58 protein-coding genes and 2 riboswitches (1 of these 60 only partly in view) are annotated in these 57,459 nt (G+C 49.8%); of the genes, 28 read left to right on the top strand and 30 right to left on the bottom strand.

Annotated features, from left to right (window positions below; all coding sequences use genetic code 11):
* The 19 genes from IPL17_RS06855 to IPL17_RS06765 all read left to right on the top strand — a co-directional run.
* On the top strand, nt 1-233 hold a 233-nt coding region (locus IPL17_RS06855), incomplete at its 5' end, for a M20/M25/M40 family metallo-hydrolase (protein WP_345306335.1).
* Between the two features lie 17 nt (nt 234-250).
* On the top strand, nt 251-793 hold the full coding sequence (locus tag IPL17_RS06850; RefSeq protein ID WP_345306334.1) for a M20/M25/M40 family metallo-hydrolase: 543 nt from the start codon (nt 251-253) through the stop codon (nt 791-793).
* A 15-nt stretch (nt 794-808) separates the two neighbouring features.
* Nucleotides 809-1,435 (top strand): hypothetical protein, encoded by a 627-nt coding sequence (locus IPL17_RS06845; RefSeq protein WP_345306333.1) that lies wholly within the window; start codon nt 809-811, stop codon nt 1,433-1,435.
* A gap of 117 nt (nt 1,436-1,552) precedes the next feature.
* Nucleotides 1,553-2,077 (top strand): hypothetical protein, encoded by a 525-nt coding sequence (locus tag IPL17_RS06840; protein ID WP_345306332.1) that lies wholly within the window; start codon nt 1,553-1,555, stop codon nt 2,075-2,077.
* Nucleotides 2,052-2,192: a hypothetical protein gene (locus tag IPL17_RS06835; protein ID WP_345306331.1), complete on the top strand. Its 141-nt coding sequence runs from the start codon at nt 2,052-2,054 to the stop codon at nt 2,190-2,192. The genes IPL17_RS06840 and IPL17_RS06835 overlap by 26 nt, the downstream gene beginning before the upstream one ends.
* Complete coding sequence (locus tag IPL17_RS06830) at nt 2,185-2,493, top strand: transcriptional regulator (protein WP_345306330.1); 309 nt, start codon at nt 2,185-2,187, stop codon at nt 2,491-2,493. The genes IPL17_RS06835 and IPL17_RS06830 overlap by 8 nt, the downstream gene beginning before the upstream one ends.
* A 97-nt stretch (nt 2,494-2,590) precedes the next feature.
* Nucleotides 2,591-2,764 (top strand): hypothetical protein, encoded by a 174-nt coding sequence (locus tag IPL17_RS06825; protein ID WP_345306329.1) that lies wholly within the window; start codon nt 2,591-2,593, stop codon nt 2,762-2,764.
* 159 nt (nt 2,765-2,923) lie between these two features.
* On the top strand, nt 2,924-3,442 hold the full coding sequence (locus tag IPL17_RS06820; protein WP_345306328.1) for a transposase family protein: 519 nt from the start codon (nt 2,924-2,926) through the stop codon (nt 3,440-3,442).
* A complete protein-coding gene (locus IPL17_RS06815) occupies nt 3,397-3,645 on the top strand; it encodes a transposase family protein (protein WP_345306327.1) in 249 nt (82 codons plus the stop codon). Before IPL17_RS06820 ends, IPL17_RS06815 begins: the two co-directional genes overlap by 46 nt.
* The gene (locus IPL17_RS06810) at nt 3,642-3,848 is read left to right on the top strand and encodes a transposase family protein (protein ID WP_345306337.1); all 207 of its coding nucleotides are present in this window, start codon (nt 3,642-3,644) and stop codon (nt 3,846-3,848) included. The genes IPL17_RS06815 and IPL17_RS06810 overlap by 4 nt, the downstream gene beginning before the upstream one ends.
* A gap of 21 nt (nt 3,849-3,869) precedes the next feature.
* Complete coding sequence (locus IPL17_RS06805) at nt 3,870-4,571, top strand: hypothetical protein (RefSeq protein WP_345306326.1); 702 nt, start codon at nt 3,870-3,872, stop codon at nt 4,569-4,571.
* A gap of 288 nt (nt 4,572-4,859) precedes the next feature.
* Nucleotides 4,860-5,591, top strand: coding sequence for an ABC transporter ATP-binding protein (locus IPL17_RS06800; protein ID WP_345306325.1), 732 nt, complete (start codon nt 4,860-4,862; stop codon nt 5,589-5,591).
* On the top strand, nt 5,588-6,745 hold the full coding sequence (locus IPL17_RS06795) for an ATP-binding cassette domain-containing protein (RefSeq protein WP_345306324.1): 1,158 nt from the start codon (nt 5,588-5,590) through the stop codon (nt 6,743-6,745). Before IPL17_RS06800 ends, IPL17_RS06795 begins: the two co-directional genes overlap by 4 nt.
* A 42-nt stretch (nt 6,746-6,787) precedes the next feature.
* A complete protein-coding gene (locus IPL17_RS06790) occupies nt 6,788-9,220 on the top strand; it encodes an FtsX-like permease family protein (RefSeq protein WP_345306323.1) in 2,433 nt (810 codons plus the stop codon).
* Between the two features lie 18 nt (nt 9,221-9,238).
* Nucleotides 9,239-10,366 carry an efflux RND transporter periplasmic adaptor subunit gene (locus IPL17_RS06785; RefSeq protein WP_345306322.1) on the top strand — a complete coding sequence of 376 codons (1,128 nt, stop codon included), beginning with the start codon at nt 9,239-9,241 and terminating at the stop codon, nt 10,364-10,366.
* 87 nt (nt 10,367-10,453) lie between these two features.
* A riboswitch (cyclic di-GMP riboswitch) is annotated at nt 10,454-10,540 on the top strand.
* Between the two features lie 79 nt (nt 10,541-10,619).
* Nucleotides 10,620-10,713: riboswitch (cyclic di-GMP riboswitch) on the top strand.
* Between the two features lie 131 nt (nt 10,714-10,844).
* Nucleotides 10,845-12,056: a response regulator gene (locus IPL17_RS06780; protein WP_345306321.1), complete on the top strand. Its 1,212-nt coding sequence runs from the start codon at nt 10,845-10,847 to the stop codon at nt 12,054-12,056.
* An 81-nt stretch (nt 12,057-12,137) separates the two neighbouring features.
* Entirely contained in the window at nt 12,138-13,160 is a 1,023-nt protein-coding gene (gene ruvB, locus IPL17_RS06775; RefSeq protein WP_345306320.1) for a Holliday junction branch migration DNA helicase RuvB, read from the top strand.
* Between the two features lie 41 nt (nt 13,161-13,201).
* Nucleotides 13,202-13,498, top strand: a complete 297-nt coding sequence (locus IPL17_RS06770) for a DUF2905 domain-containing protein (RefSeq protein ID WP_345306319.1) — start codon at nt 13,202-13,204, stop codon at nt 13,496-13,498.
* A 669-nt stretch (nt 13,499-14,167) separates the two neighbouring features.
* Nucleotides 14,168-14,923 (top strand): hypothetical protein, encoded by a 756-nt coding sequence (locus IPL17_RS06765; RefSeq protein ID WP_345306318.1) that lies wholly within the window; start codon nt 14,168-14,170, stop codon nt 14,921-14,923.
* Nucleotides 14,924-14,975: 52 nt separating this feature from the next.
* On the opposite strand, the gene IPL17_RS06760 is transcribed toward IPL17_RS06765, so the two are convergent.
* Nucleotides 14,976-16,370, bottom strand: a complete 1,395-nt coding sequence (locus tag IPL17_RS06760; RefSeq protein WP_345306317.1) for an MBL fold metallo-hydrolase — start codon at nt 16,368-16,370, stop codon at nt 14,976-14,978.
* Between the two features lie 67 nt (nt 16,371-16,437).
* Here IPL17_RS06760 and queA point away from each other — a divergent pair, with 67 nt between their 5' ends.
* Both queA and IPL17_RS06750 read left to right on the top strand, forming a co-directional pair.
* On the top strand, nt 16,438-17,460 hold the full coding sequence (gene queA / locus IPL17_RS06755; protein ID WP_345306316.1) for a tRNA preQ1(34) S-adenosylmethionine ribosyltransferase-isomerase QueA: 1,023 nt from the start codon (nt 16,438-16,440) through the stop codon (nt 17,458-17,460).
* Between the two features lie 283 nt (nt 17,461-17,743).
* Complete coding sequence (locus IPL17_RS06750; RefSeq protein WP_345306315.1) at nt 17,744-21,484, top strand: PAS domain S-box protein; 3,741 nt, start codon at nt 17,744-17,746, stop codon at nt 21,482-21,484.
* Here the strand turns inward: IPL17_RS06750 and IPL17_RS06745 are convergent.
* The 7 genes from IPL17_RS06745 to IPL17_RS06715 all read right to left on the bottom strand — a co-directional run bounded on the left by IPL17_RS06745 (nt 21,444) and on the right by IPL17_RS06715 (nt 28,955).
* The gene (locus IPL17_RS06745) at nt 21,444-22,652 is read right to left on the bottom strand and encodes a glycosyltransferase family 87 protein (RefSeq protein WP_345306314.1); all 1,209 of its coding nucleotides are present in this window, start codon (nt 22,650-22,652) and stop codon (nt 21,444-21,446) included. The genes IPL17_RS06750 and IPL17_RS06745 overlap by 41 nt on opposite strands.
* Before the next feature lie 42 nt (nt 22,653-22,694).
* Nucleotides 22,695-23,201 (bottom strand): DUF177 domain-containing protein, encoded by a 507-nt coding sequence (locus tag IPL17_RS06740; RefSeq protein ID WP_345306313.1) that lies wholly within the window; start codon nt 23,199-23,201, stop codon nt 22,695-22,697.
* A gap of 69 nt (nt 23,202-23,270) precedes the next feature.
* Complete coding sequence (locus tag IPL17_RS06735; RefSeq protein WP_345306312.1) at nt 23,271-24,236, bottom strand: polyprenyl synthetase family protein; 966 nt, start codon at nt 24,234-24,236, stop codon at nt 23,271-23,273.
* Between the two features lies 1 nt (nt 24,237).
* Nucleotides 24,238-25,056 carry a TatD family hydrolase gene (locus tag IPL17_RS06730; RefSeq protein WP_345306311.1) on the bottom strand — a complete coding sequence of 273 codons (819 nt, stop codon included), beginning with the start codon at nt 25,054-25,056 and terminating at the stop codon, nt 24,238-24,240.
* A gap of 66 nt (nt 25,057-25,122) precedes the next feature.
* Entirely contained in the window at nt 25,123-26,553 is a 1,431-nt protein-coding gene (locus tag IPL17_RS06725; protein ID WP_345306310.1) for a phosphoglucomutase/phosphomannomutase family protein, read from the bottom strand.
* A gap of 51 nt (nt 26,554-26,604) precedes the next feature.
* A complete protein-coding gene (locus tag IPL17_RS06720) occupies nt 26,605-27,636 on the bottom strand; it encodes a helix-hairpin-helix domain-containing protein (protein WP_345306309.1) in 1,032 nt (343 codons plus the stop codon).
* A 95-nt stretch (nt 27,637-27,731) separates the two neighbouring features.
* Nucleotides 27,732-28,955, bottom strand: coding sequence for an MFS transporter (locus IPL17_RS06715; RefSeq protein ID WP_345306308.1), 1,224 nt, complete (start codon nt 28,953-28,955; stop codon nt 27,732-27,734).
* A gap of 33 nt (nt 28,956-28,988) precedes the next feature.
* On the opposite strand from IPL17_RS06715, the gene IPL17_RS06710 reads away from it, so the two are divergent.
* From IPL17_RS06710 to mltG, 4 genes are read left to right on the top strand one after another with little or no spacing between them, the layout of a single operon-like run.
* Nucleotides 28,989-30,137 carry a cysteine desulfurase family protein gene (locus IPL17_RS06710; RefSeq protein WP_345306307.1) on the top strand — a complete coding sequence of 383 codons (1,149 nt, stop codon included), beginning with the start codon at nt 28,989-28,991 and terminating at the stop codon, nt 30,135-30,137.
* Between the two features lie 26 nt (nt 30,138-30,163).
* Nucleotides 30,164-31,648 carry a baseplate J/gp47 family protein gene (locus IPL17_RS06705; protein WP_345306306.1) on the top strand — a complete coding sequence of 495 codons (1,485 nt, stop codon included), beginning with the start codon at nt 30,164-30,166 and terminating at the stop codon, nt 31,646-31,648.
* Between the two features lie 37 nt (nt 31,649-31,685).
* Nucleotides 31,686-32,147 (top strand): Holliday junction resolvase RuvX, encoded by a 462-nt coding sequence (ruvX, locus tag IPL17_RS06700; protein WP_345306305.1) that lies wholly within the window; start codon nt 31,686-31,688, stop codon nt 32,145-32,147.
* Nucleotides 32,148-32,161: 14 nt separating this feature from the next.
* On the top strand, nt 32,162-33,274 hold the full coding sequence (gene mltG, locus IPL17_RS06695; protein ID WP_345306304.1) for an endolytic transglycosylase MltG: 1,113 nt from the start codon (nt 32,162-32,164) through the stop codon (nt 33,272-33,274).
* Nucleotides 33,275-33,303: 29 nt separating this feature from the next.
* On the opposite strand, the gene IPL17_RS06690 is transcribed toward mltG, so the two are convergent.
* From IPL17_RS06690 to IPL17_RS06610, 17 genes are all read right to left on the bottom strand, one after another.
* On the bottom strand, nt 33,304-33,504 hold the full coding sequence (locus tag IPL17_RS06690) for a hypothetical protein (RefSeq protein WP_345306303.1): 201 nt from the start codon (nt 33,502-33,504) through the stop codon (nt 33,304-33,306).
* Between the two features lie 13 nt (nt 33,505-33,517).
* The gene (locus IPL17_RS06685; RefSeq protein ID WP_345306302.1) at nt 33,518-34,231 is read right to left on the bottom strand and encodes an alpha/beta hydrolase; all 714 of its coding nucleotides are present in this window, start codon (nt 34,229-34,231) and stop codon (nt 33,518-33,520) included.
* Between the two features lie 117 nt (nt 34,232-34,348).
* Complete coding sequence (locus IPL17_RS06680) at nt 34,349-35,353, bottom strand: hypothetical protein (protein ID WP_345306301.1); 1,005 nt, start codon at nt 35,351-35,353, stop codon at nt 34,349-34,351.
* 56 nt (nt 35,354-35,409) lie between these two features.
* Entirely contained in the window at nt 35,410-37,389 is a 1,980-nt protein-coding gene (locus IPL17_RS06675; RefSeq protein WP_345306300.1) for an amidohydrolase family protein, read from the bottom strand.
* A gap of 88 nt (nt 37,390-37,477) precedes the next feature.
* Nucleotides 37,478-38,455 carry a M14 family metallopeptidase gene (locus IPL17_RS06670; protein ID WP_345306299.1) on the bottom strand — a complete coding sequence of 326 codons (978 nt, stop codon included), beginning with the start codon at nt 38,453-38,455 and terminating at the stop codon, nt 37,478-37,480.
* On the bottom strand, nt 38,455-39,576 hold the full coding sequence (locus IPL17_RS06665; protein WP_345306298.1) for a CinA family nicotinamide mononucleotide deamidase-related protein: 1,122 nt from the start codon (nt 39,574-39,576) through the stop codon (nt 38,455-38,457). The genes IPL17_RS06670 and IPL17_RS06665 overlap by 1 nt, the downstream gene beginning before the upstream one ends.
* A 94-nt stretch (nt 39,577-39,670) precedes the next feature.
* Complete coding sequence (locus IPL17_RS06660) at nt 39,671-40,825, bottom strand: FAD-dependent oxidoreductase (protein ID WP_345306297.1); 1,155 nt, start codon at nt 40,823-40,825, stop codon at nt 39,671-39,673.
* Between the two features lie 128 nt (nt 40,826-40,953).
* Nucleotides 40,954-41,661, bottom strand: a complete 708-nt coding sequence (locus IPL17_RS06655; RefSeq protein ID WP_345306296.1) for an ABC transporter ATP-binding protein — start codon at nt 41,659-41,661, stop codon at nt 40,954-40,956.
* Between the two features lie 14 nt (nt 41,662-41,675).
* Complete coding sequence (locus IPL17_RS06650) at nt 41,676-42,452, bottom strand: ABC transporter ATP-binding protein (RefSeq protein WP_345306295.1); 777 nt, start codon at nt 42,450-42,452, stop codon at nt 41,676-41,678.
* Between the two features lie 9 nt (nt 42,453-42,461).
* Nucleotides 42,462-42,824, bottom strand: a complete 363-nt coding sequence (locus IPL17_RS06645) for a hypothetical protein (protein ID WP_345306294.1) — start codon at nt 42,822-42,824, stop codon at nt 42,462-42,464.
* Nucleotides 42,779-44,038, bottom strand: coding sequence for a branched-chain amino acid ABC transporter permease (locus IPL17_RS06640; protein ID WP_345306293.1), 1,260 nt, complete (start codon nt 44,036-44,038; stop codon nt 42,779-42,781). Before IPL17_RS06640 ends, IPL17_RS06645 begins: the two co-directional genes overlap by 46 nt.
* Nucleotides 44,039-44,049: 11 nt before the next feature.
* Nucleotides 44,050-45,165, bottom strand: coding sequence for a branched-chain amino acid ABC transporter permease (locus IPL17_RS06635; RefSeq protein WP_345306292.1), 1,116 nt, complete (start codon nt 45,163-45,165; stop codon nt 44,050-44,052).
* A gap of 82 nt (nt 45,166-45,247) precedes the next feature.
* Nucleotides 45,248-46,504 (bottom strand): branched-chain amino acid ABC transporter substrate-binding protein, encoded by a 1,257-nt coding sequence (locus IPL17_RS06630; protein WP_345306291.1) that lies wholly within the window; start codon nt 46,502-46,504, stop codon nt 45,248-45,250.
* Between the two features lie 501 nt (nt 46,505-47,005).
* Complete coding sequence (locus IPL17_RS06625) at nt 47,006-47,503, bottom strand: cyclic nucleotide-binding domain-containing protein (RefSeq protein ID WP_345306290.1); 498 nt, start codon at nt 47,501-47,503, stop codon at nt 47,006-47,008.
* A 62-nt stretch (nt 47,504-47,565) separates the two neighbouring features.
* Nucleotides 47,566-49,008, bottom strand: a complete 1,443-nt coding sequence (locus tag IPL17_RS06620; protein WP_345306289.1) for a peptidoglycan DD-metalloendopeptidase family protein — start codon at nt 49,006-49,008, stop codon at nt 47,566-47,568.
* On the bottom strand, nt 48,971-49,324 hold the full coding sequence (locus IPL17_RS06615; protein WP_345306288.1) for a DUF192 domain-containing protein: 354 nt from the start codon (nt 49,322-49,324) through the stop codon (nt 48,971-48,973). The genes IPL17_RS06620 and IPL17_RS06615 overlap by 38 nt, the downstream gene beginning before the upstream one ends.
* Before the next feature lie 79 nt (nt 49,325-49,403).
* Nucleotides 49,404-49,799 (bottom strand): response regulator, encoded by a 396-nt coding sequence (locus IPL17_RS06610; RefSeq protein ID WP_345306287.1) that lies wholly within the window; start codon nt 49,797-49,799, stop codon nt 49,404-49,406.
* A gap of 53 nt (nt 49,800-49,852) precedes the next feature.
* Between IPL17_RS06610 and IPL17_RS06605 the strand changes: the two genes are divergently transcribed.
* Nucleotides 49,853-50,614 carry an exodeoxyribonuclease III gene (locus IPL17_RS06605; protein ID WP_345306286.1) on the top strand — a complete coding sequence of 254 codons (762 nt, stop codon included), beginning with the start codon at nt 49,853-49,855 and terminating at the stop codon, nt 50,612-50,614.
* 225 nt (nt 50,615-50,839) lie between these two features.
* Nucleotides 50,840-52,708 (top strand): ATP-dependent zinc metalloprotease FtsH, encoded by a 1,869-nt coding sequence (gene ftsH / locus IPL17_RS06600; protein ID WP_345306285.1) that lies wholly within the window; start codon nt 50,840-50,842, stop codon nt 52,706-52,708.
* An 80-nt stretch (nt 52,709-52,788) separates the two neighbouring features.
* On the opposite strand, the gene IPL17_RS06595 is transcribed toward ftsH, so the two are convergent.
* Genes IPL17_RS06595 through IPL17_RS06575 form a run of 5 tightly spaced genes read right to left on the bottom strand, consistent with a single transcriptional unit; the run spans nt 52,789 to nt 57,165 of the window.
* Nucleotides 52,789-54,486 (bottom strand): long-chain fatty acid--CoA ligase, encoded by a 1,698-nt coding sequence (locus IPL17_RS06595; RefSeq protein ID WP_345306284.1) that lies wholly within the window; start codon nt 54,484-54,486, stop codon nt 52,789-52,791.
* A 46-nt stretch (nt 54,487-54,532) separates the two neighbouring features.
* On the bottom strand, nt 54,533-55,465 hold the full coding sequence (gene miaA, locus IPL17_RS06590; RefSeq protein WP_345306283.1) for a tRNA (adenosine(37)-N6)-dimethylallyltransferase MiaA: 933 nt from the start codon (nt 55,463-55,465) through the stop codon (nt 54,533-54,535).
* Nucleotides 55,465-55,893 (bottom strand): DUF3592 domain-containing protein, encoded by a 429-nt coding sequence (locus tag IPL17_RS06585; protein WP_345306282.1) that lies wholly within the window; start codon nt 55,891-55,893, stop codon nt 55,465-55,467. Before IPL17_RS06585 ends, miaA begins: the two co-directional genes overlap by 1 nt.
* Nucleotides 55,894-55,922: 29 nt before the next feature.
* Nucleotides 55,923-56,222, bottom strand: coding sequence for a hypothetical protein (locus IPL17_RS06580; RefSeq protein ID WP_345306281.1), 300 nt, complete (start codon nt 56,220-56,222; stop codon nt 55,923-55,925).
* 1 nt (nt 56,223) lies between these two features.
* Nucleotides 56,224-57,165: an aldo/keto reductase gene (locus IPL17_RS06575; RefSeq protein WP_345306280.1), complete on the bottom strand. Its 942-nt coding sequence runs from the start codon at nt 57,163-57,165 to the stop codon at nt 56,224-56,226.
* A 170-nt stretch (nt 57,166-57,335) separates the two neighbouring features.
* Here IPL17_RS06575 and rnc point away from each other — a divergent pair, with 170 nt between their 5' ends.
* Nucleotides 57,336-57,459 carry the 5' portion of a ribonuclease III gene (rnc, locus tag IPL17_RS06570; protein WP_345306279.1) on the top strand. Its footprint extends 602 nt past the window's final position, so the window shows 124 of its 726 coding nt (coding positions 1-124); its start codon is at nt 57,336-57,338; the stop codon falls past the right edge of the window.

The raw sequence follows: 57,459 nt of genomic DNA, 5'->3' as shown, positions 1-57,459 counted from the left end.
GCCCAGGCGTATTGGATATGAAGGCGGGGATTGTCATCAGTCTGGCCGCAGTGGAAGAGATACTCAACACCGGCATGAGGCGCCCTGTGACCTTGCTTTGCACTTCTGATGAAGAGATTGGCAGCGCCACGTCCAGGAAATATATCGAAGAACTTGCGAAAAAGTCCGCGCTGGTATTGGTACTTGAAGCTGCGCTGCTGGATGGGTCACTTAAACATGGCGTAAAGGCGTAGGCGCGTTCCACGTCCACGTGAAGGGACGCGCCGCGCACTCCGGTGGCGACCATGAAAAGGGAAGGAATGCCATTGAAGAGATGGCGCATCAAGTGATCGCCATTCAAAAAATGACCGATTACTCAAGGCAGACCACGCTTAACGTCGGTGTAATGAGTGGCGGGACCGTATCCAATGTCGTGCCAGAGGATGCGTATGCAGAAGTGGATGTCCGCGTCATGCAGTCCGGTGAATGGGAGCGGCTTGAATCGGAAATGAAATCCCTCAGTTGTGTTTTGGAAGGCACAAAACTCACGGTCACAGGCGGGTTGAATCGCCCGCCCATGCCTTTTGATGAGACCGCGAAGGTTGCCTTTGAGAAGGCAAAGTCCATTGCAAAAGCTATTGGCGTGGACCTCACTGCGGGCGGTACCGGCGGAGCATCTGACGCGAATTTTGTCGCGCCGCTGGGCATCCCTGTTCTGGATGGCATGGGTGCGATCGGCGAAGGCTATCACTCGGAGCGGGAATATATTTTTTCCGATAGCCTCGAACAACGAAAAAGCTTCTCGCAGCATTGATCCAAAACTGGTGAAATGAAAAAACTGTTCCTTCTTTTTCTTCTTTCATCTTATATTTCTTCCTGCGCGTCTGCAACACAAATTCCCCAAAAGGAAATGATCACCGTCTACGCCACCTCTGCCGCCCAGCCGTGGTTGACTGAGCTTTACACTTGTGCAGATAACTCAGCTGTCAGCTTGAACCTTACTGCCGATGAGCCAGATATTACCTTGCGGGTGGGGGAGCCTGAGATCATTATTTCACCTGTATATCAGATCGATGAAGAGGAGATATTGATCGTCACAAACCGCGAAAGCTCCGTGCAGAATTTGACTCTCTCAGAGGCGCAGGAACTCTTTGCGCAGGGCAATGACTCAGCGAAGGTCTGGGTCTATGCGTCAGATGCGAATGTGCAAATTGCGTTTGACCAGCTCGTGATGAAAGGAAGAAGCGTCACCTCTTTTGCGGGATTGGCAACCAGCCCACAGCAAATGTCAGATCTAATAAATGTGGAAAAAGACGCGGTTGGAATCCTCCCGAAGCATTGGATGGCTGGAAATGTACGAGAAGTATTTTCAGCGGGGACTGTGCCTGTGCTGGCGATTACAAAGGAAGAACCGCAAGGGGTGGTTAAAGAATTGATCGCCTGTTTGCAGAAATAGCAAAGACCTGTCCGCAGCGACAGGTCTTTTTGATTCCCTTGACTTGTCCCAGTGATAGGAGTAATATTGTTACAAACTGGTTTGTATTGCAAACCACAATGCGATAAGGAGATACCGATGAAAGATGAAACCTCTCAAATTGAACAGCGCATAAAGCGTTACTGGTATAGAGATGGGATCGGCGAGATGATGGGTGGTGTCATGTTCCTCGTGCTGGCTGCCTACTTTTCGTTACAGCAATATCTTGGTGATGAATCGTTCATCGGCGGAATATTGCAAGCAGGATTGGTTCTGCTCCTGATCGGCGGCGTGTATGTTGGGCGGCGCGTGGTCAATAGCGCAAAGGCTCGCATTACATATCCGCGCACGGGTTATGTTGAATATCGGACTAATTCCGTCAATGCTGTCTTGATGCGCATTCTTGCCGCTTTCACCGCCATGACAGTGGCCTCCATGTCTGTCTTTGTGGCTCGCAAGTTTGACAGCATTGACGCCATGGTCGCGGTGACCGGTGTGTTGGTGGCGGTCATACTAATGGTGAAGCAGGGATGGGGTTCGGGGCTGGGCAGGTTCTACTCTGAGTGCAGCCTCTGTTGTGCTTGGCGGTATTCTGTCGGTGAGCGGATTCGCTCGCGGATATAACCTCGGCTTGTTCTATGCCTTGATGGGAATCGCATTTCTTATCTCTGGCGGGCTGATATTGAAACGCTACTTGAATGAGAATCCGCTGCCGCCTGTGGAGGCTGGGAATGAGTAATGATCTGCGCGGTTTGGCCGACCTTGACCGCCTGATCCACGAGCCTGCGCGATTATTGATCGTCACCATTCTTTCCACTGTCGCAAGCGCCGACTTTCTCTTTCTACAGCGCGAAGCAGGATTAACAAAGGGCAACCTTTCTGCGCATTTGAGTAAATTGGAAGAAGCGGGCTACGTCAAGATCGAGAAAACCTTTAAAGGCAAACTTCCGCTGACAGTTTGTAAATTAACTGCAAAAGGTCAAAAGGCCTATACAGTGTATCGTCAGCAGATGCAGTCGTTCATGGATAAGACAAGTTAGTAAGTAAGGGCGACCCTTTATGATTAATCAGGTAAGCTGGTTCCGCTGGGCGGGTCGCCCCTACGACATGAAATGCAATTTTCAAGGAGAACCCAAAATGAAATCAAATAATTCCCTCATCATCATGGCAGTCATGTTTCTGTTATTTGCAACAGTTTCGTCAGTGGTTATCTGGTCGAATGTGTCCATAGCGGCCAAGATCGGCTTCTTTGCATTTGGGTATGGCGCTGGCATACCAACTGGCGTGCTGGTCTCCAGACGTCAAGGCTAAATCTTTTGGTTCGCAAAGACCCGCGCCGAGCGAAGGGCAAACTACGTTGCCTTGAGGTTGAAAAGGAAAAAACGATTATTGCAATTTCTGCTTCTAATGCTTGGTGCGCCAATATTAATATTCATTAGACATTATCGGAAATAGCGATATGATAGGTGAATGCTCACCTATGAAGAACTAAAGAAAAATCCTCGAAAATTTGTTGCACTGACAAGTTTAACGCCAGAAGAGTTTGATTATCTGTTGCCAGCGTTTGAGCGAGCCTATCTGATGGTATATCCTGCCTCTAAGACAATGGCGGGGAAAAAGCGAAAACGTAAAGCTGGTGGAGGTCGCAAAGGAGCACTTGCCAATATTGAGCAGAAATTGCTGTTTGGCTTGGTGTATCAAAAAAGTTATCCAGTGCAATCCATTATGGGCGAACTGTTTGGGATGGGACAAACCCAAGCCAACGAGTGGATTCATAGTCTGTTGCCCATTTTGAAACAAGCCTTGGATGATCTGGGTTATGAGCCAGAACGAGACCCGAAAAAGTTCAAGGAAAGCGAGCAAACTCGAAAAGATGCAGCAACTTCCATTATTGACGGTACCGAAAGGCGGCGTCAGCGACCAAAAGACGCCAAAAACAGGCTTTGCACTACAGTGGCAAGAAGAAAATTCATAGTGACAAGAACCTGATAGTTGCAACCGCCAAGAAAAAACGAGTTTCTTTTCTGAGCCAAACTTATCCAGGCAAAACGCACGATAAAAAGGTAGCCGATACAGAGATGATTGCTTATCCAAAACAAATGACCTTGTATCAGGATACTGGCTTTCAAGGATATGAACCAAAGGTACAGAAGTTAGTGCAACCGAAAAAAAGCCACGCAAGAAAGAGCTGACTGATAAAGAGAAAGAAAACAATCGCAAGATATCCAAAGTTCGTGTCAAAGTCGAGCATGCCATTTCAGGGATCAAGCGTTCTCGGAGTGTCAAGGATGTGTTGCGAAATACGAAAGATGGCTTTTCAGATTTAGTGATGGTTATTGCTTGCAGTTTACACAATCTTCGCGTTGACCACAGAAAGAAGCCGTTGAAATTATGACCAAAATAATTATTTCCGATAATGTCTATTATTTATCTTGGTGTCATTTTTGTTGATATTGCTGTAAATGAACCTGGAGCGGATGCTCCCAGAAGTATTGGCTCATTTAATGTAATTGAGAGTTCAACAATTGATCCAACAACCATACTTTCATCTCTTAATCACGACGGCCAAAATGTATTCAATTTCAAATCAGATCTTCCCAACGACCTGCCGTTTGTTACTTCGGTTGAATGGGGGCAAGTTGATTATGAAAATTTGGCAACTAGTATTTTTCATGTCGCATGGAATGAATCCATAAACGATTGGAATCTTTATAGAATGGCTTATTTTACAGAATGCGGCCATCCTGAGGGATTCTCTAATGGGGAATTTTACTTTTATCTGGATACTTCAGATCATAAAGAATATTCTGCGCGTGGCATTCTCATGGAACCTGAATATGGATACGTTGCGTGGGGTGGAGATACCTATTACCATCGCCCGCTTTTCGGCTGGAAGGCAATAAACCTGAAAGAGGTGACCGTTACCGCAGAAGAAGCGCTTCGTAGAGCAGAAGCGCGCGGTGGATTGAGTGCCCGCCAGTCTTGGGATAACAAGTGCATAATCGATGTTCAATTGTGGCCCCAAGGTTTTGGGCGAAATACCTGGCGGGTCAATTATTGGAATAATGACATTTCCAACGAAAATCGTATGGTAGAGTTTTGGATACCTGCAAAATAAAATTTCATGTTTGATCTGGGGCAGAATCATCTCTCGGCACAGGTCTTTGCGAATCGCCACCTGAGGACTGACAGGTTTTATTACCACAGGTGCTGAACAAACTTCTGCAGATGCGGAACGAATCTGACGATTACGGCGCGGAGGAAACCTGTCAGGTCTTGTTGCGCGGTTTTATTCAATCCTGTAAGCCAAGTGCAAATGAGAGCTTAATGTTTCGGGGGTAAAATTAGGGTCGTTTGGCGCATCAAGGTAGGGCGGTTGCCTCGGCGGCCGCTTTTGTGTGTAAATATGTCCTCATCAATCATCGAACTACGCAACGTATCAAAAACCTACTCCACTGCGGCGGGTGACTTTACGGCGTTAACCAACGTGACCATGACCATCAACGCGGGCGAGTTTCTTGGCATTGTCGGGAAATCTGGCGCGGGCAAGTCCACCTTGTTGAATATGATCAACGGTGTGGATCAACTGACCAGCGGCGAGGTCTTCGTGCGCGGGGACAATGAAAATATTTCGATCCATACCATGAGCGAGGATGCGCGCGCGCTTTGGCGCGGCAGAAAAATGGGCGTGGTCTATCAATCCTTTCAACTATTGCCCATGCTCACGCTTATTGAAAATATCACGCTGCCCATGGATCTGGCTGATAACTATAAACCGCGCGAATCAAAAGACCGCGCCATGCAATTGCTTCAACTCATGGAACTCGAAGAACACGCCAATAAACTGCCCGCCTTCATTTCAGGGGGACAGCAGCAGCGGGTCGCCATCGCGCGCGCGCTTGCCAATGACCCGCCCATCCTCGTGGCGGATGAGCCGACGGGCAGTCTCGATTCCATCACTGCCGATCACATCTTTGAAGTCTTCGAGCACCTTGTGAAAGATCAGGGAAAAACCATCGTGATGGTTACACATGATGTCAGTCTGACGAATCGCTTCTCTCGCAGTTTGACGATCGCAGATGGGGAAGTGCTTTCGGAAACAGAAGCAGATATAAGTTCAGGCGGGAGGCGGAAATGAAGACGCTTCGCACCAAGCCGAAAGTTGATCCTGTCCAACAGACTGAGTCAGCATCGGACGCCATGATCGAACTACACAGCGTCGTCAAGAAATTCAGCAATGCGGCGGGAGAGTTCACCGTACTCAAAGGCGTGGACTTGACCATCAAACGCGGCGAATTCGTTTCCATTGTTGGCAAATCAGGCAGTGGAAAATCAACCTTGTTGAACATGGTCACCGGGATCGATCATCCCAGCGATGGCCACGTGGTTGTGAATGGTAAGGATATTTACACAGGCGTGACTGAAAGTCAGCGCTCCAGATGGCGCGGAAAAAATTTGGGCATCGTCTTTCAATTCTTCCAGCTGCTGCCCATGCTCACGCTGCTTGAAAACGTCATGCTCCCCATGGATTATGTTGATCTGTATGACTTCGATGAACGCCCAGCGCGCGCCATGGAGTTATTGACCCTGGTTGGTTTGGAAAAATTCGCAAATAAATTACCTGTATTGGTTTCAACGGGACAGCAGCAGCTGGCTGCCATTGCGCGCGCGATGGCATGTGACCCGCCTCTGCTGGTTGCTGATGAACCGACAGGCAACCTCGATACACGCTCGGCGGATAAGATCATTCAATTATTTGAAGGCTTTGTAGCGCAAGGTAAAACCATCGTCATGGTGACGCATGACCCATCCCTGACATCACGCACGCATCGCAATATCATCATCTCTGACGGCGAGCTGATCAATGAGACCATCTCCCGTTCCCTGCCGCAGTTGCGGCACCGTCATATGCTGGAATTCACGCGTATTGTCGGAGAAAAAATCTATCAGCCGAATGAAACCATTATTTCACGCGATCAGCATGTGGAACAATTCTTTATGATCCGCAAAGGTGAGGTGGAAGTGGTCTTGCTGGATGGAAAGAAAAAGGAATACGTGCTTTCGCGTTTGCAGGCTGGTGAATTTTTCGGCGAAATGGAATTGTTGCGCGGCGGAAAATCCATCGCGAATGTGCGCGCGGGCAGTCAGCCCGTGGAAATACAGACCATTCCGCGCGAGGAGTTTCTGCGCGTGATCAACGAATCTCCCATTACGGCTGAGGCTATCGGAGAGATCGTACAGAAGCGCCTAAATGAAAGGCAGATTGCAGATTCCAGATCAGCACATAGGTAATATTTTTATCAGAGTTTTATCGAGTAATAACGCAGGAGAGTAATGCGACCCAGATGGCGTAAGGTATTGCACGATCTATTTGACAACAAGGCGCGCACCCTGTTGGTGGTGTTTTCCATCGCGGTGGGTGTATTTTCCATTGGTGTGATCTCGGGCGCGTACCAGATCATCAAGAATGATATGAGCATATCCTACGCCGCCAACAATCCGTCCAATGTTGAACTGCGCACGTTGAACTTTAATGATGATGTGCTTGCATCCATAAAAAATGCTCAAGGGGTGGATATTGCTGAAGCCCGCCGCGTCACGAGTATTCGGATGCGCGCGGCCGGTACGGAAAAATGGACTTCATTTGATATCGTGGCATTTAATGATTTCGAGGAAAACGCGATTAATTTGCTGACCCCGATCGAGGGTAAGTCCATTCCTGATAAACGGGAGGTGATCCTCGAAAGGGATGCCCTTAATCATATCGATGTGGGAGTGGGGGGGACGGTTGAATTTCAATTGCAGGATGGCTCTATCAAGTCCATGGCCGTGGTGGGGGTGGTGCAGGATACCGCCATGGGCGCGGGCGATTTCTTGGCGTCGCCATATGCATATATCACCATGAGTACGCTGCAATATCTGCAGCAGCCGCAATTATTTAACCGCGCATTTGTTACTGTTGGAAGTGGTGGTGATGATATTTTTCATGTCCGCGAAGTGGGTGCAAACTTAAAAGATAAGCTGGAAAAGAACGGCACGGTCGTTGTCCGCACACGTTTTTCGTTGACGCATGAGCATCCGCTGGCGAGCACGGTCAATGCGATCCTCGGCATTTTGTTGGCGTTGGGCATCCTGATCGTATTTCTTTCCAGTTCCCTGATCGCAAATACATTAAGCGCATTGTTGACCCAGCATCTGCGTCACATCGGTGTTATCAAATTGGTGGGCGGGCGCAGAACTCAGGTCTTTGCGATGTATCTGGCGCTGATCATGGCATTTGGCGTGCTGGCTTTGTTGATCGCCGTTCCGCTTGGCGGTCAGGGCGCTTATGGGCTGGCGCTCTTTATTTCCAGTGAATTGAATTTCAATGTGCTCGGATATCGAATTGTGCCGATGGCGTTCGCGATCCAGATCGCGGTGGGATTATTGGTGCCGCTGGTGGCGGGACTTGCGCCTGTGATCAACGGTTCGCGCATCACGGTTTTGCGCGCTCTCAGCGGAGATCTGGCTGGGGACGAGAATCAGCCTAAAGACCAGCATGAGGCGCGTGTGAACTGGTTCGATTGGATGCTGGTGCGCGCCACGAGCATCCTTGCCGCGCGCGGGATCCATTTCCCGCGTCCATTCATCATCTCCTTAAGAAACACGTTCCGCCGCCGCGGACGATTGGTTCTGACCCTGTTTACATTGACCATGGGCGGAGCGATCTTTATTGCCGTGTTTAATGTCCGCACGACCTTGCATGATTATATTGGCGCAATCGGGAAATATTTTGCGGCTGATATTACACTTGATTTTGATCAACCTTATCGCTTGCGCGAGATCAGGCAGGTGCTGGCGCAGGTGGATGGAGTGAGCGATATGGAGGGCTGGCAGTTCGTCAGCGGGGAACTGTTGGATAAAAATGGGGCTGTATTGGAGAATATTAACATCTTCGGCCCACCCGCAGACAGTCTTCTCATTCAGCCCATTCTTGTAAAAGGTCGTTGGCTGCGCTCAGATGATGTCCGCAAGCTGGCTTTGAGCGAAGCCGCTTTGGGGTATTTCCCCGACATCCAGCCTGGAGATCATGTGCAGTTAAAGATCAATGGGCGTGAAGAAGATTGGGAAGTCATCGGCGTTTTTAAATTTGTAGACCGTGAAGGTATTTTGGCCTACGCGCCGTATGAATATATTTCGCAAATGAATAACCTTGCCAATCAATCCTATTCTTTCCGTTTGGTGACAGATAATCATGATCGGACGTATCAGGATGCAAAAGCGGAGGAGTTGGATAAGTTTTTCCGTGAACGCGGATTCAAGGTCCGTACCGCTGAGGCGGGACGCGCGGCACTGGATACTGCTGTGGAGAGTTTGGATACGCTGGTGGTCTTCCTGCTCATCATGGCGATCCTGACCGCAGTGGTGGGCGCGATGGGTTTGACTGGCACGATGGGCATGAATGTGTTGGAGCGCACGCGCGAGATCGGTATTATGCGCGCCATAGGCGCAGACGACCGCGCCGTGATGCGCACCGTCATTGCGGAAGGCTTTGTGATCGGTGCGATTTCTTTTGCGCTGGCGATCATCTTGTCGATCCCATTTACATATTTACTTTCCACCATTGTCAGTCTTGCGGTATTTGAAACGCCCATTGAAGTGGTGTTTACATTCACAGGATATGGGATCTGGTTTGGTCTGGTATTGGTGCTTTCCGTGGTTGCTTCCATTGTGCCGGCGCGCAATGCGGCGCGCTTGACCATTCGGGAAGTGCTGGCATATGAATAAAAAAATATAAGGTGAAAAATGAAAAAACAAATATCAATGATTGTTGTAATGATCGTCACGTTATCTCTTGTGCTTGCGGCTTGCGGAAATCAACCTGCGGTCACCGTGACGCCTGAGCCTGTAAACATCGTCTCCACGAATTCAGTGGTGGCTGAAGGACGCCTGAAACCTGTACAGGGAACGACCCTTTCATTTCTGGCGCGCGGAGTTGTTGAAGAGGTTCTCGTGAAGGCCGGTGACTCTGTCAGTGAGGGAGATGTCCTCGTGCGTCTCGCAAATACGGGCGGAGTGGAGGCACAGATCGTCGCCGCGCAAAATGCGTACGATACTTTGCTCCGTACCGAAGATGCCTCCCGCGCCAATCTCTGGCAGGCTTACATGGATGCTCAAATCGTGCGCGGCGTTGCAGAAAAGGAATGGGACGAGCTGAATGTGACGGATATCGAAGACCGCATTGACGATGATAAAGCCACCGTTGAAGACCGCCAGCAGGATGTGGAAGACAGGCAGGCTGACTTTGATAAATATAAAGATCTTGATAAGGATAATTCCAAACGCAAGACCGCCGAAGATGATCTCGAGAAGGCGCAGGAGGATCTGAATCTGGCATTGCGTAATCTCGAAGAGACAATCCGTGAACGCGATAGTGTGCGTGCTGCGTATGATGGTGCGCTAGGTTTGGAAGCTGAAGCAAAACATCAGTACGAGATCAGCCTTGATGGTCCGAATGCAGACCAACTTTCACTTGCCAAAGCTAACCTTGATGCGGCGAAGGATGCGCTTTCCAATTATTTGATCACTGCTCCGTTTGACGGGATCGTGGCGGATGTCAATGTGAAGGTCGGTGATCAGGTCGGCACGGAAACCCGCGCCGTCAGTATTGCGAATTTCAATTCATGGATCGTTGAAACAACGGACATCACCGAACTTGAAGTGGTCAACTTGAGCGTTGGTCAAAATGTAACGCTTGTGCCGGATGCTCTGCCTGACCTGACGCTGAATGGTACGGTCACTGAGATCAGCCAGGCCTATGTTCAACAAGGCGGTGACATACTTTATACGGTGCGCATTGCTTTGACGGACAGCGATCCGCGTTTGAAATGGGGCATGACCCTGGAAGTTTCTTTCCAGGAATCTGCACAGTAGATCTGTTCGCCGATCTGGCGGGAACCCCTATAACTAGAACATCTGAGTGATTGAATCTTGATTTTTTTCGTGCAATAATATAGGTGCTCCGAGAAAGAGCAAAACCGGGGAAACCCGGTGACGCAAAGTCATGGGTCTAACGCTGAACTGAGCCAGGACCGCCAGACTGCCGATAAAAGCAAAACCGCCAAAAGACGGTGACGCAAAGCCAAGAGTCTAAAACCAGTATAAGTTTCTGGTCAGGACCGACCGGCTGCCCGAAAGGCAAAATCAGGGAAACCTGATGACGCAAAGTTATGGGTCTACAATCACACTTTATTTGTGATCATGACCGCCAGACTGCCGAAGAGCAATCTTTTTTCAGGGATGACCTTTTTGATGGTCATCCCTGTTTGATTTATAATATGATGTGTAGAAGCGTTGCTGTTTTATTGGTTTGCAATGCGCTCAATACTTCGATAGATCAACAGGAGACATTATGGCCATTCGAATATTGGTTGTAGACGATACTGATCTGAATTTAAAGATGGTGAGCGCGATTCTTGGAAAAGACGGCTATGAAATAGTAACTGCCCGCAATGGCTTTGAGGCATTGGAGGTCATCAAAACATCTCCTCCCGCATTGGCCATTCTTGATGTGATGATGCCTGATATGGATGGTTACACCCTGTGCGGGCATCTTCGGAAAATCCCTTCCACCGCAAAGATACCGATCATAATTCTGACCGCCTTGAGTGGTGTTGAAGATAAAATTAAGGCTTTTGATTCAGGCGCTGATGATTTTTTGGCAAAACCCTTTGAACCGCAGGAATTGCGAGCCAGGATCAAGGTCTTGTTACGACGAGCCGTGGATGTCGTATCCACCACCGTTCACAGCACTGCAATGACTGGCAAGGTCATTGCGGTGTTTTCATTGCGCGGCGGGCTGGGTGTCTCCATGCTTGCGTCTAATCTTGCCGCCTCATTTTCACAAATTTGGGGAAGCCCTGCTGTGTTGGTGGACCTGGCATTTTTAAACGGGCAGAGCGCCCTTCTCCTGGATCTCCCGCTCCGAAATACGTGGTCTGATTTGGGACACTCTCCCGCGAAAGAAATGGATATGGACCTGATCAACTCGACCCTGTTGCGTCATGACTCTGGTGTGCATGTCCTTGCGTCTCCGCGCCGCCCTCAAGACGGGGAAGTGATTACTGCGGAACATGTCCAACGCGCCATTGAATTACTGCGCGCTCATTATCACTACATCATCCTGGATCTTCCGCACGATTTTTCTGAAACCACATTGGTCGGACTGGACATGGCGGACCAGATCCTGCTCATGCTCGCTCCTGAGACGGCGTCTGTCCGTTGCGCTGCGAATGCGCTGGAAACTTTTGATCAACTTAATTATCCGCCTGAGCGCATCAGCCTGATCTTGAACTGGCCTTTTAAGGGAAAAGGCCTACCGCGCGCTGGAATTGAAGGCGCATTGAAGAAGCAAATCGACGTAGTTATTCCTCATGCCGGTGAGGCGGTGGTTGCCTCGATCATGTACGGCAAGCCATCTACTTTGCAAAAACCCCTTGACCCTTTGGGCGCATTCCTTGAAGATCTCGCTTACCTTTACAGTATGGAAGAACATAAGCAGCATCCGCCGGAGAAACCTGGTGAAGGACTCAAGCGCGTAAAAGAAAGGTCGCATTCCAAATAAGATAAAACTCCGCCTCCCACATAACTGACAGTTGGGAGGCGGTTTATTGTGATGCAAACCCCTCAGGGTATAATCTGCGCCATGACAAAATCTCCCCGCCCCCTCGACCCCGAAGCCAAGCCTGATGACCGCGTGGACAATGCTCTGCGTCCTGAAAAGCTGAACGATTTGATCGGGCAGGATCAGGTCAAAGAGAATTTATCTATTCTCATCGCGGCGGCGCGCAAACGCGGCGAAGCTTTGGACCATGTCCTTTTTTATGGGCCTCCAGGCTTGGGAAAAACAACGCTCGCACATGTGCTTGCCAATGAGATGGGAGTCAACGTCAAAGTCACGGCTGGACCGGTCATTGAGCGCGCGGGTGATCTCGCCGCCATCCTTACCAACTTGCGCGCAGGCGATGTCCTGTTCATTGATGAAGTCCATCGTTTGGGACGCGCCGTGGAAGAAGTGCTCTATCCCGCCATGGAAGATTTCGCGCTGGACATTGTCATCGGCAAAGGGCCTTCCGCCCGTTCCATTCGTTTGAAACTTCCGCGCTTTACCATTGTTGGCGCTACAACCCGTTTGGCCTTGGTCACCGCTCCATTGCGGGCGCGTTTTGGCGCCGTCTATCGTTTGGATTATTATGATCTGACCGCCATGCAATCCATTGTCTCGCGTGCCGCGCGGATGTTGAAAGTGGAAGCCGAAACAGACGGGATTACAGAAATGGCGCGCCGCGCCCGTGGGACTCCGCGTGTGGCGTTGCGCCTGTTGCGCCGTGTGCGTGACTTCGCCCAGGTCCGCGCGGATGGGATCATTACAAAAAAGGTTGCCAAAGAAGCGCTGGACTTGCTTCAAGTTGATCCGCTCGGGCTCGATGATGTGGATCGCCGCGTGTTAAAGACCATCATCGAAAAATATAACGGCGGACCCGTTGGCTTGAACACCATCGCCGCATCCATCAGCGAAGAACAGGACACCATCATGGATGTGGTCGAGCCGTATCTGCTACAACTAGGCTTCCTTGACCGCACCCCTCAAGGCCGTGTCGCCACCAAATCCGCGTATGAGCATCTGGGGTTTACATATATCGAACAGGGGCAGCAGAGATTGTTATAAATTGTAGGGGCGGATCGCGATCCGCCCCTACGTTATGAATTATGGAAAACATCGCCCGTACCCTCATGCTCGGCGGAATTGCATTATTCCTCATCGGCGGCGGGATCTATTTCGCCGCGAAGTTCGGCCTCCCGCTTGGCCGCCTGCCCGGTGACATCCACATCGAAGGGGAGAATGGCGGATTTTATTTCCCAGTCACAAGTTCGATCTTGGTTTCGGTGATTTTGACGATTTTGGTGAATTTGATAATCCGTTTTTGGAAGAAATATGAAGAAGAGTTGACGCTTGTCGGTGGCAAAAGTCATCAGGCGTGGACTATTAGAGACAGGGCATGCTAGAAAACATTGGAAAATGGGCGGTCAATCTTAAGATTTGTGCCATCTGGTTGCTGCTGTGAAACATTCAAGTCGAAAGTGCCGGGAATTTTGAAAAGACTTACCGTGTGACATTTTAGTAATTGAGGAAAGTGACTCTCCCCCAAGTGCTAAATGATGTTTGGGGAGTTACAAAAGAAACCCTTTTCTCTTGGAAGTATGTTGGGAAAAGGATGTTGGCTTGGTAAAACTTCCTCTTTTTCCAAAGTGATACAGGTTCAAGGTTTCCAGGTGTAGAACGAAGCAGGGGGGCATTTTGCCGTTATTAAAGTCTTCCGCCAATTTAATCAATTATTTCGTAAGCAACTGATAGGCGGGCTGTGCAACGAAAATTGAATTGATCATTTGCAGGTTGTTTGTCATCAAAATGATGTTGAAGCGAACAGCATTGAGTTTCGGCATTCTTGAAGGACGTCAACATTTAGTGATCAAAAAGTTCTTGAAAATCTTCAGAAATTAGGTTGGAACCTAAATGAGCATATGTTATGGCAAGATTGTCAAATCAAACCATGTTTGTGAGGTATTCATGGTCATAATGAAACGTATCCTCCTCTTTCTTCTTACTTCTTTTTCCTTCACCGCCTGCGGACGATTGGATTCTATTCCTTACGCCCCCGCGCAAACTCCCAAATCTTGGCTTCAAATTCAGCCATTCGCCGAATTCAAGATCGCTTCGCAAAATATTATTTTTATTCAGCCAAGCACTTCGATCATTGTGTACTTCCTGGCATTCTGGCCATTGCGGTGGGATTGTATTTTCTGAAAATCCGCGCAGGTCAACTCTCACGCTTTTGGTGGGGGATCGCGTTGCTGCTATGGGGCATCGGCGCGCTGCTCGCAGGGACAAGTTACGAAGCCTTCAGCTATGCCATCAAATGCGCGGGACGTGAAACCTGTCTCTGGACAAGCTGGTGGGAAATTCTGTATCTCCTTGCCTCAGTTTGGAGCATTGACGCCATGATGCTGGCCGTTGCGTACTCAAGCACCACAGGCAAATTACGCAAAGCGCTTTCAGTTTATTCTGTTATCAACGCGATTATATATTTCATCATCGTGATGATCGGCGTTTTTATCCCCGTCAAATTTTTGATCTCATTTGAACTGCTTCTGGTGGTTTCCGCGCCGGGCATCATTGCCTTCTTCGTCATCAATGGCTGGCGATATTTCAAATTCAAACAAAGCCTTGACCTGACCTTGCTTGGCACATGGATCTGGTTGGGAGTCACCATTGCCGCTTATTTTCTGTATCTCATTTCTGGCAATACAACATCCTTATGGGCAAAAGGGATGTGGTTCTCTGAGAACGACGTGCTGCATATCGGGCTTATTATCTGGATGTTGTATATTGCGTTTGTTCTTGCTCCAAAAGTAAAAGACAATCCGAAATAAAAAAACGTCGCAGGCCAAAGACTTTCGACCTGCGACCTTTGACCAACTTTCTTTACAAATCCACCACCGTGCGCATAGCAGGATAATGCACATGCTTCACGCGGTTTTCCCTTAATTTCTCCATCAAAGGCAGCGCGCCTCTTTCCTCCCCGTGGACTAGGAATATATTTTGGGCGCTCTTCTTGACTCCCGCGGCGTATTCAATCAGCAGGTCTTGTCCCGCGTGAGAGGACAGTCCGTTGATGGTGGCAACCTCTGCCTTAAGTTTATATTCTTCGCCGAATATTTTTACCTTCTTATCGCGGTCAGCGATCCTGCGTCCCAGGGTCTCAGGCGCCTGCCATGAAACGATCATGATCGTGTTGCGTTTGTTCTCGATAGCCCAGCGGATGTGATATACCACGCGCCCCGTTTCTGCCATGCCCGCCGCGGAAATGATGATCATCGGGTCTTTGCGTTCGTTCAATTCCTTGGACTCTTCCACGTCAGACACATAGGTCAATAATTTAAAATCCAGCGCGGGATGTCCGCTCTTGATCAGGTCGTTCATATTCTTGTCGTAACACTCGTTGTGATTGCGGAAAATATTCGAAGCATTGACCGCCAACGGGCTGTCCACATACACAGGCACGGAGGGGAGTTCTCCCGCGTCATACATGCGGCTCAAGTTGTACACGATCTCCTGCGTGCGGCCCACTGCAAAAGAGGGAATGATCACCTTGCCTTTCCGATCAAGCGTCCGCAAAATGACGTCGCGCATTTCGATGTAGGCTTCTTCTGGGGCGCGGTGTGGTTTATCGCCGTAGGTCGATTCCATGATCAAGACATCCGCCTGTTTTGGCAGGACAGGGTCACGGATGATCGGCAGGTCTCGCCGTCCAATATCGCCCGAAAACCATAATTTTGTTTTCTTCATTTTCTCTTCAAGATTTAACTCAACCGAAGCCGAGCCGAGGATATGTCCCGCGTCGTGCAGGGATGCCATTGCGCCAGGCGCGGCTTCAAATTTCTCCTCGTAATCCAGTTCGTGCAATAAAGGCTTGACCAGTTTTGCATCTTCTTCCGTGTAAAGCGGAACAGCGAGCGGCTCACCGCGCTTCTTTTTATTATGAAAATTAATGCTGGCGGCCTGCTTTTCCTGAATGTGTCCCGAGTCGCGCAGCATCAGGTCGGTCAGGTGCGCGGTCGCCCGTGTCGCGTAGATCGGCCCGTGAAAGCCCTGCTTGACCAGATTGGGCAGGTTGCCTGAATGATCAATGTGCGCGTGGGAAAGGATGACCGCGTCGATCGTGTTTACATCAAATGAAAAGTTGTGATTTTTTTCGTATGATTCTCTTCTTCGCCCCTGATACATGCCGCAGTCCAGCAAGATCCGTGAACCATTTACTTCCACCAAATGCATCGAGCCAGTTACAGTTTGCGCCGCCCCGTGAAAACTGAGTTTCATATTGGCCTCCGTGGTTTGCAGTTTTGCTTCCGCTTTTGATTCTAATCCATTATCATGGAACCACAAAATGAAAACTTCCGACTTCAACTACCATCTTCCCGAAACCTCCATCGCGCAGACTCCCGCCGAACCGCGTGATTCATCCAGACTCATGGTGATCCATCGTGATTCTTCGGATGTAGAGCATCGTATCTTTCGTGACCTCAGCCTGTTTCTGCGGCCGAACGATCTCCTGGTCCTCAACAGGACGCGCGTCATCCCTGCGAGGATCTTCGCCAAAAAAGAAACAGGCGGCCGCGTGGAACTGCTCCTTCTGCGCCGCCGCGATGAATTGACCTGGGAAGCGTTGGTGGGTGGCAAGGGTTTGCGTGTAGGAAAACGGGTGCGAGTGGACAATGGCCCTGACGCTGAAATTATTGAAATTCTCGAAGGCTCAGAAAGGCTGATCAAATTTTCAGAATCCATTGAGTCGTATTTCCCCAAAGTAGGCAATGTTCCACTTCCGCCGTATATTCACGAAAAATTAAATGACCCCGAACGCTATCAAACCGTATACTCACGGGATGTTGGTTCTGCCGCTGCACCAACTGCCGGGTTGCATTTCACACCCCAATTGCTTGATGAACTTAAAGCAAAAGGTGTGAAGATCGCTTATGTAACTTTGCATGTCGGCCTCGATACATTCGCGCCTGTCACTGAAGATGACCCTGAAGAACATAAGATCCATACCGAGTGGTGTGAACTTCCGCAGGAAACCGCGGACTTAATTAACCAAACAAAAATAAACGGCGGGCGGGTGGTTGCCGTTGGAACAACTTCGGTCCGTACCCTTGAATCCGCCGCACAACTGATTACTGATAGCTCGTCACTTGTTACTGCGTTTTCTGCTCCAACTTCCATCTTTATCCTCCCTGGCTATCAATTCAAAATCGTGGATGCCATGATCACGAATTTCCATTTGCCCAAGTCCACGCTGATCATGCTGGTCAGCGCGTTTGCGGGACGTGAGAAGATATTGTCTGCATATGGAACAGCCATCAAAGAAGGTTATCGTTTTTATTCCTTTGGCGATGCCATGTTGATCCTATAATGTGACCAAAAACAGACTTAGTATGGAAAAAAGCGCGATTACTCGGAAATAAACACATAATTTTCGCCTCTTCTTGCTCCTGTTGCCGAAAAAATCCTGTCATATAAAAACTGTCCGCCAGATTAAAAAAATCAATAAATCTAAATTTCCCATTTGGCGTACTTGCAGATAAGCTCGCAATTGGATTATGTTGGAAGCAAATTGCTGAAAATTTTGTAACGTGAATGTGCTAAACTTAATCCTGTTCAGGAATTTATTCTTTTGAACCTCTCTGGAGGATGCCATGGTCTGGTATAAAAATCGTGCGATGTACCTGTTTGCAATTATGGGGTTTTTGTTGGGGGTGTTGTTTCTGTTCGCTGGTCTCTGGCTTGAAATGCAAAAGCAAAGCCTGCCTATGACGTATTGGTCTTATCTTTACTTGCATAGAACCCATTATGTTTATTTTTTGTTGGACCTCGCACCTTTTGGTTTTGCGATTTTGTTTGGCCTGGTGGGCCAGCAGCGCAGCTCAAATTCAGTTATCTCGCGCAGCAAAAAGGAATGGGAGACTACCTTTGATGCGCTCTCTGACTTGATCTTTGTCGCCAATGCAGATGGACAGATCATTCGCTGTAATCGTTCCGTAATTGAGCGAATGAATGCCAAATATACGGATGTGCTTGGCAGACAGTTAAAAGATGTTCTTGGAACCGGCCAGCAGATTGATTCAAGACAGAACGAATATCCCGGCAATGAATTTCCCTGGCTGGGCCGCCTTTATGATATGGAATTCTTTCCTGTAAAAATGCAGGGTATGCCCGAAAATGTAATTTGTTTGATGCACGATATCACCGAACGTAATCTTGCGAATGAAAAACTGCGCAAGCTTTCGCGAGCGGTCGAGCAAAGCGGTTCCACGATCGTCATTGCAGATGCTGCCGGACACATTGAATATGCAAACAAGAAATTTTCTGAGACGACCGGCTACACACTAAAAGAAGCCATAGGAAATAATCCGCGTATTTTAAAATCAGGACATACCTCATCAGAGGAATATTCCCACTTGTGGGAAACGATCACCTCAGGGAAAGAATGGCATGGGGAATTTCATAATAAGAAAAAAAATGGGGAGTTGTACTGGGAGTCTGCAACGATCTCGCCAATTACCAACGAGAATGGCAAGATCACCCATTTTCTGGCGGTTAAGGACGATATTACCGAGCGTAAACTGGCTTTGGAGGCTTTAAGCGCTTCCGAGGCGCAAATGCGCGCGCTCTTTTCGGCGATGACGGATGTCATCATAGCTTACGATTCTGAAGGTCGTTACCTGCAGATCGCAAATACCGATCAGTCAAAGTTATCCCGCCTGCCTGATGAATACATAGGACGGACGGTAATCGAGATGTTCCCTGAGCAGGCGGCTTTCTTCCTTGAAACCATTCAACGCACACTTGCAACAAGAAGTGTTACAACGGTGGAATATAGTCTTTTCATTGAAGATAAGGAACTGTGGTTTTCAGCCAATGTTTCACCCATGACATCTGATTCTGTGATCTGGGTGGCGCGCGATATTACCGAAGCCAAACAAAATGCGAATGAACTGGCGCGGGAAAAACAATATTTTGAATCGCTGGTACAGAACAGCCCGGTTGCCATTGTTGTACTTGATGAAAATGAGAAGATCATGTCCTGCAACCCGGCCTTTGAAAATTTGTATGGCTATGATCGCGCTGAAATTTTAGGCGCTGATCTGGATGCGCTTATCACAGATCAGGGGATGCGCGCTGAAGCTGAACGCTATACCCGTTCTGTTTTAGATCAAACACTCCATACTCTTGGAAAACGCCGCCGCAAAGACGGCTCCTGGGTGGATGTTGAGATATTTGGCGTCCCGGTCATCGTGGATGGAAAGCGGGCCGGTATTCTAGCCATGTATCACGATATTACCGAATTGGTCCGCGCGCAGCGTGAGGCGGAGGAATCCAACCGCGCCAAGAGCGAATTCCTCGCCAATATGAGTCACGAGATCCGCACCCCCATGAATGGCGTGATGGGTATGCTCGAACTTGCGCTGGATACACAGCTTACTTCCGAACAAAGGGATTTTCTGCAAACGTCGCTTCAAAGCGCGGAAGCGCTTCTCTCCTTGTTGAACGACATCCTGGATTTCTCCAAAATTGAGTCAGGTAAGCTCGATTTGGAAGCGATCAATTTCAACCTGCGTAATGCCGTTGAAGATGTAGCCTATACGCTTGCCAAGCGCGCGCACGACAAGGGACTTGAGATCGCCTGTCTGATCGACCCGGACTTGACCACGAACCTGCGCGGTGATCCTGGCCGTATCAGGCAGATTCTTGTCAACCTGGTCGGGAACGCCATTAAGTTTACTCACCAGGGTGAGGTCATCATCCGCGCGGAGACGATCTCGCAGGAAGATCAACATGCTGTTATCCATTTTTCGGTACAGGATACAGGCATTGGCATCCCGTACGAACGTCAAGCCGCAGTGTTTGAAAGATTTACCCAGGCTGATGGCTCCACCACGCGCACCTATGGCGGAACTGGCCTCGGTCTAACGATCTCAAAGCAGCTGGTTGAGATCATGGGCGGCAAAATTGGCTTGACCAGCACGCCCGGGATTGGAACCACTTTCTGGTTTGATATTAAATTTGAGCAGCCGCCTCTTGAAAAACGCGATACCGCCCCCTTGAGTCTTGGGCCGGTGGTTAACTTGACCCAGGCGCGCGTCCTTGTTGTCGATGATAATCAGACCAACCGTATGGTGCTCACCAAGAATGTCGAGGCGCTTGGCTCTCGGGTGGATACAGTCCCCAGCGGCGCAAAAGCTCTTGAAGTCCTTCGCAACGCCTATCGTGCCGGTGATCCGTATCATGTCGTTCTGCTTGATATGCAAATGCCCGGCATGGACGGGGAACAGACCGCCCGCGCCATCAAAAGCGATCCTGCATTAAAAGAAATAAAAATATTGATCCTCACATCCATGGGTCAGCGTGGAGACGCAGTTCGTCTTGAAGCGCTTGGCTGCTCCGGCTATCTGCTCAAACCCGTTAAACAGCAAATGCTGTTTGACGCGGTTGCCGCTGTGTTAGGCACCAAGGAAGATAAAACGCCCGCCCTTATCACGCGCCATGTGCTTGCTGAGAAAAGGCAAAACGATCTCCGCCTGCTGCTCGCTGAAGACAATCCCATTAATCAAAAACTCGCCATCGTCCTCCTGCAGAAAGCCGGCTACTCGGTAGATGCTGTTGATACCGGGTTGAAGGCTGTTGAAAAGGTTCAGACCAATCATTACAGTCTTGTCCTGATGGATGTTCAAATGCCGGATATGGACGGGTTTGAAGCCACACAGCAGATCCGCTTATGGGAGCAAGGCAACGGTCAGCACATTCCGATCATCGCCATGACCGCACATGCCATGGCAGGCGACCGTGATCGCTGTATCGATGCGGGCATGGATGATTACGTCACCAAACCGCTTGAGCCGCGCGTGTTGTTCAGTGCCATTGACCGTTGGACTCAGAACACCTCCACTGAACCCGAGACCCCAATTGAACCTAAAAAGGATTCCGCTTCTGATGATCAATCTGATTTTGCTCCAGATTTTGGCGATGATTGGAACGGAGCAAACGCGTTTCAAGAGACGCCTAAGCCTGCTCCTGCAGCGCAGACAGATTCCCATCCCGAACAACTCCCCGCTGACTTGGAAGCTGCCCTGTTCCGCTTTGACGGGGATCGCGATTTTATGAAAGAGATGTGTCTGGAGTTCAAAGATCACCTGCCTGACCGCGTCAAAGAAATACGATCTGCTTTACAGGCGGATGAGGCTGAAAACCTCGGACGGTTTGCCCACAACTTAAAAGGATTATCTTTGAACTTCAACGCGGGTCCAGTTGCCACGCTGGCCGCCAAACTTGAAGCTTGCGGAAAACAGAAAAACTTGGCAGATGCCCCCATGCTGGTTGCGCAGATCGAAAGTGAAGTTACACGTTTGCAGGAATATCTTTCTCAACAATTGATTTAGTTTGTCGGTATAAAAGCATCATTACCATTCCCAGCACGATCGCTGTATTTCCCAAGCTCCACAGGTCCCTGCCTGTGGAGGCTTGTTTTTCAAGTGCGAACAATGAAAACAGGTCAAGTACCATCAGGAACAAAAAGGCATAAATATAACTTTTTGTCCCTTTCACAAGTGTTCCAACGATCCATACAATCGGAATGATATAAGGAAGCTGGTCATACGACCCCAGAAAAATTGTGGAAATGAAGCCGACCAGGATGCTGATGTTGAATACCTGCCAGATAGTCAGTTTCGCATGGTTGCGCCACAGGTAATAAGAAGCGCTTCCAAGGAAAATCAACGACAGGACTCCCCCCAGCGCAAAAGAACAATTCATATTGTTGTTACAAACAAGGTAAGAGAAACTCCAAAGGTTGGATTGATATCCCAATCTTCGATCGAATGCTGCCTCACCGCTATGAATGAACTTGCTGACCCAATCCAGGTCAATGCTCATGCCGAGCATCCATAAAAATATGCCGCCAAGCAGTATGCCAAGCAGCGCTTTCCAATTTCTGCGTGCCAGCAGCCAGAGTCCGATTAGAAATAGAAAAGATATTCCCTGCGGAGGTTTAAGCATTGTCAATGCGAGCAATATTCCTGCTGCATACGAATTTTTCTTTTCAAGGAAGAGTATCGCCGCAAAAAGGATTATCAGGGTTAACGGACCGATCGATCCGAGTTGTAGTGTCAGGTAGGTCGGTCCAAAAAAGAATATGAACAATACGACCGGTATAAACAAACGATTGTGCTCTGGTCTGTCCCATCTGTTCAAAAGGGTAAAAACTACCATCGCGATTGACAACTGCGCAATAATCTGCCAGCCGAGATATGCCTCGTCCAAAGTGAGTAATCCGAGCGGGACCATTAATACCGCCAGCGGGAGGGGATAGAGAAAGATCGCTTCCCTGGCATTCGTGACGCCGTACACTTCATGACCTGTCTGCCACTGGTCGGGATTATAAGGATTCTGGCCCTCGGTTAACAGCCGCCCTGAGAGCCAGAAAACAAAGAAATTGGAACCACGGTAATTTTTGTCAGAGTAATTTTGCATGGATCGCAGGGCAATCATTCCCCCGAGCAAAATGACAGTGAGTAAAATTCCAATATTTTTTCCGATTGAATCTTTCATAGAAAAAAACTGACAGCCACTTTCGATGTGACTGTCAGTTGGTTATAGAAGGTCTTTAAGTTTTGCAAACGGTGAATCGTTTTCTTCGGGAGAATGCCCGCAATCCATCTCGTTCAGGTTCTGTCCGCATTCGGTGCAGAGTCCCTGACAATCGGGTTTGCAGATCGGGCTGATGGGAACTTCCAAAAGCGCGTATTCGCGCAGCATTTCTGCCAGATCGATATGCCCATCTTCAGGCAGGATCAGCCCTGATTCAGTTTCGGAACGCTGATCAAAGGCGTACAGTTCGGTAAATGACCAATCGAGTTCCTGGTTAAAATCCTGCAAACAACGGACGCACATTACGGTCGTTTCAGCGGAAAAGTCAGCTTGAAGCACTAATCCCTGCGGTGTTCTGCCAATGTTGACAATGCCGTCAAGACCACGCAATTCAAGATCATCACCGAGCACGATCTTCTCGAACTCGAACGGGAAATCATGGCTGCGGCCGATTTCTTCATGGGCAATGAAGCCGACATTAATACGGAAGGGTTTTTTAGGATTGGGCATGGGAGGTTATTTTATTTGGAGTCCCTCGGCTTGCCGGGGATCAGCAGCAAGCTGCTGGAGTCCAGAGGTTTATACTTTTCTATCCACAATATATTTGGCGAGGTTTTCGAGCGCATCACGTTCGGCGCAGGCTTCCATCGAAGATAATATCGTGAGGGCGCGGTCAATGTGCTGGTCTGCTTCGAGCATGGCTTTCTTTGTGGAATTGCTCGCGCGGATGTTATCAACGAGTCGGGTCATATTTTCGTTATTGGTCCAGCCGCCCTGGGGCAGGGATAATATATCAGGGTCGTCCGGATTTGCCTCGGCGTAGTAGATGGCTGGCAGGGTCACCAGACCATTCAACAGGTCCGAACCGAGCGGTTTTCCGACAGCGTTTTGATCGCCATTGAAGTCGAGAATATCGTCCACGATCTGAAACGCCATACCGATCTGAAATCCGAAATCGCGCATGGATTCGATCACTGCGTCATTGACAGGGCTGACCATGGCTGCCGCGCGGGCTGTCATTTCAAAGAGGGAGGCGGTCTTTGCATAAATTCGTTTGTAGTAATTTTCGCGATTAATGAGTCCTCGTGATGTGAACATCTGCGTGAGTTCGCCGTTCACAATGGTCGCAAGGGTTTCAGAGAATAATTTCATCAACGCCAAATGATCGGTTTCAGCGGCGGTAATTGCCGCGCGCGCAAAAAGGAAGTCGCCGGTCAACACGGTTGCGGGCGGCGACCAACGCGCGTTCAGGGTCGCCATGCCGCGCCGAAGTAATGATCCGTCGATTAGATCATCGTGTACGAGGGTGGCGGTGTGCAATAATTCCACAGCTGCGCCGAGGGTGACGAGTTTCTCAAGGGGCGCGTTCAGCATGTTCCCGACGAGCAGGCTGATGGTTGGGCGGACGCGTTTGCCGCCAGCTGCGAGCAAGTGTTCAAGCGCGGCGCGCAAGTCTGGATGAGCTTCATCCGCTTGCTTCCGCATTCGTTCTTCAACGAGCTTAATTTCTTCAAGGACAGGTGAGATAAAAGTTACCGCGTTCAAATCAGTCTCCCCATGCAAAGAGCCGCGCCGCATTGGCGGTTGTTATGGCAGCGATCTCCGCAGGGCTTTTGGAATGGATTTCTGCAATTTTATCAGCAATATGGCGAACATAGGCAGGTTCGTTTCGTCCTCCTCGATGCGGCACTGGTGTAAGGAAAGGCGAATCGGTTTCGATCAACAATTTGTCAAGCGGTAATTGCTGAATGAGGTCGCGGTTTTTCTGCGCGTTTTTGTATGTGACAGGCCCGGTAACGCCAATATAAAAATTCAGTGCCAGAGCATTTTCCGCGGTCTCAAGATTTCCGTTGAATGAATGCAGTACCCCGGGTTTATTTGCAAGCGGGCTTTGCAAAGTGCTTTGCCATTCTTTCAAAATTTTCAGTAAGTCAACCGAGGCGTCACCGAACCATGCATCATTCTCTTCACGCATATGAATGATAACGGGCTTATTGATCTCTCTCGCAAATTGTAATTGTCGTTTTAGAATCTCGCGTTGAAAAGCGCGTTTGTCGTTATCCTTGATCCAATAATAATCAATTCCGATCTCGCCAATGGCTACGACTTTTGGGCGGCTGGCGAGGTCCTTCACTTGCTGGAATGTGCTCTCGGAGAATTCCTCCAGATCGGTTGGATGGAACCCGACCGCCGCATACACGCTGGGATTTGACTCTGCCAATCGCACCGCTTCTCTACTTGACTTGTGCTGGAGTCCCGGCACGAGCATCCGAATCAGCCCTGAATCATTCGCGCGTTGAATTACTTCCGCGCGGTCAGAGTCGAACTTGTTGTAGTCGAGGTGGCAGTGGGTATCGGTCAACATGTTGGCAGGTTAAAAGGTTGGCAGGTTGGAACGTTTACACATTCCAACCTGCCAGCTTGTAAACAATTATTTAATTCCCGCAACTTTCAACCCGTCTTCCAATATCGCTTTGACCTTATCGCCGTGGCGGGTCTCACAGTAAACGCGCATGATTGGTTCCGTGCCGGAAAAGCGGATCAACATCCAGCCGCCATCTTCCAGTTTGAATTGGAAGCCATCGACTGTGACCAACTCTGTGACCTTCAAACCGCCAAGAGTCTGCGGATTGTTATCGCGGATGATCTGCTTGCGGGCTTCGGGGTTGCCGCTAAAGGGGCTGTCCACGCGGTCGTAGAAATATTCACCACCGACTTTGGCGAACAGGTCTGCCAGTAATTCAGTGGGCTTCTTGCCAGTCTTGACCATGAAATCGAGCATGTACAAGCCAGCCAAAATCCCATCGCGTTCAGGCACATTCCCGCGGAAGGCGTATCCGCCAGATTCCTCGCCGCCAATGAGCGCGTTCGTCTCAGTCATCTTCGGCGCAACGTATTTGAAGCCCACACCTGTTTCATGGACGGGGACTCCGTACAGTTCGCCAAGTTTATTGAGCATATTGGTCGTGGACAATGTTTTTACAATATCGCCGCGGTCACCACGCACCTCGAGCATATAATAGGCGAGTAAACCAAAGACTCGTAATTGATTAATAAACTTTCCGTTTTCATCGCCAATGCCGCAGCGGTCAGCGTCACCGTCGGTGATGAGCAATACATCGGCTTTATTGTCCACAGTCGCCTGCAGACCAACATCAATATTCGGCTGGATCGGTTCGGGGCGTTTCATCTCAGGGAAGGAAGGATTGCGCTCATTGTGGATCTCGATCACGCGTGTCTTGCCGCCTGCCAGCAAACGCGGGAACCAGCCCGCGCCGTTGCCCCACATGGTATCGACCATCACGGTCAAGCCAGCGTCTTTGATGGGTTGCAGGTCGATCAAGCCGTCTTGGGTTAAGTGATCAATATAGGGAGTCGCTGCGTCAAACACGATGATCTCACCAGCGGCTTCGGCTTCCTTGTAATTCTTGCGCTTGACATCTTTAATATCATCGGGAATGCCAGTTTCGATCTGGATCAGTCCTTCAGGGTCGATCGCGCCGCCCGTTTCATTGCGGACCTTGAATCCGTTGTCAGTGGGTGGGTTATGCGAGGCGGTGACATTCACCGCGCCCGCGGCTTTCTTGTCCACAACCGCGTAGGCGATGACAGGCGTGGGCGTGGCTTCCTGGGTCAAATAAACCTTCAAGCCATTACCAGCCAATACTTCCGCAACTGCCGCGGCGAAGTGTTCACTGCTAAAGCGCTTGTCGTAGCCGACGACAACGAACTGTCCTTGCTTGCCTTGTGACAGCATATAGTTTGCAAATCCCTGCGCGCAGCGGCGAACATTGTCGAAAGTGTAATCCTCGGCGATCACACCGCGCCAGCCATCCGTACCGAACGTAATTTTATGTCCCATGATCATTCTCCAAGTATTGATATAGTTTGCAGATTATAAATTAAGAAAATATTATGGTGTTGAAGTTGGTATCGCTTCGGGTGTTGGTGTAAAGGTTAAAATAGGAGCTGGCGTAGGAGTGAACGTGAATGTTGCAACAATATCCGCTTCACTCTCTGGCAGCCCCATCATCAATAATTGCCAGGCGATATCCACATCGTCTACGGCGATGACGGGGAAGGCGGGCAGGTTGCTCAACGCAAAATCCAGCCGCATGATGATCTGATTTATAGAGGTCACTTGATACGAGGGGGCATCGATCAATAACTCTGCGAGAATATCGCGCGCAGCCTGAACGTCATCACGCGCCAATCCAAAATTGCTCTGCGATAAAAATAAACGCGCGCGCGCAACCGTCTCGATCGAACGAGTCAGCATAATTTCACGTTTCAATGCGACCATTACGCTGTTATTTTGATCCGAGATTTCCTGCTCAAGCATGCTTTGCATTTTTTCAAGTTTCGTTATGCTCGCAGTGTGCGCTTCAATATTTTTCTCAAGTTCGCCTACGCGGGCGCTCGTTTCGTCAAGACGGGCTTGCTGGGCGGCAAGCTCCACCTCAAGCTGCCTGATCTGCGAGGTGTTCTTTTGTATGGGCACAACAATATTGTTGTTGATGAACGGCACGCCAAAATAAATGGCAGCCCCGATCCCGCCGATCACCAGAACCGTTGCGATCAACCTGAATAGCGCTCTCACAAAAACGAGAAATGCCTGCCCGAGACGCGACCAGAAGGATGGTTTGTCCTTGACAGGTGATTCAGGCGCAGGCTGACTCTTTTCGATCACCTCAAGCTGGGCAGGCTGCGCTTCTTCTTCGACGGGGATCATGGCGCTGCTTTCTGGTTCAGTTTCCTGCGCCTCAGCAAAGGACTGCATCCGTGAAAGCAGGTTTTTTCCCACGCCATGCACAAGCAATAGGTCATCTGTTGCATCGAACGGGCGCGCGGCAATGATATGATCTGCCAGCGCACTTGAAATCCCAGAGATTTTTTTCAGCGTATCGTGGTCTGCGGTATTAAGAAAATTTAGGAAGTCGCTCATGGTATCTCCTATGCTGTCATTGTACAACAAAATATTTCAGATGCGGATCTGCGAATGAAGCAGATTCAGGAATCAGATCAAGAATGAAGCGCGTATTATTTGCCAGAAAGCTCTGCGGGTTGGGAATCCTGAGGTATGAATTTAAACCATGCGAATATGATCGAGATCATATTCGCGGCGACTGCAAACCAGAATGGGGTGCGGGGAGAGAATCGTTCCCAAAGCTGCGCGCCGATCCACGGCATGGGCAGGGAGAGGAGGCCGAGCGTGGTGCCGAAGAAGCCGAAAGCCATGCCGCGTTTGGATTCCGGCACAACTTTGGAGATGAGCGATTCGTAGGCGGGCATGAGACAGCCAGTGCCCAGGCCGAAGAAACACATCGCAAGAATGAAACCTGAATAGCTGTTCGAGTTTAATAAAGTGAACAGGCCCAGACCGTTCAACGCGAAACCTGTGATGATGGCAGCCCGCTCGCTGAACTTATCCACCAGTGAACCAGCCAGCGGTGCGGCAAAAATGGCTGTGATGCCGATCGCAGCGTTGACAATGCCGATCTGCTGAACGTTAAGTTCGCCGAAGTCGGAAAGGTAGATCGGGAAGAGCTGGCCGATGAGATTATAGGATGTATCGCCAACCGCGTCTGTGATCCAGATCCATGTAAGAATACCTCCGGAGAGGAGCAGGGCAAATACGGCAGTGAGTTGCCCTTTGAATCCGATTAAGGTGGGTTTGGCTGCCTCTTTCAGGGACGCAAAACGTTCATTATTTGCCATCCAAACGCGGAGAAGGGTCGCGGCGAGATAAAAACAAAATGCCACCCGCATCATGAATTGAAAATTGAATTGATATGCCAGAAAACCTGCCAGTGCGGGTCCGATGACCGTGACAGTTTGATATATTCCCGAGGACAATCCAAAAACTCGTCCGCGTGTTTCTTCGGTGGATTGCTCTGAAATATAAGCGCCGAAGCTCGGGCCGACTACTGAATTAGAGACATATTCCACACTGAGGCCGATCAACACCCACTGCCAGTTGGGCGCAAAGGCAAAGATAAGATAGCCAAAGACCGCAATGGAACTTCCCATGGCGATGACGCGCAAGCGCCCGATCGTATCCGAGAGCCAGCCGCCGAAAATTTGCAGAACCATTGGCACGAGTGACGCCAATGTGAATGCCATACCGACCTGCGTCACGCTTGCGCCGAGGTCAAGCATGTAAAGCGCCAGCATACTATACGCCATCTGCCCCGCGATATTGGCGAAAATCATGCCCGCGAGAAACCAGCGTAGGTTGTGATTAATGATGGATTTGTGTTGCATGACGCAGCTGATTATACAGGTATAATTTCTCTTATGATTTACCTTGATTATGCCGCCACCACGCCTATTGACTCGCGTGTCTTCGATATGATGCTCCCCTATTTCCGCGAATCTTTTGGAAATCCATCCTCCATTCATCGTTATGGACAAAAAGCCGAAACCGCCATAGAGGCAGCTCGTGAAAAAGTCGCTGCTGTGCTTCATTGCCGCGCGGATGAAATCATCTTTACCTCCTGCGGTTCCGAGTCGGATAATCTCGCATTGCGTGGTGCCGCGCTCGCGCGCAGAAACGCCTCTGGCGAAAAGTGGATTCTGACAGCCCGCACCGAACATCATGCGGTCAGCAAGACTGCCATTCAACTTGAAAAAGAGTATGGTTTTCAGCTTGAATGGTTGGACTTGGACGAATTCGGGGCTGTCATGCCAGTTTCCTTATCCAAAGCAGTTTGTAAAAACACCGCCCTGGCTTCAGTGATGTATGCCAATAATGAGATCGGTACGATCAACCCGATCTCTGAACTGGCTGAAATCGCAAAGGCAAATAATATCCTCTTTCATACAGACGCGGTTCAGGCCGCGGCATATTTGGATGTGAATGTTGAAAAACTTGGCGTGGACTTGATATCTCTTGGCGGGCATAAATTCTACGGACCCAAAGGGGTGGGGGCTTTGTACGTCCGCAGGGGGACCAAACTGATTCCACACCTGACAGGCGGCGGGCAGGAATTTAGCCTGCGCGCGGGGACACAGAATGTTCCATATATCGTGGGGTTTGCAGAAGCGCTCTCGCTTGCTTCTGAAGAACGCGGGCAAAGAATTGCGCATGTTAAACCGCTGAGAGATCAGATCATTGGGCGGGTGCTCGAAGAAATTCCTGATGCGTTGTTGACAGGTCACCCTGAAAATCGTTTGCCAAACCACGCCTCATTTGTGTTTAAAGATGTGGATGGCAACCTTTTATTGCAGCTCCTGGATTCCGCGGGCTTTGCCTGCTCTTCTGGTTCCGCTTGTAAAACAGGCAACCCTGAACCAAGTGAAGTGATCACATCGCTCGGTTATTCCCGCGATTGGGCATTAGGTTCCTTGCGAATTACCCTGGGTGTTGATTCAACTCCAGAGCATGTGGATATGTTTGTGAATACCCTGCCCGGCTTGGTGGAAAAAGTAAGAGAATTAAAGTAGCAAATATTCATCTGCGGTTACTCAACTTGAAAACGCAAATCATTACCCTGGAATCTCACGACGACCTCATCTCTGTCCGCGATAAATTTTCGTGGGTAAAGACGCCGCGCATTCTGCTGGTTTGGCCCAAATACGAAAAGATAAACCTGCGCTTGCTTGATTTGAAAGTGCTGCACAGGCACGCGGATTCATTGGGCGCGCAATTGGGATTGGTCACACGCCGCGCAAAGGTCAGACGGGATGCGGAATCACTTGGTATTCCTGTGTTCCCATCGTCTGCCGCTGCTCAAAAAAAACTGTGGCCTGAACCTGCTGTGAGAACAAGGCGCATTCCAAAGAATCCCCGCCGCGACCTGCGCGAAATTCGAGATTCGATTTATGAAAAGGAATCGGCGTGGAGAACTTCGCTCGTTGGGCGCGTGATCACTTTCACGATTGGAGTGATCGCTGTTTTAACATTGGCTGGTATTTTCGTCCCGCGTGCCAGGCTGATCTTGTATCCTGAAGCGCAGGTCCAAAGCGTGGTGATCCCTGTCGCTGCGAGTCAGGCAGTTGAGTTGCCCGCTCTTTCAGGGGAGATTCCTGCGCGGGAGATAACGGTCACACTGAGCGCAGAACAGACGCAGACGGTAAAAAGCGAGATCACCATTCCGAAATCCAAGGCAGATGGGGTTGCGCGTTTTAAGAACTTAAGCCGGGCGGATGTTGATATCCCAGCCGGGACAGTCGTTTCAACACCATCTTCCATAAAATTCATCACCTTGAAAAAGACCGTCCTGCCCGCGGGACTTGATAAATTTGTGGATGTGCCGATCAGTGCCTTGGAATTGGGCGCGCAAGGCAATGTCCAGGCGGAAAAGATCGTTGTCGTGGAAGGTCCGCTGGCGCTCACTGTGTCTGTAACCAATCCCGAGGTGTTAACAGGCGGATCGAACGCCCGTCAAACAGGGGCGACAGAAAGTGACCGTTTGAAACTAAGAACTGCGGTCATGGATGCCCTGCGGCGCGATGCTGAGGCGAAAATGCGGACGCAGATTGCTCGTGACGACCTTTTGCTGGTGGATACCATTCAGGTTGCGAAAATTGTCGAAGAGGATTTTTACCCCGCCGCCGGGCGGCCGGGCAGTTCGCTGTCCTTGACCATGCGGGTTGAATTTTCTGCGCGGTATATTTCGGAAGATGATCTGAAAACACTTACACTCTTAACGCTGAATTCCTCAGCCCCGGCTGGTTTCAAAGCGACAGCGCTCCCAACCTATGAAATAACCACGCAACCGTCAACCGATATTTCAGGCATTTCGCATTTTGATGTCCAGGTCACGCGCACCGTGCTTCGTCAGGTCGATACGATGGATGTCTTTTCACTTGTGCGCGGGCATCAACCCCAGTTCGTAAAAACCGATCTGGTTTCGGAATTATCATTGCGTGATGCCCCTGAAATTGTGATGACCCCCGCGTGGTGGCCGTGGCTGCCCTTGATCCCCTTTAATATTTCGGTAGAGGTGCAATAATCCTGATACTTCACTGTTCACCCGTTCATTTTTTTAATTGTCAAATTCATCCTTCATCATCTTCATCCTTGCTATTATGAGAATCCTTGCAGTAGATCACGGCGAAAAAAGAATCGGTCTCGCGCTTAGCGATGCGACCGCCACCATTGCCAGCCCATTGAATGTCATTGAGCATGTTTCCCGCGCCATTGACGCCGCTCAAGTGGCAGACCTTGCCGCGCAGAATGACGTTAAATTAATTGTCATCGGTCAATCCTTTGATGAGGACGGCAATCCGAATCCAGCGGGACGCAAAGCAGCCCGTTTTGCGGACGAACTAAAGAACCAGACCGATCTCCCCATTCAACTCTGGGATGAATCTTTCAGCACGCAAGAGGCGCGCGCCGCCCGCATTGAACTGGGCGTCTCCAGAAAAAAACGCGCAGGTCATCAGGATGCCTTCGCCGCGGTCGTCATCCTGCAATCCTATCTCGAAGCACGTAGACAGATAAACAAGTAATCACGAAACATCCCATGCGCCGTTATCAAATCCATATCATTCTCGCCTTCACTGTCCTGTGTCTCTTTGCCTGCATATTTCTTGTGCTTGGTTATATCCCCGCCCGCGCGTCGCTTTTGTACGGTCCGCCCGCGAGCCCGCTTTCCATTTCTGACCGCATCGAGTATTCAGCGCGGCTGCTTTGGCACGGTGATGCGCTCACAACGCCGCTTGACCCGAATGGGCTGGATCAGCCGTTTCGTATTGAGCAGAGCGAGTCCGTCTCTTCTGTAACGATCCGTCTCGCAGATTCAGGCATCATCAGCAATGCCGAGTATCTTTACGACTATCTGGTTTACACCGGTTATGACACCACACTTCAGGCGGGGGAGTACAGCTTAAGCCCCGCGCTTTCCATTATTGATATCGCGAATGAGTTACAGGATTCGACTCCTGAAGATATCACCTTTGTGATCCTGGCAGGCTGGCGGATGGAAGAGATCGCCGCTTCGCTCCCAACCTCCGGGCTGGATATTTCTCCCGAGGCGTTTCTCAGCGCCGCGCAGACTCCGCCTCAAGTCCTTGCCCTGGCATCCCCCGTCACAATGGAAGGATTCTTCTTCCCAGACTCATATCTCCTGCCGCGCACCACCAGCGTGGACCAGTTCCTTGAAGCCGTTGCGCGCAACTTCACCCAGCACATCACGGCTGACTTGCAGGCGGGCTTTTCAGCGCATGGATTGAATGTCAATCAAGCCGTGATTCTTGCCTCCATCGTCGAGCGCGAATCGATCCAAAATGCAGAAATGCCCTTGATCGCGGGTGTCTTCATCAACCGCTTGAACATCGGCATGACCCTCGGCAGTGACCCCACCATCCAATACGCGCTTGGCTACGATCCGCTCGGACAGACCTGGTGGACGAATCCGCTCAGCGCCGAAAATTTGAAATTTGACTCGCCCTACAATACTTATATTTATACAGGCTTGCCGCCCACGCCAATTTCCAATCCCAGCATGGATGCGCTGCGCGCTGTTGCTTTCCCCGAAAACTCTGCGTATTATTATTTCCAGGCAAAGTGTGACGGCTCAGGATATCACACCTTTGCCGTGACGTTTGACGAGCATCTCGCGAATGGGTGTCAGTGACAAACAAGACCTCGGATGTCTGCAAAAGTCTATTGTCTAGAAGTTGAAACTCCGCGAACAGTTTGAACCATTTGGCGAATAGCATCAACCACCAAACCAGGCTGGTCAATTTGTATTCCATGACCGCTTTTTTCAGCAACGATCATTTGGCTGTTTGAGGATAGTTGTGTCAATTCCGCTTGCAGTTCCTGCCAAGCTCTTTCAGCTTGTTTTGCCTGTTCGACAGGCATCCTCGCAAATAGATCAGGGATTCCATGCCATGACAGTGAGTGGAATATTTCCCAGCGAGTCAGTTAAGCTTAATTGCCTGTCACTCTCGCCGATCGCCGCTAACTCATCGAGATTGCTTTGAAAATATTTGGGCTGAAACCCAACTTCAAGATATGCAGTTCGTATCTCGGGCGGTAATTTCATTACGATCGGAGGCGCGGCTTTTTCTCCCATTAATTTGCCCAGCAAATTCAGCGCCCCTACTCGGGATGCCAATAACATGAACTGATACATCCCTTTTCCAGCCGCTCCCAATTTCTTCCATGCAGGCGGCATTTTTGAGTCGATGGCTTCATGTCTCGCGTCAAGCAAAATAACGCCAGCCACTTCTTCAGGATATTTTTTGACAAAAAGCCTGGCAGTGTGCCCGCCAAAAGATGCGCCAACTAAAATGTATGGTTTTTTGATTTCCGCCCTGGTCAACAAAGTATGTAATTCCGTAACGATTTGTTCACTGGTACGCGGATTGGGTCCAGATTCACTCCAGCCAAAGCCAGCGCGGTCATACGAACAGGCATTGGTAAACTTTGCCACTTCGCTTTGAACCAAAGTCCAATCCAAAGACCAACTCGCACCGCCGGATTCAAATACAATTGACGGGCTACCTTCGCCTGTGGAATAAATATGTAATTGATGACTACCAACATTTATCAATTGACCGATTGGAGGATGAGAATTTAGACTCATGAGAATCGTTTCCTCGTTTGGTGAAAATTATTGATGACAGGAAATATTTTGAACCGAATGAAACAGCATAGATTGTGTGTTCCCCATACTGAAGATCATCTTTCCATTCTCCATTCTCTACTTTCTTGCCTTTACAAAAAAAGCCCCTACGACCATCACCAAGCCTATCACCGCAAGCACCAATCCCTGTAACAAAACGGGATTAAGTAGTGCCTTCACCATCGAAGATGCCAGCTCTCCCGTGTAGTCCAACAGGATCGGCGGAAGGATGGCAGGCATTCGGTTGACAAGGATGCGCTGAAAGACCACCCCGACCACTGGCGCGCCGCTCAGCCCCATCAGGCTGGCCAATCCGCCCGTGATGAGGAAAGGAATTCCCCACCAATTCAGCCAGCTCTTGAGTGAGTTTACAGCCAGCAGGGTCATCAACAGTAATAGCCCAAGCGGAACGATCGGACTTAATCGCATGAGCAGGCGCGCATCTTGTAGTTTTTGGCGCGGATCATTTGCGGGTGGCGCGCTGATCAACGCGAATTGATCGGGGATCGCAAGCGACACCATTTGCATCTGACTCTGTATCACAGGTGTGAGGAACGGGGTCATTTCCTGCGGCGGATTGCAAAACTGGATCTGGCTGTTCGATAACAGGTCGATGGTCATTTGACCGATCTGCTGTAACGTGCAATCAGGCTGGGTCTTCAAAATCGTCAAAACCGCCTGCACTCCTGCGTCACTGACCATGGCTGTCTTGAGCGGGGTCAAAGAGACCTGCGCGGAATCTGCCTGCATATTCAAATACGCAAAGGTGGAATTTAACGCGTCATCTGCCATGGCATTGAGCACATCCTGCGGCAGCAAAGTTCGAAAGAACGCGTCCCATGCCTGTGTGCTCATGCCGCGCATCACAAGCGGGAACTGCTCCTGGTTGGTGCTTGTCGTGACCATGGTTTCCGCCATCATGGCGGGCAGTCGATCGTAAAAATTCGCGTTCGCGAATCCCTTTTGATAGGTCTCGGCGGTGAACGCCTTGCGGTCAAAGTTAAAAAAGATCAGCGCGGCGACGGCTGTGATGATGAACAGGACCGCAAAAATTGCCGCCAATGTTTTCTTGATGAGTTCCATTCGTTTTGCGCTCCTGTTCTTAACTCTGGAGTCCATCAGCTTGCTGATGGACTTTGTTACGACAATAACGTCTCGATGTAATCTTTCGTTACCGTTTCCGCACTGCCCACGCCGAGCAGGTTTAGCAGTTCATTTACCAGGTCGGCTTTAATATCCGCATCCTTGCGGCTCCATGTGCGGCTCTTGATCTCGAGGAAATGTCCCATGCCTGCCGGGTCTTTGACGTGATCGAGATTAATAAAGAACTCGGTCTCTTTATATTTAATGTGCCAGCGCAGGCGGTCTTTTTCAATTGAAACAACTTGCGACGGTTTAAAGTATTCACGATAAAAACGCGATGTATGCACAGCGGGCGCGAGGAAGCGGCTGCGTGAAAGCAAGACATCATGTCCGATCTCGCCTTCCCTTTTTTGACCGAGCAATGTCAGGCGTGAGCGCACATTTTCCACATCGCCTTTTTCGTTGATGAGATTATCTTCACGGAAGCGCAGCCGTCCCTGGGCGGGATCGTCGAACATATAGTATTCGTCATATTGATGATAATGCTTGTACGCGTTGATCTCGATCTCGGGGCGCTTCATATTCTGGACCAATTGGTCTGGTTCTGTTACCTTGACCTTGACCTGCACCTCGAAGGATTCCTGTTCCATCGAGCCGCCGAGCGCGATCAGTTTCGAGAGGATGGATTGTTCACGTTCGATCAGGAAGGCGTCTATCTTTAGCGCCAATTCACGCGCCTGTTCGAGCAGGTCAGATTCATTCAAAGTGAGTAGTTGGTGCGCGCGCATCAACCATTTTCCATTGACCATCACATCGGTCACATCGGTGGATTTGGAAGCGAATACCAATTGGGCATACGCGTTGTTCGGGTCACGATGGAAGCGCGGAGAGTTGTGAACGGGGGAGGTGTCCACCAGGATCAGGTCGGCGCGTTTGCCTGCTTCGAGCGACCCTGTCAAATGTCCGATATGAAGCGCCTGCGCGCCCATGCGGGTTGCCATCAACAGAGCGGTTGCCGCTGGGACGACGGTCGGGTCGTTGCTGGACGCTTTCGCAACAAATGAGGCCAGGCGAACTTCCTCGAACATATCGAGGTCATTATTGGATGCGGGTCCATCCGTGCCGATGCCCACGTTGAGTCCCGTCTCGAGCATTTTTTGCACAGGCGCGAATCCTGAAGCGAGCTTTAGATTTGACGAGGGGTTATGCGCGATGCCCGCATTGACATGCTTGAGCGTTTTCATTTCGCCAAAGTCAATATGAACGCAATGCGCGGCGATCACCTTGGCTTCGAGTACGCCCTGCTTTTTGATATACGGCACGACCGGCATGCCCTGTTCATTGCGCATGGTTTCGACTTCGAAAGCGGTTTCAGAAATGTGGATATGCAAAGGCACATCGAATTCTTTGGCAAGGTTTGCGCATGTGCGCAGGATCTCAGGCGTGGTGGAGTAGGGGGCGTGCGGCGCGACTGCTGGGACGATGAGCGGATGATCCTTCCACTTGATGATGAACTCACGCGCCATCGCAAGAGAATCTTCAAATGAAGGCGCATCGGGTGCGGGATATTTCATCACGCTCTGCCCGCAGACCGCGCGCATACCCGCATCGGCTGTGGCTTGGGCAATGGCATCTTCAAAGAAATACATATCATTGAATGTTGTCACACCGCTGCGGATCTGTTCCGCGCAGGCGAGCAATGTACCGAGGCGAACAAATTCAGGCGTGACGAATTCACGTTCCACAGGCAGCATGTACCCCATCAACCATACATCCAGACGCAGGTCATCTGCCAGTCCGCGCAGCAAGGTCATCGGGACGTGTGTGTGCGCGTTGACCAGCCCAGGCATGAGAACTTTTCCGCTGCAATCAATGGTCTCATTGGCGGAATATTCCTTTGTTATATCAGCCTCAGCGCCGACCGCAACAATCAGGTCATCCTTGACCGCTACAGCGCCGCGATCGAATTGGCTCAGTTTTCCATCCATGGTCAGGACGATGGCATTCGTGAAAAGCGTATTTACATTTTGAGTCATTCATGCTCCTATGATTTTTTTTGGGGCGACCCGCCCAGTACCGATCGTGTACATGGTTAATTGTGAAGGGTTGCCCCTGCGATTTTGATTATTTCTGCCAGTTCAATAAAACATTCAAGGCTTTTAAGTTCTTTTTGAAATCCGTGGATTGATGTGTGGAGAGTTCCATGTCCACGGCGATCGCGCCAAGTTCCACTGCATAGTCTGCAAGTGTGCCTGTAAACAGGCAGCCTGTATCGATCGGCGGGAAGGGATATTTTGTTTCTTTCGCAAGCGCCTTTGCAAACTCGATCGACCTGTCTTCCCAGGGTTCTCCGCCGGGGAAGACACCGAGCGCGGCGCTGTGATAACTGATCAATACTTCGACTCTGTGGTTTTGCAGGAATCCGATCACAGCGCGAGTCTCTGGCTCGGAGGCGGGACCAGCCCCGCCCGTAGTCGGACCGTAATCCCAGCATCCGTCACGGTCCCAGGTGGCTGCCCAATTCGTCGGGAAGTTGCGATTTAGGTCCACGCCGTGGTCATTGACACGACCGTCTATTCCGTGGTCGCGCGCATCGCCGTCTGGATTCATATTCCGCAGAATATAAAGCGTGACATCGGATGGTATGACTTCCGGGTTTTCACTAATATATTTTATCAATTCATCGGCAAGCGCGATCGTGTTCCATTCATAACCGCCGTGGATCCCCGCCACGATCATGCGTTGTTTTTCACCATTGCCAAAAGTATAGACTTCAATGGGACGTTTTGAAACAGAATACCCGATCACGGTCGGGCGCAGGCTGCTGTTCTTCAGCACAAAGGGCGTCAGCGTTTGGACAACGATCAGTGTCGAGCGCGGATTAGGCGTAACCGTTGATAAATATAGCGAATTCGGGTCGGGTGTATAAGTTGCTGGCAGGGCAGCTGTGGAGACAGGTTGCAACCCTTGCGGCGCGGCAAGCACAGGGTTGAGCGCCCAATAAGCGATCAGCACCAGCGCGATGCCGCCCAACCCCGCAATGTTCAATACCCAAGCCAACGTCACCCAGAACGAATCTTTGCGGCGGCGTGGAACGGACATTATTTCATTTCCTCAACCGTCATCCTCAGCCAGTTGAGTGCGAGGTTTACCGCCCAATATGGCAGGCTGCGCGGCGGACCGCCGTAGGTGATCCGATGTGTTTTTTCACCATGCGGTGTGATCATCGCCATTTCTGCTGATCGTTCTTCGGGGTTGATCGATACGCCTATGGCAAGGTCTTTTTCTGCGCGGGCATCGCGTAAGGTCTGCATCAGCGCGTCAGGTGTCAGGTTATTGAATAAAACAGCGTGCGGAATTTTTCGCGCAAGCAGTCCGTTCAAGTCAGACTCGATCGCTGCCAGGGTCCAGCCGCGTTTGGCGATCAGATCCAAGGTAACCTCTTCGAGTTTATCCTCATCCGCACCGAAGACCACGCTCCCGAGTCTTTTGCGGACCTGTGCCTCGATCTCTGCGATCATGACGTCCGCCTCGCTTTCACTTTTGGCTTTCGCGGCGATGCGCACATCCACTACTCCTGTATGCGCGGCGAGTCCAACCGTTGGGTTGCTTAGCATTTCAAGGTCTGAGATTTTCTCGTCTATCATGCCTTCGCCAAGACCCGCGCAATGAAGCACGCGGACTTTAATGACCTCGTTGAGGTTGAACCTCTTTTGAAGATATGGAATGATCGACTCATGCAGGACAAGTTCCATTTCATTTGGAACACCGGGCAATGAGATCACCGCATTCCGTGTGGTCTCTACGATGAAACATGGCGCGGTGCCAACGGGATTCCGAATCCCCAGCGAACCCTTTGGAACATAAGCCTGCCGTTTTTGATTTTCAGAAGGGGTGCGTCCGTATCGTCCGATGGTTTCCACGACTTGCTGCCAAAGGTCTTCGCGGAATTCGATTTCAACCCCTGCGGCTTTTGCAACTGCTTCACGTGTGGGGTCATCGATCGTCGGCCCCAATCCGCCCGTGGTGATGACAATATCCGCGCGTTCCATGGATTCGCGGATCGCGCTTGCGATGCGGTCTTCATTGTCGCCGATGGTGATCGTTCGGTACAAGTCCACGCCCAACCCGCGCAAAGTGCGCGCAAGGTAGCGTGTGTTGGTATCCACGATCTCGCCCAATAATATTTCAGTTCCGATTGTGATGATCTCTGCTGATGTCATTTTTATCTCGCGTATGTTTTCGCCACAGAGAGCGCAGAGATTTAAGAATCTATTCTCTGGTTTTCTTGGTGGCTAAAGATATTTCTTGAATTTATTAAACTACATTGTACTCTTGAATCATTCTGCCTTCCTCGAAGCGTTTGAGGTCAAGCATCGAAACATCCAGGCTTGAATATTTACCATCCAGAATAAACTCGCTCATTAATTTCCCCGAGATGGGACCATGCATAAATCCATGTCCTGAAAATCCCGTGCAAACGTAGAAGTCATTAATAGGGGTGCTTCCATAGATCGGGTGCGCGTCGGGGGTGACTTCATATAACCCTGCCCAGTGCGAAGCGCGCTGGGCCTTTTCCACCAGCGGCATCCGTTCAATGGCAGCTTCGAGGTTTACCAATTCAAAATCCTCATCCACATTTTGATCAAATCCGGGCTGCTCATTCTGATTGCTCATGCCGATCAGCAGACCTTCGCCTTCGCGGTGGAAATATAACGACCGTGCAAAATCAATGACGAACGGAAAATCTTGCGGCAGTTCCTTCAACGGACTCGTGGTGAACATTTGCCTGCGGAGGGGGACAAGTGGAAGTTGGATGCCTGCCATCTGGGCGATCTGCCCTGACCACGGTCCACATGTGTTTAATATCATGCGCGTCTTTATCGCGCCGATACTTGTTTGCACCTCTTCGACAGAATCTCCCTTCAAGTTGATCCCAATGACTTCCGCGCCCGTGAATACCTGCACGCCCATTTTTTGCGCCGCGCTGATATATCCCTGCACGACACTGTTTGGGTCTACGACCCCATCTTTAGGATTGAATGTGCCAGCGAGCGCATCATCAAACCTCATTAACGGTAATCGTCTGCGGACTTCATCCCCGCTTAATAGTTCGGTTGACACGCCGAGGCTGTTTTGCATTTCGACATTATGTTTGAAAACATTGACCTCTTTTTCGTTTGTGGCAACCAGCAAATATCCGCACTGCTTGTAACTGACATCCTGCCCGATCTCTTCTTTGAATCTTTCGATCATTGGCAGGCTTGCAATGGAAAGCTTGACGTTGATCTCTGTTGAAAATTGATAACGCACCCCGCCCGCGCATCTGCCAGTGGCTCCCTGCCCGAAGAAATTCTCTTTTTCAAGCAGGACGATATTCTTCAATCCGCGCTGCGCGAGATGATACGCGGCGCTGGCTCCCATCACGCCGCCCCCGATAATGACAATGTCTGCTGTAGTTGGTAGGTTCATGATCGTTTATCCAGACCCTAAAGGTTTTCAAAAAAACCTTTAGGGTCTCACGTTATTAATATTTAGAAGAAACCCGCTTTCAGCTTTCGCAGAAAACGGGTTTCAAACAAGTTTTTCTTTATTCCTGCTTATTCAACGCCGAGGTATGCCTTTTGCACCATTTCGTCGTTCTTGAGGTTCTTGGCGCTATCGCTCAGGATGATCTCGCCCGTTTGCAGAACATATCCACGGTGGGCGATGGAGAGTGCCATCAGCGCATTCTGCTCCACCAATAGGATCGTCGTGCCTTCTTCATTAAGTTTTTTGATGATATCAAAGATCAACTCAACGAGCAGGGGAGCGAGCCCCATGGACGGTTCATCCAGCAGCAGGATCTTTGGTTTGGCCATGAGCGCGCGTCCCATCGCCAACATCTGCTGCTCGCCGCCGGAAAGCGTGCCACCCTTTTGGGTGATGCGTTCCTTCAAGCGCGGGAAGAGTTTCAATACATATTCCAGATCATCTTTGAACGTGGTTAGGTCCTTGCGGACATATGCGCCCATTTCAAGGTTTTCCATCACGGTCATGCGCGGGAAGATCATGCGGCCTTCCGGGCTTTGGGCAACCCCAAGTTCTGCGATCTGGTGGGCCGGGAGCTTATGCAACTCGATCCCATCGAGCACAACTGACCCTGAACGGGGTTTGTTCAGCCCCTGAATGGTTCTTAGGGTTGTGCTTTTGCCCGCGCCGTTCGAGCCGATCAGGGTGACGATTTCACCGTCATTGACAGTGAGCGAGATCCCTTTTAAGGCGTGGATGTTGCCGTAGTAAGTGTGGACATCTTTTAATTCAAGCATGTGTGCCTCGCCTCTTATTTATGGGATGTGCCCTTGCCAAGATACGCTTCGATCACGCGTTCGTTCTTCTGAACTTCCGAAGGTGTACCCTCTGCGATCTTTTCGCCGTAATCCAGGACAGAGACGCGGTCTGAGATCGCCATCACAACGCGCATATGATGCTCGATCAACAAAATGGTCAGATCAAGCTCCCTGCGTAAGCGCTGGATAAAGTTGGTCAGATCGATCGTTTCGTTCGGATTCATGCCCGCGGTAGGCTCATCCAGGAGCAGAAGTTTGGGTTTGGAAGCAAGCGCACGCGCGATCTCCAAACGTCGTTGCAGACCATAAGAGAGGTTTTTGGCTGTTACTTCGGCGTCAGTGCGGCGAAGTCCCACATATTCCAACATGTCGAGTGCGCGGGCGCGCGCATCGGCTTCTTCTTTCATGGTTGCTTTGGTGTGAAACACCTGCCCGATCAAATTGGATGTCAGGCGACAATGCTGGCCGACCAGAACATTTTCCATCGCAGACATGTTCGCAAAGAGACGGATATTCTGAAATGTGCGTGCAATGCCCAGGGCGGTGATATCAAATGGCCGCTTCCCCGAAAGATTCGTTCCATCAAAAGTCATTTCTCCGCTGGTGGGGACGTAGACACGGGTGATCGTGTTGAAGAAGGTCGTCTTGCCAGCGCCGTTCGGGCCGATCACACTGGCGATCATGCCTTTATCAATGGTCAAATTGACTTTGTTTACGGCGGTAAGACCGCCAAATGTCATCGTAATTGCTTTTGCTTCAAAGAATGCCATGTCAGCCTCCTATCCTTTTTTCGCTTTGTTGATCATAGGAGTCTCAGCTTCGACAACAGCAACAGGTGCTTCATCTGGATGCAGCTCTGCGCGAACTTGAGAATTTGGAATCAGGCCTTCCGGTCGAACAGCCATCATGATCACCAACGTCAGGCCGAATAAAAGAAAACGATATAGGATCGGATTGGCGTTATCCTTGACTGCCAGTTGAACCACCGGGTTACTAATTGAGGGGAGAACGGTGTGCGTCAAAAGAGACGCGAGGAAATCTTTTAGCGCGGGCAGGAAAAGACGGTCAGCAGTCATGATCACAAGACCGCCCACGATCACACCGTTGATATTTCCGATACCACCCAGGATAACCACACACAATATGATGATGGACGCACTGAAATCAAACACACTGGGAAGATGCCCGCTATATACGCGGCATAAAATGCACCGGCAAAACCAGAGAATGTAGCGCCCAATGCAAATGCAGCTAATTTTGTTTTTACCGGATCGATTCCCATTTGCGCAGCGGCGAGTTCATCTTCACGAATTGCCATCCACGAACGACCAAGCCGGCTTTCTCGCAGGCGGCGGATGATAAATACCGAAAGAAGAATGATCGCTATGATCAAAAAGTACCAGGGAATTGGATTGCTCGATTCAAACTCTCCAATGAAGGGGAGGTAGGGACGCCCGATCGGGCTGATGCCTTTTTCGCCCGCAGTCAGATCTTCGTGTTCCAAAAGCGTAATACATGCCATGGATGTCTCACCGCCAAAAAGGCGGATAAAACCGGGAATGATCCAGCAGGTGAGCGGTTCCTTGATGGTTACATCGATCAAGTTTTTGAAAAGTACCGGTACGATTTCACCGAAGCCCAGGGTCACAATGGCAAGGTAATCGCCTCGTAGCGGCAGCGTTGGTGCGCCAAGCATAAATCCCCAAAGGGCGGCCATTGCGGCGGCGATCCAAATCACGATCCAAAAATTCATGAAAAGACCGTGCTGTGGTGAAGAAAGAATGCCCGTGGTATATGCGCCGATGGCGAAGAAAGCGGCATATCCAAGGTCAAGCAATCCAGCATATCCTACAACGATATTCAAGCCTAGTCCAAGGATAACAAAGATCAAGGCAAAAATGATCTGGGCTGTCCAGCGCAGGGCGGTAAGTTTATCGATAAAAGGAAATGCAACGATAAGAGCCGCGAGCAGGATCATTTTCCACTGTTGTTCCTGCTTTTCGGGGAGCCCGTGCATTCCAGCCAGTAAAGTTGTAAAGAGGACTGTGCCAAGAAAACCGATCAAGTTACCGAATATTACTATGTTTAATTGAGCAGGTTGTTTTCCAATAGCCTGTTGAACAAAGCCATTCTGATATAGGCTCAAAATCACAAGAATTGCACCAGCCGTTAATGCTGTTGGCAAAACATCTTTTGCAATTTTGAGCGGATCTTTGCGTTCCAGTTTTCCGCCAAGTCCCATACCAAGACCAACGCCCATCAAAGAACCGATCACGGCGACAGACCAGCCCCCGAAAAGGAAAGTAAGCAAACCGGCAACAATACCGAAGGTGATACCCGACCTCATAATTTTCATGGATGCACCTCTTAGGCTTTTTGCCCCGTCTGCTCACCGAGCAAGCCGGTGGGACGGAATAATAGGATAAGAACAAGGGTTGCGAAAACCAACGCGTTTGTCCAGCGGGCGTTCAGGTAGCCGTCACTGAATGAGGCCAGTAACCCGATCAGGAAACCGCCCAACATTCCACCGGTGATGTTCCCGATACCGCCAAGCACTGCCGCGGTGAAGGATTGCAGACCTGCGCGGAAACCCATGAACCACCAGGCGGTGTTGTTATACAAACCTGCCATCAGGCCTGCTGCTCCGGCGAGACCGCCGCCGATCAGGAACGTCGCAGTAATGACCCAGTCAATGTCGATGCCGAGCATTTTGGCCGCATCGCGGTTTTGAGCGGTGGCACGCATGGCTTTGCCTAATTTAGTTTTTTGAACGAAAAGATACAAAGCAGTCATGAGGATGACTGCCAAAACGATGACTAGCAGGTCTTTAATTGTTAATCGAAGAGCCAATCCGGAGGATGCAAGCAGATTAATATCCCAACCGAGACTGGTAAAAAGAATGCCGAGCATATCAGGGAAAACTTTTTGAGAAGCGCCGCCGGTCGTTCCAAAAGAAGGAACCAGCCATGCTTGTGCCGCCCACATAAGCCCAATATTTTCAATAATAAATGACATACCGATCGCAGAGATCAATGGAGCCAGACGGGGGGCATTTCTAAGCCGCCGGTAGGCGAGTCTTTCAATGGTCGCATTGAGGACCGCGCAAAAAACAATGGCAATAACCAGCGCAAGGATAAGTCCAAGGGTGATCGTGACAGGATCTTTACTTTCCAACGTCCCTGTTACCGAAAGAACTGTTAATGATGTGAAAACGCCGATCATATACACATCACCATGAGCGAAGTTGATCAGCTCAATGATGCCGTATACCATCGTATATCCCAGCGCAATAATGGCGATGATGGCGCCGTTGGATATACCAATAATTAGAAATTGAACCAGTTGAAGCGGGTTGGCTTTAATTGCGGCGTACACTACGGGAATATCCAACCCCACAATCGGACCGATCAGGAAAACAATATAAAGAACGAGCGTGGCGATGGCGAATCGCCTCCAGTTGAACTTTTTTCTGGTGGTTTCCATGGCACTCCTCTTTTACAGCTCTTCAAAAAGGATGGGGGGCGGCATTTTGTGCCGCCCCCGACTTGCGAGTTTTCGAACTATATTACTTGAAAGTACCGACGGCTACGTAAGCGCCGTTCTGAACCTGATAGAAGGTCATGTCGGTCAAGCTGGCATCGCCATTCGCATCGAAGGACCAGGTGCCGAGGGCTCCGTCAAAGTTCTTGATCGCGAATACGGCTTTGTTGATCGCGGCTCGGTCGGTGGGATCGCCACCAGCGGCGCACACATCTTCGATCGCCTTGAGGGCGACGTTCATGGTCTCATAACCGTACACAGCGTAGGGTTCGGTCAAAGCGCCGAATTTAGCGGTGTAATCTTTAACGAATTGCAAACCAGCGGGGGGCAGTTTGTCGAGGGCTACGCCAGCTACTGAAGCATAAGCGCCTTCAGCAACATCAGCACCAGCGCCGTCAATGAAAGCTTGGGTCTGGATACCATCGGGACCAGCATACTTGACGGTTTCGTTGTCGCCCATGATCGCAACTTTGTCTTTCAAAAGCTGGGAAGCATTGTTATCAACAACCATACCAACGTAGATGGCGTCCGGGGGACCACCGGCATTGCTGGTGGAGATCTTGGTCATCAAAGCTTTGTAGTCAGCGGCTTTGGGATCAATACCTTCGTGACCGACAACTGTCAAACCGATTTCCTTGGCGGTGGCTTCGAATACATCAGCAACACCCTTACCGTAGAGTTCCTGGTCGTCGAGGATGTAAACGGTGGTGGCGCCGAGGGATTTCACGAAATTGGCGGCAACTTTGCCCTGAATATCATCAGCGGCTACAACGCGGGAATATGAGCGGACGCCGGTGGGGTAGTAGGAGTCGGTTACGCCGGGGAGGTCTTTGTCAGCCTTGGTCAAGCCAGGGTTGGTGTTGGCGGGGGAGATCATGGTCAACGGGCCGGCATTGTTCAAGATCGGAATGGAAAGCTTGGCAGCGCCAGAGTTGAAGGTGCCCAAGTAGGCGATAATTGAGGGGTCAGCGGCTGCCTTGTTGGCGTTCTCAGTTTCAACCGCAGGATCCCATTTGCCGAGGGCGGCAGAGGCATCATCCCAGGCTTCGTATTCGATGGTGTATTTTCCACCGCAAGCCTTGGATTCAACCTGCTCAAGGCGCAATTGCATGGCGTTCACAATGGTTTGAGTCTGGGTCAAAGAAGAACCAGTCATGGGAAGACTGGAGACGATCTTAAGGGTGGCACTTTCGCCACCACCAGCAGCAGCGCCGCCGCAAGCCGCAAGGGCCATGCTGGCAACAACAAGCAACGAAAGTACAGCGAAGAAACGCTTAGACATATTCTTACTCCTCCAAAATTATATTAGGTGAATTCAACTTCCCGCATCTGCGGGATATAGCAAACAGCAGACAATACTTTCTATGTCAGCCTCACCTCCTTTTGGTCAAGATACCTTCATATACAAAGAAAGCCTGAAAAACCTTCCGTTACGGATTTCCATGGCTTCATTTTTCTACCTGCCTGCTTTGGGTGTCTCAAATTATTAAGTGGCAATAATAAGATGGTTTTTGTCTCTGGTCAAGTGTTGCATCATGAGACTTTTATGGCTTTTCCATGGTTGGGAAAAGCTTGCCGTGCCGCGAAATTCGCGAAACGTTGGATATCACTGAATTTTTTGATTGTTGTTGCAAAACTCGCTTGCTTCGCATTTTTCGGCTTATGTTTGCGCCACAAAAATCAAAACCTGTGATGTGATTCTGCAAAAAATATCTTGAGGTGATTATGTCTCCCACTAAACGTAACTTGTGGTCAAATTACCGATAGTAATTTGAAATTTAGTTTACTGCTTGGTTGCTTGTTGGGAATGGTAAAGCAATTGCTCGCGGATACGCAGGTCTGTGTTTCGTATTTTCATGGCAAGATCCGCGGCAAGATTGTGCATCAAACGATAGCCTAATTGAGGATATGTTTCGCATAAAATAATCAGCTTATCACGTTGTATCACAATTAACCGTGTATCTTTTTGTGCTGCCCGCGCCGAGGCTGAACGAAGTCCCTCGTCCACCAATGCCACTTCCCCAAAAGATTGACCTCTTCGGAGCAACGCCACGACGGCCTCTTTTTTTTCAGAATCTCCGGTTGCGCCGCGGTTGATCAAAATATCCACTTCACCCTGCGCGATCACATACAATTCCTTGTTGCTGCTATTTTCCTCAAAGATGATTTCACCCGCATTAAATACAACTTCCTGACATAAATTTGCAACCAACTCCAATTGCGTCGGCGTAAATTGATAAAAAATATCGCTTTGTTTTAGGAAGTTGACAAGGTTGTTCATGAGATCTATTTCCTTTTCAATATCATCTGGCTATTCATGGATGATATTCAACGCTTCTTTTCTCAAGGGTAAGCCTGGTTCAACCAATCGAGCGGATCGACCTGGATGCCATTCACCCACAACTCCCAGTGCAGGTGTGGGCCTGTCACCCGGCCTGTCCCGCCCACTAATCCGATGACTTGACCTTGTTCGATAACATCTCCAACCTGCACCTGTATTTCAGATTGATGCCAGAAGCCGCTGTACACTCCCCAGCCATGATCGATGATCGTGGCATTCCCGCGCACAGTAAGAAATCCTGCGAATACCACCTGTCCGGCTGCCGGCGCGGTGATGGGTAGTCCTGTTCCACCGCCAAAATCTATACCAGTGTGCCACCAATTTATTTTTAGATCTGTTCCCTGTCCAAGATAAACTCTGCTGGTTCCATAGAATGAGGTGGGGAAGGTGGTTTCTGCGTAATTGCTGGCAGGAGATAAAAACTGATTTGCCCAATATTTTATTGGAGTGGCTGGCAGTGTGATACCTTCCAATTGCTGCTGTTCGGGTTCTGTAACGGCGGGGTCTATCAAGAATGGATCTACGGGTAGGTTTTCGCCAGTGAGATAATTTCCTGATGTAATTGGAATGAACTGTTCATAAGATTGTTTGCTGCCGTCCGGGAGTGTCGCTTCCAACCGTATGGGATAAACGCCCGGCAGAATTAACGCGTGAACGCCTTGCAGCGCAACCTGTGTCCCATCCTCAACAGGAAAGAAATGAAGCGGGTGGTCAACGAGGGAACCTCCAAGCGTTACACCGGGATCAGTTTTAATTTTGATAACCATTGTCCCGCCTTGTTTGATCGGCAGCCCTTCTATTTCCGCAGAGATAAAAGCACTGGGGAGGCCGCTGATGGCTTGGTCGCTATTAAGACCGGCTGCCAATAAAGTATCACCTGGTATCCCATCCCATGTGCCTTGCAGTTTGTTGTAATGCGACAGGGTCCATGTGTCTGTATTATTTTTAATAGCCAGCTCCAACAGAGACTCACCGATAGTTGAGGTCATACGGGTATTCAGCGTTTGAGTCCCAGCTTCAACCGGGACGATCATTTTTGCGCCAACATGGAACTCGCTGGGGCTGATAATGCGATTAATTTTCTTAAATAAAGGCAGGGGCACCTGTGTGCGCCGTATGAGGCTGCGGAACGAGTCGCCAAAATTAATATCTTCAGTGCTAAATGTTCCTGTCACGCCTTCCAACCCGGGAATAACGAGTTGCTGCCCTGCAAAAAGCGAGTTCGCGTCTGTAATTTCATTTGCAGACATCAGATCATCTATGCTTACACTAAAGCGTGATGCGATCGAAGATAAACTATCACCTGCTTGAACTACATAGATCGGTCCCACAATACCTGCTTGTGCGTAGGCAGATTGTGGGCTATAAGTAAAAGCTGAAAATAATACGATGAGGATCAATAGCCGTTTATACATTCTTGAATTCAACCTTGTCACCAATTTCATAATTTCCCCAGCGGCTGGGGTGTATCTCTAAGGTATATCTGGCTTCTGTTTTGGGGAAGTAAGCGGGCCGCCATGATCTCGCGATGACCTTATCTACGACGGTCATTTCCGCGTTGATCCAAAAGACTGCCAGGTCAAATGGAACGAAGAACATATGAATGGAAGTATCAAGGCGTGAATCACGCTTTTCGACCAGAAGCAGTCCCTCGTCAACTTCGAGACTCGCGCGGAACATAAGACCGCGCAAGCGGCATAAAAAAGAATCACAGTATCCCACGCGTACGGGCTGGTTGATCGCTTTGGTTAGATTGTTCACTTGGATGGGGCGTGACATAGGCGATGATAATCAAGGAAAAGGGCGGCCATTCCGCCGCCCGGTGAAAAGAAATTTAGTTTTAGGATGAAGATTTTTGACCGAGGATCTTTTCGACGCTGTCGAGTAACTCCTGCGGACCAAAAGGTTTGGCGATATAGTCATCCACTTTTGCAATGTGCAAGCCAAGAACTTTATCAATGTTCTGCGCTTTTGCGGTAACGACGATCACCGGAATATTGCGTGTGGCAGGATCTGCTTTCATTTGTTGATATACTTCCCAGCCATCCATATCAGGCATCATCAGATCGAGCAACACAAGGTCTGGAAGTATTTCACGTACGAGTCGTGCGCCTTCGATCCCGCCTGTGGCGCCGTGAACATCGTAACCACGGCGACCAAGAATAAGCTTGATAAGGTCGATCATCTCAGGCTCATCTTCAATGCAAAGTATTCGCTTGACAGTTGAGTTTTCCATTTTTTGTCCTGTCTCTTTGGGCAAGTTTACCATAAAAAATTTTAAGGTTTATTATGAAGATCATTACTTGGAATGTGAACGGGATCCGTGCTGCGCTAGGCAGGCACGCGTTGGATTGGGCCTTCGCGCAGCAGCCAGATGCCTTGTGCCTGCAAGAGGTGAAGGCACGCCGGGAACAATTGAATGAAGAACAACTCTCGCAGCTGCAATTGCGTGATGTGTGGAACGCTGCGCAGCGTCCTGGCTACAGCGGTGTCGCGACCTTTTATAAGAATCAACCGCATGAGATCGTGGTGGGAATGGGTGAGGAGCAGTTCGATGTCGAGGGACGCGTCATTCAGACCGTTATGGCTGGCTGCCGTTTATTCAACATTTACTTCCCGAACGGTCAACGCGGACAGCAGCGCGTGGACTACAAACTGGCATTCTATGCTCAATTATTAAAGTTGTGCGATGATCTTCATAAAAAAGGCGAGAACATCATTATTACCGGCGATTTTAATACTGCTCACATGCCGATTGACCTAAAGAATCCCAAAGCGAATGAAAAGACTTCTGGCTTTCTGCCAGAAGAACGTGAATGGGTACAGGCTTTTTTGGATCACGGTTTTGTGGATGTATTTCGTCATTTGTACCCAGACAAAGTCCAATATACCTGGTGGACCTACCGCCTGAACGCACGTCAGCGGGGAATCGGCTGGCGGTTGGATTACTATTTAGTCTCTAAAGACCTGCTTCCGCGGGTCGAGGATGTGATCATTCATGATGAAGTGCCGGGGTCCGATCATTGTCCCGTGGAATTAGTGCTGAAATAGTTCCCAAACTGACCTGTAAGAAATGAGAGGTTGCTAGGGTCTATTCTGATACTGCTAAACAAGTACTGTAAAAAATATAATGATTTACCCAACCCCGATAGTTTTTTAGACAGTTTTCAGTTAAAAAAGGTTCGTGTTAGAGAATCATATAAAATTCCCTTTTACGAGTAGTCTAAGGGGTGGTATTGGTATAATCGAGTTCGCAAGTCATATTTGGAGGATTCCGTGAATTCCCGTAGTCAATCGATTTTTGTGTACATCCTTTTGTTCGTCGCCATCGGCGCCATGCTCTACATGGGATTCCGTCAGAATCCCAGTGCGGTTGCGCCGCTTACTATTAATGAAGTGGCAAAAGCCGTGCAGGATGGAAAAGTAGCTCGTATCATCATCGAGAGCGACGACACCATTACTGTGGTTTATACCGATGGGACAGAGGAAGAAGGCGTTGAATCTCGTAAAGAGTCAAATGCTACTTTGGTGGAACAACTTAGCAGTCTTGGCGTTACGATGGAACAACTTGCCCCTGAAAATGTCATTATCGAAGTTCGTGCTCCCTCCGTTTGGGGTGGAGTATTGAGCGGTGCGTTATATCTTCTGCCGATCTTATTTATGGGTGGCGTGCTGTGGTTTATTTTCCGTCAGGCGCAGGGCAGTAATAACGCGGCCATGTCCTTTGGTAAAAGCCGTGCCCGTATGTTCAGCGGTGAGCATCCTACTGTCACATTTGCTGATGTGGCTGGTGCGGAAGAGTCAAAGCAGGAACTGGCGGAGATCGTTGAGTTCCTTAAAGAGCCTCAGAAGTTCATTCAACTCGGCGCTCGTATTCCGAAGGGTGTTTTATTAGTTGGCCCTCCTGGAACGGGTAAGACCTTGCTTGCCAAAGCTGTTTCCGGTGAAGCCGGCGTGCCGTTTTTCTCGATCTCTGGTTCTGAATTCGTTGAAATGTTCGTGGGCGTTGGCGCAAGCCGCGTGCGTGATCTCTTCGATCAGGCCAAGCGACATTCCCCCTGTATCATTTTCGTAGATGAAATTGATGCCGTAGGCCGTCAGCGTGGAGCAGGTCTTGGTGGTTCGCACGATGAACGCGAGCAGACTTTGAATCAGATGCTCGTTGAAATGGACGGCTTTGACACAGACACGAACGTGATCATTATCGCCGCAACCAACCGTCCCGATATTTTGGACCCGGCATTGATGCGTCCTGGTCGTTTTGACCGCCGCGTCACTTTGGATCGCCCGGACGTGAAAGGCCGCGAAGCCATCCTCAAGGTGCATGTCAAAGGCAAGCCCTTGGATCCAGCCGCTGACCTTGCATCCATTGCGCGCGGCACGCCCGGTTTTGCGGGTGCTGATTTGGAAAACCTCGTCAACGAATCTGCGATTTTGTCTGCGCGCCGTAACAAGAAATCCATCGGCCAATCGGAATTGGAAGAGGCGATCGAGCGCGTGGTCATGGGACCTGAACGCAAGTCCCGACTCATCTCTGACGAAGAGAAGCGCATCATTGCCTACCATGAAGCTGGTCATGCGATCGTGGCAAATGCCATCGCTGAAGCAGACCCCGTGCAAAAAGTGACCATTGTGGGCCGCGGACAAGCCGGTGGCGTAACCTGGTTCCGTCCCGATGAAGACCGCATCCTCATGTCACGCAAGAAGATGCTCGCCACATTGGCAATGGCCCTCGGTGGCCGCGCCGCAGAAGAATTGATCTTTGACGATATTACTTCCGGCGCATCCAATGATATTGAGCAGGTCACGAACATGGCGCGTGCCATGGTCAAACGCCTCGGCATGAGCGCTGAAATGGGCACCATGTCCTACGGTCAAAAAGAAGAGATGATTTTCCTCGGCCGTGAAATTTCAGAACAACGCGACTATTCTGAGGCAGTCGCCGAGCAGATCGACCGCGAGGTTCGTAAGATCGTGGAAGATTCATATAAACTTGCCAAGGTCACGGTCAAAAAATATCGCAAACAGCTGGATATCGTTGCGCAAAAGCTTCTCGAAGTTGAATCGATCAATCGTGAAGATTTCGAACTGCTTTTCCCAGCGCCGCTTGGCAAAAAGAAGAGCGGCACCCCGCAGCCTGCATAACCTGGAACGACACAAACGAATAAATAAAAAAGATGCCCTGATTTTTGGGGCATCTTTTTTATTGTGTGAAGCTAATCCCTCTACTTGCCTTCTTTATGCTGTCTTACCAATTCACGTCTCAGGATCTTTCCAACGGTGGTCTTGGGCAGTTCGGAACGGAATTCATAGTGGGTCGGCACTTTATAGGGCGCAAGATGTTCTTTGCAGAAAGCTTTGAGTTCAGCTTCTGTCAGTGTCTCACCTGGCTTCACCACGACCCATGCTTTGACCGTCTCACCGCGCTGCGGGTCCGGAATACCGCCCACACCGACTTCCAATACTTTGGGATGATCCATGATGGCCTCTTCCACTTCTCGTGGCCACACTTGGAATCCGCCGGGCTTGATCAGCTCTTTCTTGCGGTCAACGATATAGAAGTAACCGTCTTCATCCATGCGCGCGATGTCGCCGGTAAATAACCAGATCTTTCCGTCCGACATTTGGCGCAGGCTGTTGGCTGTTTCTGTGGGCATGTTGTGATAGCCTTTCATTACTTGGGGGCCGTTGAGAACGATCTCTCCGATCTCGCCTTGTGCCATTTCGGTCTCACCATCATCCAGGCTGATGATCTTCACATCCACATCGGGCAAGGGCATGCCGATGGATCCGACCTTGTTCACGCCATTCAATGGATTACAGTGGGTACCCGTAGGCGCTTCTGAGAGTCCATACGCTTCAAATAACTTTCCGCCTGTTAATTTTTCGAATTGTTCCTTCGTTTCCCGCATTAATGGAGCAGAACCGGAGATACAAGCCTTGATGGAAGAAAGATCATATTTACCCGCCTTAACATCGGGATGATTATTAAGGCCGTTATACAGCAATGGAACACCCGGGAAAATGGATGCCTTGTATTTGCTAATGTTGACCAGTACATCCTTTAGATCGCGTGCATTTGGTACCATCACCAAACTCGCGCCCACCACCATGCCAAAGTTCATGCCCGCTACCATGCCGTACACATGGAATAGCGGAATGCCCATCAGCACGACTTCATTGCCTTCCTCCAAACCAGTCATCCAATTTTTGATCTGAAGCGTATTTGCAACTACATTGCGGTGCATCGCCACAGCGGCTTTTGGAATACCTGTTGTTCCGCCTGAATACTGGAATATTGCGGTGTCATCAGGCGACACATCTACTTTCGGTTTGGGTGAGTTGGCATGTTTCGCGAGCAGATCTTTCATCCAAACATCGCCGCTTGCCAGTGTGTCCACGTGGTCGCCTTCTTTTTTCTCTTTGAGGAGCGTGAATAATAAACGCGTGATGGGCGGCAGAGTCTCTTTGATGTTGGTAACAATGATGCGCTTAAGCTTTGATCTTTCCCGCGCGGCTTTTACCTTATCGTAAAAACGACTCATCGTGAACATGATCTCAATGTTCGCATCGTTGATCGGCATGATGATCTCATCCACAGGATATGTGGGGTTGATCGCAACCACCGTCCCGCCCGCTTTAAGGATGCCAAAATACGCGACCATAAATTGAGGTATGTTAGGTATGAATATCCCCACCCGATCTCCCTTTTTTACGCCCATTTCGACGAGAGCCGCAGCCATGTGATCGGTCTGCTCGTTCATCTCCCGATAAGAAATGACCGCGCCCTTAAATATTGTACAGGCACGGTCAGGATACTTGCGCGCAGCTTCCTCCAAAAAATGAAACAACGGCACTTTCGGGTATTCAATTGTCTGAGGCACACCTTTATCATAATGTGCCAGCCACGGACGGTTGCTCATAGTTGCTCCTCCTTCAAGGTATGAATGAAGTATATACAAACAAGAATCAAAAGTCAATCAATTGACGAATGTAATTCTCTGTTTCTTCAATAACACCATCTTTAACTTGAAACCACTTGATGTTTGCATCAGATTCCTTGAACCAGTTCGCCTGTCTGCGGACAAAATTCCGCGTCACACGCCTCATCTCGACTTTGGCCTGCTCTTCAGTCAATAAGCCTTTAACTACGCTGACACATTCTCTATACCCAAGCGCAGACATGCTCGGCAGGCTGGGGGAGTATCCATTTTCCAACAACCGCTTCACTTCGTCAATAAGTCCGTTTGCGAACATCAGGTCAATGCGTTCATCCACACGTTGATACAGCTCAGGCCGCGGACGAGTCAGTCCAATTGTGATTAGTTGATACGGCGATTCAACCTGTCCACGTTGTTCTGAAAATTTTCTGCCCGTAGTTAAAATGACCTCCAATGCGCGGACTGTTCTTCTCACATTGCGCGCATCTATTTTTGCCGCTGCTTCAGGATCAAGCAGCTGCAATCTGGCGTGTAGCCATTCCCCGTCTTTCTTTTCTAATTCAGCTCGCAGTTGCTCATCTGCGGTAACCTCAGGCGGAGTCCAACCTTCTGTCACTGCGCGGACATATTGTCCCGTACCGCCCACCAAAAAGGGAAGTTTTCCGCGTGCATGAATATCTGCGATGATCTCTTTTGCTTTTTCTTGAAAGACCGCCAGACTCAATGTCTCGTTTGGGTTTACTATATCTATTAAATAATGCGGCACGCGTGCCAACTCTTTGTTCGAGGGTTTTGCGGTGCCAATATCCATGCCGCGATAGAACAGCCGCGAATCGGCAGAGATGATCTCGCCATTCAATTTTTCAGCAAGTTGAATGGCGAGTTCTGTTTTACCGACAGCGGTCGGGCCGATGATGAGGATGAGCGGGGGCTTGGATTGCATCTTTTGGCGAAAAGCCATTATCTTTCCAGGGCAGATTCAGCAGGATTTGTCGGGTTGTAATATACCGTTACATTCGCCCCAATTGGGTAGCGGGCCGCAGTCGCATCTGCCTGACCCAAAATGCGGACATTCATAAATTGTTCGCCAGCTTTAATGGTTTGGCTTTGATGTGTCTTTCCATTTACTTCGTACTGATAAACAACAACTGGAAAAGTGGAGGTGCTGTTTCCGCTCCTTCTTGATTGCACGGAAGACATCAGCACCGTGCCTGTTGTGCTTAGCCAGGATTGAGCTGCCTGCCGCGCCGCGTTACTTTGCTGACTGCGTTTATAAAGGAAAAAGCCAACTCCGCCTAATAGCAGAATGGGCACGATGATTGTGCATGCCGCTCCTACAATACCGGTCAAAATGCCAAACCCTGAAATCAGCCAAGTTAAGTTGTCCATAAGGATCTCCTTTACGAATAAAAATATGGTTATGGATTTCTTTTTTCAAGCCAGCGTCCGATGAATCCGCAAACGATCGCAAAATCGAGACCGATAAAAATATCAAGGAAAAGATAGGGGAGGTTCAAAATACTGCGGTAGGAGAACCCGCCTTCTTCAAAGAAGATGAGCGGAAAGCCGGCGCGGGCTATATCGTCGGCGCAGAAATCCATCCCGAAAACAGAGGGCAGGCCGCAGTCGGAAAGTAGATGCGCGGCAAGCAGATTGGCGAGGATAAATAGCAGGAGTCCGATCAGCATCCCATGGAGAAATGCACGGGAGAGCGTCATCCTATTTTGAATGCTCGCGAAGCCGTTCTGTGGCTTCATCGAGTTTAATGACTTCTTCTTCAGTCAATCGCCAGCCCGCGCCGCCGGCATTATTCTCCGCTTGTTTACTATTCTTCGCGCCCGGGATCGGGAGAGCGCCTTTGCAGATCAACCAATTCAAGGCAACCTGAGCAGCGGTTTTGTTCCCATGGTCGAGTCCAATGTCTGTGATCAATTTCATGACCGGCGGAAGTTTCTTTAGCAGTTCAGAGTATTGCGAACCGCGGACGCCGGGCGGCGGATTCTCTAATGAATATTTTCCTGTCAGCAGTCCTTTTTCAAGCGGTGAATATGCGATCAAGCGAATGCCAAGTTCCTTGCAGCGCGCGAGCGTGCCGTTCTTTTCCACTTCACGGTTCAACAGGCTGTAGTGCACCTGATTGGATGCGAGTGGAATTCCATGCCGCGCCAGGGTGGTATAGGCGCGGATCAGGTGCTTCTCTCCAAAGTTGGAAACACCCACTGTGCGGGTCATACCGCGCTTGACACATTCGACCATGCCTTCCATCATCGTTTCAGGACTCATGGTCACAGACGGCCAGTGGATCTGATACAGGTCCACCGCATCCACTCCAATGCGTTCCAAACTTCCTTTCAGCGCACGCGGAATGAATCCTTTTGTGATTTTCCACGGCCACGGAAAGAATTTGGTCGCCACCAGCACGGGCTGTTCTGTTTCCTTTAAGAATTTACCGAGCAATCTTTCAGAATATCCAGAACCGTAAATTTCAGCTGTATCAATGAACCGAACGCCGAGGCTGAGCGAAACATCGAACGATTCGCGGATCTCTTTATCGGTGTGTGTTTGCCCATATCCCCAGACCAGGCGGTCTCCCCATTGCCAGGCGCCCAACCCAATTTCAATTGCGTGAAGAAAACGCGTTTCATTACTGACTTCGGTCACAGTGCCCTCCGGTTAGATTTTTTGATTTTATCTTAAAAAACCACTTTCCTTAAAAATTCGGGTTACAATTCAGCCCATTCAAAATTTGGAACTGATGGAACGCGAGACTCTACTTTTTCTCAAAATGAGGAGCTTGGAGTTTGGCGCTCCCTGAGTTCTGGGAGGTCTCCATGACACTTAATACCACCAAGCGGATCGCTGAATCCGCTTCTGACCTAAGCCGCAGGCTGGGTCTGCCCTTTTCAAATCTAGCGCTGCTGGTGCGGGCACTGACCCACCGCTCTTATGTCAATG

Source organism: Candidatus Villigracilis saccharophilus (assembly GCF_016711665.1).
Note: the sequence above shows the minus strand (reverse complement) of the source record. Positions and strands in the feature narration are given on the sequence as shown.

Coding starts and splice junctions, on each gene's coding strand:
- IPL17_RS06845 (WP_345306333.1), top strand. CDS start 809: ATGAAAAAACTGTTCCTTCTTTTTCTTCTTTCATCTTATATTTCTTCC.
- IPL17_RS06840 (WP_345306332.1), top strand. CDS start 1,553: ATGAAAGATGAAACCTCTCAAATTGAACAGCGCATAAAGCGTTACTGG.
- IPL17_RS06830 (WP_345306330.1), top strand. CDS start 2,185: ATGAGTAATGATCTGCGCGGTTTGGCCGACCTTGACCGCCTGATCCAC.
- IPL17_RS06825 (WP_345306329.1), top strand. CDS start 2,591: ATGAAATCAAATAATTCCCTCATCATCATGGCAGTCATGTTTCTGTTA.
- IPL17_RS06820 (WP_345306328.1), top strand. CDS start 2,924: ATGCTCACCTATGAAGAACTAAAGAAAAATCCTCGAAAATTTGTTGCA.
- IPL17_RS06805 (WP_345306326.1), top strand. CDS start 3,870: ATGTCTATTATTTATCTTGGTGTCATTTTTGTTGATATTGCTGTAAAT.
- IPL17_RS06800 (WP_345306325.1), top strand. CDS start 4,860: ATGTCCTCATCAATCATCGAACTACGCAACGTATCAAAAACCTACTCC.
- IPL17_RS06795 (WP_345306324.1), top strand. CDS start 5,588: ATGAAGACGCTTCGCACCAAGCCGAAAGTTGATCCTGTCCAACAGACT.
- IPL17_RS06790 (WP_345306323.1), top strand. CDS start 6,788: ATGCGACCCAGATGGCGTAAGGTATTGCACGATCTATTTGACAACAAG.
- IPL17_RS06785 (WP_345306322.1), top strand. CDS start 9,239: ATGAAAAAACAAATATCAATGATTGTTGTAATGATCGTCACGTTATCT.
- IPL17_RS06780 (WP_345306321.1), top strand. CDS start 10,845: ATGGCCATTCGAATATTGGTTGTAGACGATACTGATCTGAATTTAAAG.
- ruvB (WP_345306320.1), top strand. CDS start 12,138: ATGACAAAATCTCCCCGCCCCCTCGACCCCGAAGCCAAGCCTGATGAC.
- IPL17_RS06770 (WP_345306319.1), top strand. CDS start 13,202: ATGGAAAACATCGCCCGTACCCTCATGCTCGGCGGAATTGCATTATTC.
- IPL17_RS06760 (WP_345306317.1), bottom strand. CDS start 16,370: ATGAAACTCAGTTTTCACGGGGCGGCGCAAACTGTAACTGGCTCGATG.
- queA (WP_345306316.1), top strand. CDS start 16,438: ATGAAAACTTCCGACTTCAACTACCATCTTCCCGAAACCTCCATCGCG.
- IPL17_RS06750 (WP_345306315.1), top strand. CDS start 17,744: ATGGTCTGGTATAAAAATCGTGCGATGTACCTGTTTGCAATTATGGGG.
- IPL17_RS06745 (WP_345306314.1), bottom strand. CDS start 22,652: ATGAAAGATTCAATCGGAAAAAATATTGGAATTTTACTCACTGTCATT.
- IPL17_RS06740 (WP_345306313.1), bottom strand. CDS start 23,201: ATGCCCAATCCTAAAAAACCCTTCCGTATTAATGTCGGCTTCATTGCC.
- IPL17_RS06730 (WP_345306311.1), bottom strand. CDS start 25,056: ATGTTGACCGATACCCACTGCCACCTCGACTACAACAAGTTCGACTCT.
- IPL17_RS06725 (WP_345306310.1), bottom strand. CDS start 26,553: ATGGGACATAAAATTACGTTCGGTACGGATGGCTGGCGCGGTGTGATC.
- IPL17_RS06720 (WP_345306309.1), bottom strand. CDS start 27,636: ATGAGCGACTTCCTAAATTTTCTTAATACCGCAGACCACGATACGCTG.
- IPL17_RS06715 (WP_345306308.1), bottom strand. CDS start 28,955: ATGCAACACAAATCCATCATTAATCACAACCTACGCTGGTTTCTCGCG.
- IPL17_RS06710 (WP_345306307.1), top strand. CDS start 28,989: ATGATTTACCTTGATTATGCCGCCACCACGCCTATTGACTCGCGTGTC.
- mltG (WP_345306304.1), top strand. CDS start 32,162: ATGCGCCGTTATCAAATCCATATCATTCTCGCCTTCACTGTCCTGTGT.
- IPL17_RS06690 (WP_345306303.1), bottom strand. CDS start 33,504: ATGCCTGTCGAACAGGCAAAACAAGCTGAAAGAGCTTGGCAGGAACTG.
- IPL17_RS06685 (WP_345306302.1), bottom strand. CDS start 34,231: ATGAGTCTAAATTCTCATCCTCCAATCGGTCAATTGATAAATGTTGGT.
- IPL17_RS06680 (WP_345306301.1), bottom strand. CDS start 35,353: ATGGAACTCATCAAGAAAACATTGGCGGCAATTTTTGCGGTCCTGTTC.
- IPL17_RS06675 (WP_345306300.1), bottom strand. CDS start 37,389: ATGACTCAAAATGTAAATACGCTTTTCACGAATGCCATCGTCCTGACC.
- IPL17_RS06670 (WP_345306299.1), bottom strand. CDS start 38,455: ATGTCCGTTCCACGCCGCCGCAAAGATTCGTTCTGGGTGACGTTGGCT.
- IPL17_RS06665 (WP_345306298.1), bottom strand. CDS start 39,576: ATGACATCAGCAGAGATCATCACAATCGGAACTGAAATATTATTGGGC.
- IPL17_RS06660 (WP_345306297.1), bottom strand. CDS start 40,825: ATGAACCTACCAACTACAGCAGACATTGTCATTATCGGGGGCGGCGTG.
- IPL17_RS06655 (WP_345306296.1), bottom strand. CDS start 41,661: ATGCTTGAATTAAAAGATGTCCACACTTACTACGGCAACATCCACGCC.
- IPL17_RS06650 (WP_345306295.1), bottom strand. CDS start 42,452: ATGGCATTCTTTGAAGCAAAAGCAATTACGATGACATTTGGCGGTCTT.
- IPL17_RS06640 (WP_345306293.1), bottom strand. CDS start 44,038: ATGAAAATTATGAGGTCGGGTATCACCTTCGGTATTGTTGCCGGTTTG.
- IPL17_RS06635 (WP_345306292.1), bottom strand. CDS start 45,165: ATGGAAACCACCAGAAAAAAGTTCAACTGGAGGCGATTCGCCATCGCC.
- IPL17_RS06630 (WP_345306291.1), bottom strand. CDS start 46,504: ATGTCTAAGCGTTTCTTCGCTGTACTTTCGTTGCTTGTTGTTGCCAGC.
- IPL17_RS06625 (WP_345306290.1), bottom strand. CDS start 47,503: ATGAACAACCTTGTCAACTTCCTAAAACAAAGCGATATTTTTTATCAA.
- IPL17_RS06620 (WP_345306289.1), bottom strand. CDS start 49,008: ATGAAATTGGTGACAAGGTTGAATTCAAGAATGTATAAACGGCTATTG.
- IPL17_RS06610 (WP_345306287.1), bottom strand. CDS start 49,799: ATGGAAAACTCAACTGTCAAGCGAATACTTTGCATTGAAGATGAGCCT.
- IPL17_RS06605 (WP_345306286.1), top strand. CDS start 49,853: ATGAAGATCATTACTTGGAATGTGAACGGGATCCGTGCTGCGCTAGGC.
- IPL17_RS06595 (WP_345306284.1), bottom strand. CDS start 54,486: ATGAGCAACCGTCCGTGGCTGGCACATTATGATAAAGGTGTGCCTCAG.
- miaA (WP_345306283.1), bottom strand. CDS start 55,465: ATGGCTTTTCGCCAAAAGATGCAATCCAAGCCCCCGCTCATCCTCATC.
- IPL17_RS06585 (WP_345306282.1), bottom strand. CDS start 55,893: ATGGACAACTTAACTTGGCTGATTTCAGGGTTTGGCATTTTGACCGGT.
- IPL17_RS06580 (WP_345306281.1), bottom strand. CDS start 56,222: ATGACGCTCTCCCGTGCATTTCTCCATGGGATGCTGATCGGACTCCTG.